The sequence below is a fragment of the Roseisalinus antarcticus genome (assembly GCF_900172355.1).
Taxonomy (GTDB): domain Bacteria; phylum Pseudomonadota; class Alphaproteobacteria; order Rhodobacterales; family Rhodobacteraceae; genus Oceanicola; species Oceanicola antarcticus_A.
Map to the genome: position 1 here is coordinate 110,261 of NZ_FWFZ01000011.1, position 44,906 is coordinate 155,166.

General features: G+C 66.6%; 36 protein-coding genes and 3 pseudogenes (1 of these 39 cut by a window edge). 19 read left to right on the forward strand and 20 right to left on the reverse strand.

Annotated elements, in window-relative coordinates:
- Window positions 1-376, reverse strand: the 5' portion of a protein-coding gene (locus ROA7023_RS12300) for a SecDF P1 head subdomain-containing protein (RefSeq protein ID WP_085879335.1). Its footprint begins 233 nt before the window's first position; the window shows 376 of its 609 coding nt (coding positions 1-376); it begins with the start codon at window positions 374-376; its stop codon lies off the left edge, out of view.
- Window positions 373-660 (reverse strand): preprotein translocase subunit YajC, encoded by a 288-nt coding sequence (gene yajC, locus ROA7023_RS12305; protein ID WP_085879336.1) that lies wholly within the window; start codon window positions 658-660, stop codon window positions 373-375. The genes ROA7023_RS12300 and yajC overlap by 4 nt, the downstream gene beginning before the upstream one ends.
- A 677-nt stretch (window positions 661-1,337) precedes the next feature.
- Here yajC and serS point away from each other — a divergent pair.
- From serS to ROA7023_RS12325, 3 genes are read left to right on the forward strand one after another with little or no spacing between them, the layout of a single operon-like run.
- Entirely contained in the window at window positions 1,338-2,627 is a 1,290-nt protein-coding gene (gene serS / locus ROA7023_RS12315) for a serine--tRNA ligase (protein ID WP_085879339.1), read from the forward strand.
- Window positions 2,611-3,450 carry a glycosyltransferase family protein gene (locus ROA7023_RS12320; RefSeq protein ID WP_085879340.1) on the forward strand — a complete coding sequence of 280 codons (840 nt, stop codon included), beginning with the start codon at window positions 2,611-2,613 and terminating at the stop codon, window positions 3,448-3,450. The genes serS and ROA7023_RS12320 overlap by 17 nt, the downstream gene beginning before the upstream one ends.
- The gene (locus ROA7023_RS12325) at window positions 3,447-4,169 is read left to right on the forward strand and encodes a TspO-related membrane protein (RefSeq protein ID WP_085879341.1); all 723 of its coding nucleotides are present in this window, start codon (window positions 3,447-3,449) and stop codon (window positions 4,167-4,169) included. Before ROA7023_RS12320 ends, ROA7023_RS12325 begins: the two co-directional genes overlap by 4 nt.
- A gap of 130 nt (window positions 4,170-4,299) precedes the next feature.
- Here the strand turns inward: ROA7023_RS12325 and der are convergent, their stop codons facing one another.
- From der to ROA7023_RS12340, 3 genes are read right to left on the reverse strand one after another with little or no spacing between them, the layout of a single operon-like run.
- The gene (gene der / locus ROA7023_RS12330) at window positions 4,300-5,760 is read right to left on the reverse strand and encodes a ribosome biogenesis GTPase Der (protein ID WP_085879342.1); all 1,461 of its coding nucleotides are present in this window, start codon (window positions 5,758-5,760) and stop codon (window positions 4,300-4,302) included.
- A 42-nt stretch (window positions 5,761-5,802) separates the two neighbouring features.
- Window positions 5,803-7,137: a PQQ-like beta-propeller repeat protein gene (locus ROA7023_RS12335; RefSeq protein ID WP_085879343.1), complete on the reverse strand. Its 1,335-nt coding sequence runs from the start codon at window positions 7,135-7,137 to the stop codon at window positions 5,803-5,805.
- A gap of 22 nt (window positions 7,138-7,159) precedes the next feature.
- Window positions 7,160-7,837, reverse strand: a complete 678-nt coding sequence (locus ROA7023_RS12340; RefSeq protein WP_085879344.1) for a tetratricopeptide repeat protein — start codon at window positions 7,835-7,837, stop codon at window positions 7,160-7,162.
- A gap of 284 nt (window positions 7,838-8,121) precedes the next feature.
- On the opposite strand from ROA7023_RS12340, the gene ROA7023_RS12345 reads away from it, so the two are divergent.
- From ROA7023_RS12345 to ROA7023_RS12355, 3 genes are all read left to right on the forward strand, one after another.
- Window positions 8,122-9,546 carry an efflux RND transporter periplasmic adaptor subunit gene (locus ROA7023_RS12345; RefSeq protein WP_085879345.1) on the forward strand — a complete coding sequence of 475 codons (1,425 nt, stop codon included), beginning with the start codon at window positions 8,122-8,124 and terminating at the stop codon, window positions 9,544-9,546.
- Window positions 9,543-13,289, forward strand: a complete 3,747-nt coding sequence (locus ROA7023_RS12350) for an efflux RND transporter permease subunit (RefSeq protein ID WP_085879346.1) — start codon at window positions 9,543-9,545, stop codon at window positions 13,287-13,289. Before ROA7023_RS12345 ends, ROA7023_RS12350 begins: the two co-directional genes overlap by 4 nt.
- Before the next feature lie 135 nt (window positions 13,290-13,424).
- Entirely contained in the window at window positions 13,425-13,760 is a 336-nt protein-coding gene (locus ROA7023_RS12355) for a cupin domain-containing protein (RefSeq protein WP_085879347.1), read from the forward strand.
- A gap of 25 nt (window positions 13,761-13,785) precedes the next feature.
- On the opposite strand, the gene ROA7023_RS12360 is transcribed toward ROA7023_RS12355, so the two are convergent.
- The 3 genes from ROA7023_RS12360 to ROA7023_RS25085 form a co-directional block, all read right to left on the reverse strand.
- Window positions 13,786-14,982 (reverse strand): multidrug effflux MFS transporter, encoded by a 1,197-nt coding sequence (locus ROA7023_RS12360; RefSeq protein ID WP_085879348.1) that lies wholly within the window; start codon window positions 14,980-14,982, stop codon window positions 13,786-13,788.
- Window positions 14,983-15,133: 151 nt separating this feature from the next.
- The gene (locus tag ROA7023_RS12365; RefSeq protein ID WP_085879349.1) at window positions 15,134-16,957 is read right to left on the reverse strand and encodes an ABCB family ABC transporter ATP-binding protein/permease; all 1,824 of its coding nucleotides are present in this window, start codon (window positions 16,955-16,957) and stop codon (window positions 15,134-15,136) included.
- Between the two features lie 302 nt (window positions 16,958-17,259).
- A complete protein-coding gene (locus ROA7023_RS25085; RefSeq protein WP_234992185.1) occupies window positions 17,260-19,770 on the reverse strand; it encodes a LysM peptidoglycan-binding domain-containing protein in 2,511 nt (836 codons plus the stop codon).
- A gap of 138 nt (window positions 19,771-19,908) precedes the next feature.
- Here ROA7023_RS25085 and ROA7023_RS12375 point away from each other — a divergent pair, with 138 nt between their 5' ends.
- Window positions 19,909-20,466: an LOG family protein gene (locus ROA7023_RS12375; protein ID WP_085879350.1), complete on the forward strand. Its 558-nt coding sequence runs from the start codon at window positions 19,909-19,911 to the stop codon at window positions 20,464-20,466.
- Here ROA7023_RS12375 and rarD read toward each other — a convergent pair.
- Together rarD and ROA7023_RS12385 are read right to left on the reverse strand one after the other, a co-directional pair.
- Complete coding sequence (gene rarD / locus ROA7023_RS12380) at window positions 20,403-21,305, reverse strand: EamA family transporter RarD (RefSeq protein WP_085879351.1); 903 nt, start codon at window positions 21,303-21,305, stop codon at window positions 20,403-20,405. The two genes, ROA7023_RS12375 and rarD, sit on opposite strands and share 64 nt — an antisense overlap.
- 318 nt (window positions 21,306-21,623) lie before the next feature.
- Window positions 21,624-22,223: a superoxide dismutase gene (locus tag ROA7023_RS12385; RefSeq protein WP_085879352.1), complete on the reverse strand. Its 600-nt coding sequence runs from the start codon at window positions 22,221-22,223 to the stop codon at window positions 21,624-21,626.
- Window positions 22,224-22,497: 274 nt separating this feature from the next.
- Between ROA7023_RS12385 and ROA7023_RS12390 the strand changes: the two genes are divergently transcribed.
- From ROA7023_RS12390 to ROA7023_RS12400, 3 genes are read left to right on the forward strand one after another with little or no spacing between them, the layout of a single operon-like run.
- Window positions 22,498-23,994, forward strand: coding sequence for a glycosyltransferase family 2 protein (locus ROA7023_RS12390; RefSeq protein ID WP_085879353.1), 1,497 nt, complete (start codon window positions 22,498-22,500; stop codon window positions 23,992-23,994).
- 1 nt (window position 23,995) lies between these two features.
- Window positions 23,996-24,991, forward strand: a complete 996-nt coding sequence (locus ROA7023_RS12395) for a glycosyltransferase family 2 protein (protein WP_085879354.1) — start codon at window positions 23,996-23,998, stop codon at window positions 24,989-24,991.
- Window positions 24,988-25,782, forward strand: coding sequence for a sulfotransferase domain-containing protein (locus tag ROA7023_RS12400; protein WP_085879355.1), 795 nt, complete (start codon window positions 24,988-24,990; stop codon window positions 25,780-25,782). The genes ROA7023_RS12395 and ROA7023_RS12400 overlap by 4 nt, the downstream gene beginning before the upstream one ends.
- 153 nt (window positions 25,783-25,935) lie before the next feature.
- On the opposite strand, the gene ROA7023_RS12405 is transcribed toward ROA7023_RS12400, so the two are convergent.
- The 6 genes from ROA7023_RS12405 to ROA7023_RS12430 form a co-directional block, all read right to left on the reverse strand.
- Window positions 25,936-26,973: an ATP-grasp fold amidoligase family protein gene (locus tag ROA7023_RS12405; protein ID WP_085879356.1), complete on the reverse strand. Its 1,038-nt coding sequence runs from the start codon at window positions 26,971-26,973 to the stop codon at window positions 25,936-25,938.
- A 26-nt stretch (window positions 26,974-26,999) separates the two neighbouring features.
- The gene (locus tag ROA7023_RS12410; protein WP_085879357.1) at window positions 27,000-27,536 is read right to left on the reverse strand and encodes a sarcosine oxidase subunit gamma; all 537 of its coding nucleotides are present in this window, start codon (window positions 27,534-27,536) and stop codon (window positions 27,000-27,002) included.
- Window positions 27,529-30,522 carry a sarcosine oxidase subunit alpha family protein gene (locus tag ROA7023_RS12415; RefSeq protein ID WP_085879358.1) on the reverse strand — a complete coding sequence of 998 codons (2,994 nt, stop codon included), beginning with the start codon at window positions 30,520-30,522 and terminating at the stop codon, window positions 27,529-27,531. The genes ROA7023_RS12410 and ROA7023_RS12415 overlap by 8 nt, the downstream gene beginning before the upstream one ends.
- Window positions 30,519-30,842: a sarcosine oxidase subunit delta gene (locus ROA7023_RS12420; protein WP_085879359.1), complete on the reverse strand. Its 324-nt coding sequence runs from the start codon at window positions 30,840-30,842 to the stop codon at window positions 30,519-30,521. The genes ROA7023_RS12415 and ROA7023_RS12420 overlap by 4 nt, the downstream gene beginning before the upstream one ends.
- A gap of 36 nt (window positions 30,843-30,878) precedes the next feature.
- Window positions 30,879-31,067 carry a hypothetical protein gene (locus ROA7023_RS12425; protein WP_085879360.1) on the reverse strand — a complete coding sequence of 63 codons (189 nt, stop codon included), beginning with the start codon at window positions 31,065-31,067 and terminating at the stop codon, window positions 30,879-30,881.
- Window positions 31,068-31,152: 85 nt separating this feature from the next.
- Window positions 31,153-32,397, reverse strand: coding sequence for a sarcosine oxidase subunit beta family protein (locus ROA7023_RS12430; RefSeq protein ID WP_085879361.1), 1,245 nt, complete (start codon window positions 32,395-32,397; stop codon window positions 31,153-31,155).
- 172 nt (window positions 32,398-32,569) lie between these two features.
- Here ROA7023_RS12430 and ccmI point away from each other — a divergent pair, with 172 nt between their 5' ends.
- From ccmI to ROA7023_RS12445, 3 genes are read left to right on the forward strand one after another with little or no spacing between them, the layout of a single operon-like run.
- Window positions 32,570-33,802, forward strand: a complete 1,233-nt coding sequence (gene ccmI, locus ROA7023_RS12435; RefSeq protein ID WP_234992186.1) for a c-type cytochrome biogenesis protein CcmI — start codon at window positions 32,570-32,572, stop codon at window positions 33,800-33,802.
- The gene (gene ruvX / locus ROA7023_RS12440) at window positions 33,799-34,275 is read left to right on the forward strand and encodes a Holliday junction resolvase RuvX (RefSeq protein WP_085879362.1); all 477 of its coding nucleotides are present in this window, start codon (window positions 33,799-33,801) and stop codon (window positions 34,273-34,275) included. The genes ccmI and ruvX overlap by 4 nt, the downstream gene beginning before the upstream one ends.
- The gene (locus ROA7023_RS12445) at window positions 34,272-34,526 is read left to right on the forward strand and encodes a DUF1289 domain-containing protein (protein ID WP_085879363.1); all 255 of its coding nucleotides are present in this window, start codon (window positions 34,272-34,274) and stop codon (window positions 34,524-34,526) included. Before ruvX ends, ROA7023_RS12445 begins: the two co-directional genes overlap by 4 nt.
- A 157-nt stretch (window positions 34,527-34,683) precedes the next feature.
- On the opposite strand, the gene dusA is transcribed toward ROA7023_RS12445, so the two are convergent.
- Complete coding sequence (gene dusA, locus ROA7023_RS12450) at window positions 34,684-35,685, reverse strand: tRNA dihydrouridine(20/20a) synthase DusA (RefSeq protein WP_085879364.1); 1,002 nt, start codon at window positions 35,683-35,685, stop codon at window positions 34,684-34,686.
- 328 nt (window positions 35,686-36,013) lie between these two features.
- On the opposite strand from dusA, the gene ROA7023_RS12455 reads away from it, so the two are divergent.
- Both ROA7023_RS12455 and ROA7023_RS12460 read left to right on the forward strand, forming a co-directional pair.
- Window positions 36,014-36,826 carry a tyrosine-type recombinase/integrase gene (locus ROA7023_RS12455; protein ID WP_234992188.1) on the forward strand — a complete coding sequence of 271 codons (813 nt, stop codon included), beginning with the start codon at window positions 36,014-36,016 and terminating at the stop codon, window positions 36,824-36,826.
- Between the two features lie 229 nt (window positions 36,827-37,055).
- Window positions 37,056-38,248: pseudogene (locus tag ROA7023_RS12460) on the forward strand (DUF932 domain-containing protein).
- Window positions 38,249-38,273: 25 nt separating this feature from the next.
- Here ROA7023_RS12460 and ROA7023_RS23820 read toward each other — a convergent pair.
- Both ROA7023_RS23820 and ROA7023_RS23825 read right to left on the reverse strand, forming a co-directional pair.
- Window positions 38,274-39,707: a hypothetical protein gene (locus ROA7023_RS23820; protein WP_143535538.1), complete on the reverse strand. Its 1,434-nt coding sequence runs from the start codon at window positions 39,705-39,707 to the stop codon at window positions 38,274-38,276.
- A complete protein-coding gene (locus ROA7023_RS23825; RefSeq protein ID WP_143535539.1) occupies window positions 39,697-40,233 on the reverse strand; it encodes a DUF4760 domain-containing protein in 537 nt (178 codons plus the stop codon). Before ROA7023_RS23825 ends, ROA7023_RS23820 begins: the two co-directional genes overlap by 11 nt.
- 567 nt (window positions 40,234-40,800) lie before the next feature.
- Here ROA7023_RS23825 and ROA7023_RS12465 point away from each other — a divergent pair.
- The 4 genes and pseudogenes from ROA7023_RS12465 to ROA7023_RS12480 form a co-directional block, all read left to right on the forward strand.
- Window positions 40,801-41,703, forward strand: a pseudogene (locus ROA7023_RS12465) (ParB/RepB/Spo0J family partition protein); the annotation flags it as partial.
- 223 nt (window positions 41,704-41,926) lie between these two features.
- Window positions 41,927-42,592: pseudogene (locus ROA7023_RS12470) on the forward strand (DUF2493 domain-containing protein); the annotation flags it as partial.
- A gap of 117 nt (window positions 42,593-42,709) precedes the next feature.
- Window positions 42,710-43,162 carry a hypothetical protein gene (locus ROA7023_RS12475; RefSeq protein WP_200812501.1) on the forward strand — a complete coding sequence of 151 codons (453 nt, stop codon included), beginning with the start codon at window positions 42,710-42,712 and terminating at the stop codon, window positions 43,160-43,162.
- A gap of 657 nt (window positions 43,163-43,819) precedes the next feature.
- The gene (locus ROA7023_RS12480) at window positions 43,820-44,158 is read left to right on the forward strand and encodes a DUF736 domain-containing protein (protein WP_085879365.1); all 339 of its coding nucleotides are present in this window, start codon (window positions 43,820-43,822) and stop codon (window positions 44,156-44,158) included.
- Between the two features lie 268 nt (window positions 44,159-44,426).
- Here the strand turns inward: ROA7023_RS12480 and ROA7023_RS23830 are convergent.
- The coding region (locus tag ROA7023_RS23830; protein ID WP_234992189.1) for a hypothetical protein at window positions 44,427-44,906 on the reverse strand (480 nt) is incomplete at its 5' end.

Genomic DNA, 44,906 nt, shown 5'->3' on the forward strand with positions numbered 1-44,906 from the left:
GCGAAGCGGCGTCGCGGGACGCGCGCGTCAGCACCAGCGCTGGCCCGGCGACCTCGACGCGGACCTCCGCCCGGTCGATCGCCACGTCGTGGATCAAGGCCGCGCCGGTGTCGGCATTGTCATCCACCGCGTGAAACGACAGCCGCCCCGGCGCCGTGAACAGCGCCTCTCGGGCCGCGATGTCCCAGGAACCGGGAACCGTCACCGTCCGCCCGTCCACCGTCGCACCAAGCTCGCCGACCCGCGCCGTCAGCGCCGCCGCGATCGCCGGGACCTGGCCGGCCGCGCCGCCCTGAAGCGTCACCGCAAAACACCCCTCCTGGCCGGCCGCGGTGCCGGTCGTCAGGGCCAGGGCAAGCGCGGCGCGGGGTATCATCCCTTGGCGGGCTCTGTCTTGCTGACAACCTGCGCGACCGTCGAGCGCACGACGCGGACATGCACGCCCTGGGCAAGCTCGACCTCGAGTTCGTTGTCGTCCTTGACCTTGGAGACCTTGCCGATCAGCCCGCCCTGCGTCACGACCTGGTCACCGCGGCGGAGCGCCTTGACCATGGCCTGATGGTCCTTGAGCTTTTTCTGCTGGGGCCGGATGAGCAGGAAATACATGATCGCGAAGATCAGGATCAGCGGGATGAACTGGGCGATTGCGCCACCTTGCATGGGAACCTCGTCTGTCGGTTGCGGGGCGCGAGCCCCCTGGTTGCGCAGCCATATGGACATCTTGCGCCCCGGACGCAACGCCGGACCCCTTTCTGTCGCACCTTTCCCCTGCCGGCCCCGCCGGAACACAACCGTCGGGGCGGGCTTTCCGCGCCTCATGCATGAGAAAGGGCTGGCCCTCGGGATCAGGAAAGAGCCCCACCTCGTTGAGGAGAAAAGGCTCGCGCGATTCGACCTGGCTTGCGCACCTCGGGCCACGCCGACGATCCACCCGGCGCCGCTCCGTCTGGTCCGGGCCAGGCCGGGCCGGGCCGGGCCGGGCCGGGAAAATCTGCCGGCGGTCAGTCTGATCGGCCAGAGCCTGAACCCATGAGGGGCGGCCGCAGAAATGATTGCGACATGGCTGGCGCAAGCGGCGTTGCCGAAAAGGCCCGCGCATCGCGAGATCAACGTCAGCATCGCTTTCGGGCCACGACATGAGGGGGCGCCTCCGGACCATCGGTCGCCTCCCGGGCCCTTTCTCATCCGGGCAAGGCCGCGCATGCAGATTTTTCACAGGGTCCGATGCGCCCTTGGCCCCGCCCCGGCCTGCACATGGGCGCCGATCCGCCCCCCTTTCCCCCTCCGCCCGGATCGGGCATAGACCCGGCAACGATAGCCCACCCGAGGACCCCCCCATGCACGACATCCGCGCCATCCGCGAGAAACCGGCCGCTTTCGACGCCGCCCTCTCCCGCAGGGGTGTGGCGCCCGTCTCGGCCGAAATCCTCGCCATCGACGAGACCCGCCGCGCAAGGATCCTCGCCGCCGAGACGGCCCAGGCCGAGGCCAACGCCGCCGCCAAGCTGATCGGGCAGGCCAAGGCCAAGGGCGACGACGCGGAATTCGACCGGCTTCGGGCCGAGGTGGCCGACAGGAAGGCCGCCATCGCCAGCCTCACCGACGAGGCCAAGACCGCCGACGCCCAGCTCAACGACCTGCTGATGGCGCTGCCGAACCTGCCCTATGACGACATCCCCGACGGCAAGGACGAGGCCGACAACGTCGAGATCAACCGCTGGGGCGACCCGCGCAACTTCGCCTTCAAGCCACTGGAACACTACGAGATTCCCGCCGCCCTGCCGGGCATGGATTTCGAGACGGCGGCCAAGCTCTCGGGCAGCCGGTTCGTGCTGCTGTCGGGCGCCATCGCACGGCTGCACAGGGCGCTGGCGCAGTTCATGCTGGACACCCATGTCGAGGAGCACGGCCTGGCCGAGACGATCACCCCGGTGCTGGTGCGCGACGAGATGATGTATGGCACCGGTCAGTTGCCGAAGTTCGGCGAGGACAGCTACCGGACCACGAACGGCTGGTGGCTGATCCCCACGGCCGAGGTGACGCTGACCAATATCGTCAACGGCGAGACCCTGGACGAAAGCTATCTGCCGCGCCGCTACGTGGCCCACACCCAGTGCTTCCGCTCCGAGGCGGGGTCCGCGGGGCGCGACACCTCCGGCATGTTGCGCCAGCACCAGTTCGAGAAGGTCGAGATGGTGTCGGTCACCAAGCCCGAGGACAGCGACGCCGAGCACCTGCGGATGACGAAATGCGCCGAGACGATCCTCGAAAAGCTGGGCCTGCCCTTCCGGACGGTGGTCCTGTGCACCGGCGACATGGGCGCGGGCGCGCGCCGCACCCATGACATCGAGGTCTGGCTGCCCGGGCAGAACGCCTACCGCGAGATCAGCTCGGTCTCTACCTGCGGCGACTACCAGGCCCGGCGGATGAACGCGCGCTACAGGGCCGAGGGCGGCAAGCCACAGTTCGTCCACACGCTGAACGGCTCGGGCCTCGCCGTGGGCCGGACCCTGATCGCGGTGCTGGAGAACGGGCAGGAGGAGGACGGCTCCGTCACCCTGCCCGAGGCGCTGCACCCCTGGCTGCGGGGCAAGACGCGGATCACGGCCGATGGACAGCTCGCCTGAGGACTGGGCAGCGGCGCACCCGCCCCTGCCCCCCTCGGACAGCCCCGAGGTCGTCTTCATCATCCCCCTGATCAGCCGCGCCCGCGCCTATGACTGGGCGGTGGTCCAGCACCACCTGGCCGCCACCCTGGCCAGCCTGCGGGCCCAGACCTCGCCGCGCTGGCGCGCGCTGGTCTGCTGCCAGGACCAGCCGGACTCCATCGCCTTCGACGGACAGGTGACCTTCCTGCCCTTCGGCACCCCCGACGCGGTCACCCCCGAGACCGTCACCACCTTCGACAACGTCGCCAAGAAAGAGCTGATGCTGCGCTATCTCGCGGCCAACCACGGCGGCGACGGCTACCTCTTCCAGCTCGATGCCGACGATCTGCTGCACCCGGGCCTGGTGGCCCATATCGCGGCCGACAACAACGGCGCGGGCTACTGGATCGAGCGGGGCTACATGCTCGATCTGCGCAGCGGAGCGCTGGCCTACATGGGGCCCAAGAGCTGGCGCTTTCCCTGGGCGCACAGCTTCATCCGCGAATGCGGCTCCTCCTCGGCGCTGCGCTTCGACTTCCGGCAGGGCGACGCCTGCCTGACCCCGATCCGCAACCGGGGCAAACATGTCGAGGTGCCGGCCCGCATGGCCCGCTACGGCATGACGATGGCCCCTGTCCCCTTCCCCGCCGCGCTCTATCTCGTGGGGCACGGCGAGAACATGCGCCAGCGCCGCGGCAAGCTGCGCGGCAAGGAGCTCTATCTCCGCCGCAACCGCATCCTGCCGAAAACCGCCACGCGCATTCGAACCGAATTCGGTCTTCCGGAGTTGTTCCCGTCATGAGACGCTTGTTAGCCATCGCCACCCTGATCCTTTCCGTCACCTTCGCCGGGGCGCCCCTCATCACCCCGCCCTTCGCGGGGTTCGACGGGGCGCAACTGCCGATCCCGCAGGATTCCCCGCCAATCGAGCCCGCGGGCTATGCCTTCGGCATCTGGGGGCTGATCTACCTGTGGCTGCTGGTCTCGGCGGTCTTCGGCCTGCGCAAGCGCGAGGACGACCCCGCCTGGGAAGCGCCCCGGGCCTGGCTGGTGCCGAGCCTGCTGCTGGGCACGCCCTGGCTCTGGGTCGCGGGGCAATCGGCGATCTGGGCAACGGTGATGATCGTGGCGATGGCGGCCACCGCCGTCATGGCGCTGAAGGCCGCGCCCTGGTTCGACCGCTGGACCCTGCAGGCGCCGCTGGGGATCTACGCGGGCTGGCTGACGGCGGCCTCCTTCGTCTCGCTCGGCAGCACGCTGGCGGGCTACGGGATCCTGTTCGACGCCACCGGCTGGGCCTATGTGGGCATCGTCATCGCGCTGGTCACGGCGATCGCGATCCAGGACTGGCTGGAGAAGGCGCCCGAATACGGGCTCACCGTCACCTGGGCGCTGATCGCGGTCATCGTCCAGAACGGCAGCGACAAGCTCGCGCTGTCGATCATCGCGGCGGCGGGGGCCTTCGTCCTGACAGCCATGGCGATCCGCATCGCCCTGCGGCCCGCGCCCTTGGACGCCTGAAACCGCAAGCCTGCTATCCGGGGCCCCGCCACAGCCGGGCACAGCCGGGCCGGCCCACTGTTCCGGCGCGTCGCCTCTCATCTGCAAGAAAAAAGAGCGCGCGGAAGCGCTCAATCAGGTCAGGGGCGCCTCAGGTGCCCTTGTAGGGCCCCTTGCCCAGGTGCTTGCGCAGGCGCGAAGGCGTGGACTTCTTGCGCCCCTTGTAGGGGTTCTTGTCCGATTGCGAGCGCATGTGCAGCCGGATCGGCGTGCCCGGCATGTCGAAATCGTCGCGCAGGCCGTTGACCAGGTAGCGGGTATAGCTCTCGGGCAGCTTGTCGGGCAGCGAGCACATCACCACGAAGCCCGGCGGGCGGGTCTTGACCTGCGTGGCATAGCGCAGCTTGATCCGGCGGCCCCCGGGGGCGGGGGGCGGATGCGCCTCGACCATCTCGGACAGCCAGCGATTGAGCGACGAAGTCCCCACGCGGGAATTCCAGACCGCATGGGCCGACAGGATCGCCTCGCGCAGCCGGTCGAGCCCGCGGCCGGTCTTGGCCGAGACCGTGACCAGCGGCGCCCCCCTCAACTGCGGCAACAGCCGCTCGAAAGCTTCGCGCAGGTCGCGCAGCTTGTCCTGTTTCTCGGTCTCCAGGTCCCACTTGTTGACCGCGACGACCACCGCCCTGCCCTCGCGCTCGGCGAGGTCCGCGATCCGCAAATCCTGCGTCTCGAACGGGATCTCGGCATCGAGCAGCACGACCACCACCTCGGCGAAGCGCACCGCGCGCAGGCCGTCGGTCACCGACATCTTCTCCAGCTTGTCCTGGATCCGCGCCTTCTTGCGCATGCCGGCGGTGTCGAACAGGCGCGTCGGCACGCCCTCCCAGTCGAAGGCCAGAGAGATCGAATCGCGGGTGATCCCCGCCTCGGGGCCGGTCAGTAGACGGTCCTGCCCGATGATCTTGTTGATCAGCGTGGACTTGCCCGCGTTGGGCCGGCCGACTACGGCAATCTGCAGGGGCCGCGCCTCGGTCGGCTCCCAGCTTTCGTGCTCTTCGCCGTCCTCGACATCGACATCGACCACCGGGGCCGCCGCCTCGGCGCGCTCGGCGTGCTCCTTGGCGACGGGCTCCAGCATCGCGTGCAGCTCGCTCATGCCCTCGCCATGTTCGGCCGACAGGCGCAGGGGCTCGCCCAGGCCCAGCGAATAGGCCTCAAGCAGCCCCGATTCCCCGGCCCGGCCCTCGGCCTTGTTCGCGGCGAGGATCACATGGGCGGACATCTTGCGCAGGATCCCCGCGAACATCTCGTCGGTGGGCGTCACCCCCGCCCGCGCGTCGATCACGAAGAGGCAGACATCCGCCATCTGCACCGCGCGCTCGGTCAGCTTGCGCATCCGGCCCTGCAGGCTTTCGTCGGTCGCCTCCTCGAGGCCGGCCGTGTCGATCACGGTAAAGCGCATGGGGCCAAGCCGCGCCTCGCCCTCGCGCAGGTCGCGGGTCACGCCCGGCTGGTCGTCGACCAACGCCAGCTTGCGACCAACCAGTCGGTTGAAAAGGGTGGACTTGCCCACATTTGGGCGTCCGACGATGGCGAGGGTAAAGCTCATGGGTCCGGTCCTTGAAGACCGGCCCGATACACCCTTACGGCGTCAACGGAAAGCCAGAAGTTGCCCCGCGCCGCTGACGACGTAGAGCGTGCCGTTCGCCACGGCGGGATTCGTCGTCGCGCCACCGGGGATCGCGAGCTCGCCCACAACCGCGCCGCTGCGCGGGTCGAACTGCCGCAGCACCCCGTCCGAGGAGGCGACGATCAGCCGCCCGCCGGCCAGGACCGGGCCGTAATGGCCGTAGACCTCGTTGGACCGCGACGGCCCGCCGAAAAGGCCCTGCCGCGGCTCGCGCACCGGCAGCTGGCTGCGCCAGATCACCTGGCCCGTGCCCGCGTCAAGCCGGACAAGCTGGCTGAGGTCGTTGACCAGGAACACCGCGCCGCCCACCGGGACGACCGGGCTGACCGCGCCCTCGTCCGCGGTCCAGATCCTGTCGCCGGTGGACAGCGACAGCGCCTCCAGCCGGCCCGAGACGTTGGCGGCATAGACCACGTTGCCCGAGATCACCGGGTCGCCCGCGATTTCCGAGATCGTACCGAGAGCCCGCCCGTCGCGCTGGCCGGTCACGACCGAGGACCACCGCTGCTGTCCGCCGATCGCGAAGGCGCCGACGACCTCGCCGGACGAGAACGGAAACACCACCAGGCCGTCGGCCACCGCCGGCCCCGGCCCGCCGCCGAAGCCGCTGGGCGAGGGCACGCCCGGCAGGGTCCAGCGGACACGGCCGGTGCGGCGGTCCACCGCCCAGCCCCGGCTGTCGCGGGCCGAGACATAGATCATGTCGCCCGAGACCGTCGGCGCCGAGCCGCCCGAGGCATCCAGGTCCTGGGTCCAGATCGTGCCGCCCGAGGCCGCGTCCAGCGCCTTGAGTTCGCCGAAGCCGGTGGTCACGTAGACGACCCCGCCGGCATAGGCGAGCCCGCCGCCGCTCGCGTCGCGGGGATTCTCGAAGCCGCGGCGCAGGTCGGCCTGCCAGAGCAGCGCACCGGCGTTGCTGACCGCGCTCACCGTGTTGCGCGAATCCATCGCGAAGATGGTGGAGCCAGCGACCACCGGATCCGCGGTGATCCGCCCGCGCCGGACGTCGCCCGCGCCGATGTCGGTGGCGAAAGCCAGGGTCAGGCTGGCGGGCAGCGCAGGGTGGGTGATCCGATGCGCGGCACTGCCGCCGCGATGGGTCCAGGCGCCGTTCACCCGCGCCGATGGCAGGGCGATCGGCCGCGCGGTGTTGACCTCGGTCACCCGTTCGGGGCCATAGACGCTGCCGAAATCGCGGATCCCCAGACGCTCGCCCGGAAGCCGGGTGTCAGGTGCGCCACAGCCGGCAAGAACCGCAAGCGCCACGATCGCGGTCCGGGTGCGTTTCGTCCACATGGCAGCGCCTTTCACAACTCGTTCATTCAAGCGAGGGCGGCAGGTCGTTGCCCTGCCCGCCGATCTCGCCCCCCAACGACACAATCAGCGCAGAGGCGCGGTCGCGCAAGCCCCGGGTCACCTCGGCATCCTCCAGAAGGCCCTGAAGCACCGCCAAGGCCCCCTCGGTATCGCCGGCTTCGACCAGGGCAAAGGCCTGCTGTTCCAGCGCGACAAGGCGGAACGGCGCCCCCGGCTGGCCCAGCCCGCCGAGCGCCTGGGCGCGTTCGGCCGGCGGCATCTCCTCGTCCAGCATCAGCGCCTTCAGCAGCGCCAACTCGCGGTAAAGCTGCCCGACCTCGCCATCGTCGGCCACCGTCCGCAGGGTGGCCACGCCGGCGGCGGCATCGCCTGCCTCGACCTGTGCATCGGCGGTCAGAAAGCCGACCACGGCCCGCGACGCGCCGGCCTCCTCGATCTGCGCCAGCGCCTCGGCGCGGCCCTCGGGCTCGGGCCGGTCGAGGGCGTCGAGCAGGGCGTCGCCCCGCGCCTCGGCCACCGCCCTGTCGCGCGCGGCGGAATACTGCGTCCACGCCGTGCCGCCGACGACCAGCAGCACCACCAGCACGCCGATCCAGCCATAGCGCCGGAACGCGCCGTAAAGCCGGTCCCGGCGGACCTCTTCGCTGACCTCGTCGATGAAGCTTTCGTTGTTGCTCACCGCACCTCCCACGGCCCTGTCGGGGCCTTGTGTTTCCGCGCTCTCTTACCCTCAAGCACCGCCGAGGGACAAGCCCCGTCCCCCGGGGCCCGCCGTTCGATTGCCGGCCATTCGCTGTGCGCTTTCGCCGCGATTGCAACAGGATTGGAAGAAATCTAATCTGAACCGACCGGTTCAGCGTAGAAAAGCAGACATCCAAACTTGCGGTTCGCTGGCAAGTCTCTAAGTGGAACGCAACTGAACTATCGGGTTCAGCCTTCGATCCGTCGCCTGGAAGGTGTGTTATGAAACTGATGCCATTGCTGACCGCCGCGATCGTGACGGCCGTGCTTTACATGCTGGTCATCGAGCGCGATGCCCTGCTGGCATTCGCCCAGGTCGCCCCCGCCGACGAGTCGACGGACGCCGGCGGCGAGCCAGAAATGGAGGCGGTGCGCGTGGTCGCCGTGCACAGCACTGCAAGCTCCATCGACAACGCGGTCGTCCTGCGCGGCCGCACCGAGGCCGCCCGCCAGGTCGAGGTCCGGGCCGAGATCTCGGGGCTGGTGATGTCGGCGCCGCGCCGCAAGGGCGCGATGGTCGAGACCGGAGAGATCCTGTGCGAGCTCGATCCCGGCACCCGGCAGGCCTCGCTCGAAGAGGCGATCGGCCGTCTCGAAGAGGCCCGCGCCCGCCTGCCCGAGGCGCAGGCCGGCATCCCCGCCGCCGAGGCGATGCAGGCCGAGGCCGTTGCCCGCATCGCCGAGGCCGAATCCCGCGTGGCCGAGGCCCGCGCCAAGCTGACCGAGGCCGAGATCAACGAGAACGCGGCCACGCGCCTGTCTCAGGACGGTTTCGCCTCCGAAACCCGGGTCGCCAATGCGACCGCAGCACTCGAATCCGCCCGGGCCGCGGTGTCCTCCGCCGAGGCCTCGCTGACCTCCGCCCGCGCCCAGACCCAGAGCGCCGAGGCCGGCGTCGAGGGCGCACGGGCCGCGGTGCAGGGCGCTCAGGCCGGGATCCAGTCCGCCGAGGCGGCCGTGGCCTCGGCCCGGCAGGCAATCTCGCAACTGTCGATCAAGGCCCCCTTCGGCGGGTTGATGGAGACCGATGCGGCCGAAACCGGCACGCTGCTCCAGCCCGGCGGGCTCTGCGCCACAATCATCCAGCTCGACCCGATCAAGGTCGTTGGATTCGTGCCCGAAGCCCGCATCGCCGAGGTCAAGCTCGGGGCGTTGGCCGGCGCACGTCTGTCGTCCGGGCGCGAGTTGACCGGCCAGGTGAGCTATCTCAGCCGCTCCGCCGACCCGACCACCCGCACGTTCCGGGTCGAGATCACGGTCGACAATTCCGACCTGTCGATCCTCGACGGTCAGACTGCCGACATCCTGATCCAGACCGAGGGCCGGACGGCGCACCTGCTGCCGCAATCGGCGCTGACGCTGGATGACGACGGCGCCCTCGGCGTGCGGCTGGTCGATGACGACAGCCGCGCCCTGTTCGCGCCGGTCACCCTGCTGCGCGACACCGCGCAGGGCGTCTGGCTGACCGGGCTGCCCGAGATGGCCGACGTGATCGTCGTGGGCCAGGAATACGTGATCGACGGGGTCCCGGTGGACCCGACCTACCGCGACGCGGACGCCCTGCCGGCCGAGGCCACCGGCGACGCGGCCGCAGGTGGCGCCGCACAGGGCCTGTTGCCCGCAGATCCAGAGGATGTTGACGGATGACCGGTATCGTTGATTGGGCCGCCTCCCGGGCCCGGATGGTTCTTGCCTTCATCGTGCTGTCGCTTGCGGCGGGCGCCTATGCCTACGTGGGCCTTCCCAAGGAGGGTGAGCCCGATATCGAGATCCCGGCGCTGTTCATCTCGGTCCCGTTCCAGGGGATCTCCGCCGAGGACAGCGAAAAGCTGCTGGTCAAGCCGATGGAGACCGAGCTCGCCGATCTCGACGGGCTCAAGTCCATGTCCGGCACCGCCGCCGAAGGCTATGCCGGTGTCGCGCTGGAGTTCGAGTTCGGCTGGGACAAGAGCCAGATCCTCGCCGATGTGCGCGACGCGATGAACAACGCACAAGGCCAGTTTCCCCAGGGCGCCGACCAGTATTCGATCACCGAGATCAACTTCTCCGAGTTCCCGATCCTCGTCGTGAACCTCACGGGCGACGTGCCCGAGCGCACCCTGCTGCAGGTCGCCAAGGCGCTGCAGGACCGGATCGAGGCGCTGGAGCCGGTGCTCGAGGCCGGTCTCGCCGGTCAGCGCGACGAGATGCTGGAGGTGCTGATCGACCCGCTGCGGCTGGAATCCTACAACGTGACCGCGGGCGAGCTGATCAACGTGGTGGTCAACAACAACCTTCTGGTGGCGGCCGGCGAGGTCGCCACCGAGCAGGGCACGTTCTCGGTCAAGATCCCCTCGTCCTTCGAAGAGCCGCGCGACATCTACGACCTGCCGGTCAAGACCGAGGGCGACCGCGTGGTCACCCTGGGCGACCTGGCCTCGATCAGCCTGACCTTCGAGGATCGCAGCGGCACCGCCCGGTTCAACGGGGTGAACACGGTCGCGCTGCAGGTGGTCAAGCGCAAGGGCTTCAACCTGATCGACACGGTGCAACTGGTCAAGGAAACCGTCGAGGCCGAGCGCGCGAGCTGGCCGCAAGAGCTGCAGACCGCGATCTCGGTCGGCACGTCGAACGACCAGTCGCGGCAGGTCTCTTCCATGGTGTCCCAGCTCGAGGGCTCCGTGCTGACGGCCGTGGCGCTGGTGATGATCGTCGTGCTCGCCGCGCTGGGCACCCGTCCGGCACTGCTGGTGGGCTTCGCGATCCCGACCTCGTTCCTGCTGTGCTTCGTGCTGCTGGGGGTGATGGGGATCACGATCTCGAACATCGTGATGTTCGGCCTGATCCTCGCCGTCGGCATGCTCGTGGACGGCGCCATCGTCGTGGTGGAATACGCCGACAAGCGCATTTCCGAGGGCTCGGGGCCGATGCACGCCTATACCGAGGCCGCCAAGCGGATGTTCTGGCCGATCGTGTCGTCCACGGCGACGACGCTCTGCGCCTTCCTGCCGATGCTGTTCTGGCCCGGGATCCCCGGCGAATTCATGGGGATGCTTCCGGTCACGCTGATCTTCGTGCTGTCGGCCTCGCTGATCGTGGCGCTGGTCTACCTGCCCGTCATGGGCGGCGTCACGGGCCGGATGTCGCGCTTCTTCGTTAACGCCTCCAACGCCCTGCGCCGGCGGCTGCCCTGGATCGTCCGCGCGGCCCTGGTGCCGCCGTCGATGATGATCGTCTTCGTGGGCGCCATGCTGACGCTGAACCCCGCCTACCTGTCCGGCGCGGCGGTGCAGACCGACGGGATCGTCGCTTCGCTGCCCGGGACGGTGCTGTTCCTGATCGGCGCGGTGCTGACCTCGATCACCGTGGGCTCGGCCCGGATCGAACGTGCCCCGCGCGAGATCAGGGCCGGCTATCGCCGCTCGGTGTTTGGCTGGGTGATTCACGCCATCGCCGGCAACCCGATCATGCCGATCGTCTCGATCGCGGCCATCGGCGCGGCCGTTGTCTCGACCTTCATCTACTTCGGCGCCAACAGCAACGGGGTGGAGTTCTTTGTCGAGAGCGAACCCGAGCAGGGCACCGTCTATGTCCGTGCCCGCGGCAACCTCAGCCTGGAAGAGAAGGACATGCTTGTCCGCCAGGCCGAAGAGATCGTGCTGGCCCATCCCGGTGTGGTCAATGTCTTCTCCTTCGCGGGCGACGGCGGACTCAACACCGATGCCAGCGGCGGCTCTGTCCCCAGCGACACCGTCGGCCAGGTCCAGTTCGAGACGATCCCCTGGGAAGACCGGACCGACCGGCCCGATCTCGACGGCGACCTCGTGATCGAGGAGCTGAACGAGCAACTGGCCCAGATCCCCGGCATTCAGGCCGAGATCCTGGCGTTGGCACAGGGTCCCGCCTCGGGCAAGCCGGTCGATCTGCGGCTGACGGGCGACAACTGGGACGAGCTGCGCGAGGCCACCGACATCGCCCGCGCCCATTTCGACACCGTTCCCGGCCTGGTGCAGATCGAAGACACCCTGCCCCTGCCCGGCATCGACTGGCAGATCAACGTGGATGTCGAACAGGCCGGTCGCTTCGGTGCTGATGTGGCCACCGTCGGCGGCATGGTCCAGCTGGTGACCAACGGCATCCTGCTCGACACCATGCGGGTGCCCTCGTCCGATGAAGAGATCGACATCCGCGTCCGCCTGCCCGAGAAGGACCGGGTGCTGTCGACGCTCGACACGCTGCGGGTGCGCACCAACGTCGGCCTCGTGCCGCTGTCGAACTTCGTCACCCGCGAACCGGTGGCCAAGCTGGCGCAGATCGACCGGATCGACCAGACCCGCACCTTCGAGGTGAAGGCCGACGTCGGCCCGGGCCTGTTCCGCGCCGTCACCGGGGATCAGGACGCGCCCGAGACCCTGGCCTATCTCCGCCAGGTCACGGACGATGTCCGCGCCAATGCCGACGACGGCGCGACCTTCATGACCGCCGCGGACGAGGAGTATCAGATCACCCAGCTGGAGCCCGGCACCAGCCGCGGCGACGTCATCGCGGCGATGGACGACGGCTCTGCCCGCACCGTGGCCGTGAACCCGAACGAGCGGATCGCCGCCCTGACCGAATGGCTGGAGACGGACCCCTTCCCGTCCTCGGTCAACTGGGAATGGACCGGCGACCAGGAGGAGCAGGCCGAGAGCATGGCGTTTCTCGGCATGGCTTTCCTCGGGGCGCTGGGGTTGATGTTCATCATCCTGCTGGCGCAGTTCAACTCGTTCTACAATTCGGTGCTGGTGCTGCTGGCGGTAGTGCTGTCGACCACCGGTGTGCTGATCGGGATGCTGGTCATGGACCAGACCTTCTCGATCATCATGACCGGGACGGGGATCGTGGCGCTGGCAGGGATCGTGGTGAACAACAACATCGTTCTGATCGACACCTATCAGGAATATTCCGCCTACATGCCCCGGATCGACGCGATCACCCGCACCGCCGAGGATCGCATCCGCCCGGTTCTGCTGACGACGATCACGACGATGGCGGGCCTGGCGCCGATGATGTTCGGGCTCAGCCTGGATTTCATCGGCGGCGGCTACACGATCGACAGCCCCACCGCACTCTGGTGGAAGCAGCTGGCAACGGCCGTCGTCTTCGGCCTCGGGATCGCCACGGTGCTGACGCTGATCTTCACGCCCTCGATGCTGGCGCTGCGGGTCTGGGTCACGACCTATGCCCGCTGGCTCGGCCGCTTGCTGGCCCGGATGTCCTTCGGCCGCGGCAGCAAGGCCGCCCGCGACTGGGCCCTGGCCCGCGAGGCGCGCCGTGTCCGCCACCCCGAGATCGTCTGGACAGAGGACGACATGGACGCGCCCGACCCCGCGCAGGCGCCCTCGATGCTGCCGTTGCGCGCGGCCGAGTAGGCCGGTCGGGAAAGGCCCGTCGCAAGAGACCGCAAACGCCCGCCCGACCCGGCGGGCGTCTTGCCGTCAAGGCCCTTGCCATGTGACGAGCATATGCGGAAATTGACGAAGCTCCTCTGACGAAAGGACCGCAAGATGACCCTCCCCGCCTTCATGCAGGCTTTTCCCGGCCTCGACCTGCCCTTCCCCGAGGACGTCGTGACGTCGAACGCGATCCGGTCGGACGCGGGCCTCGTGGTCTTTTTCACGTTCCACAAGGACATGGTCCTGCCGCCCCATTCCCACGGGCCGCAATGGGGCAGCGTTCTGGAGGGGCGGATCGAGTTCACCATAGGCGGCGAGACCCGACTCTATGGGCCGGGCGACAGCTACGACATTCCCGCAGGCGTCGAGCACGGGGCCACGATCGCGGCCGGCTCAAAAGTGATCGATGTCTTTGCCGAGCCCGACCGCTACGCCCTAAAGGCATAGCGGTCGGGCCATGGCGGTCAGGGCGTCAGCCGACGGCGCTGTTGTCGGGCGCCACGCGGGGCAGCATGACCAGCACCAGCGCCAGCGCCGCCAGCGCACAGACGGCGATGGCGCCGACCATCGGCGTCGCCGTGCCGTCGAAGAACGGTCCGGCCAGGGTGACCATCAGCCCCGCCGTCACCATCTGCAAGGTGCCACCCAGCGAGGATGCCAGCCCGGCGATATTGCCGTGGGCATCCAGCGCCAGCACCATCGTGGTCGGCACCACCAGGCCGAGGAAGGCGTTGCCGAGAAACAGCATGGCGACGATCACCGGCAGGCTGCCGCCGCCCATGAGCACGACCACGAACAGCGAGACCATCATCGTGGCAAAGCCAACGACGGCCCAGCGCACCACCGGCACCGCGCCGAACCGCATGCCCAGCGGGGCGGCCATCTGGCTGGAGGCGAAAAAGCCCACGGCGTTCATGGCGAAGGCGATACTGAAGCCGACCGGGCTCAGCCCGAACTGGCCGGCATAGACGAAGCTCGCCGACGAGATGAAGACAAAGAAGCTGGCAAAGCCGAAGGCGCCGATGAAGGTCAGCCCCATGAAGCCGGGATCGGTCAGCAGGATCCGGGCGCTCGCCACCATCGTGCGCAGGCGGATCGGCACCCGGCGCTCCGGCGGCAGGGTCTCGGGCAGCGCCAGCGCGGTCAGCGTCAGGCTCAGCACCACGCCGCCGCAGAGCACCCAGAACATCAGCCGCCAGCCGCCCAGCACCATCAGCCCCGAGCCCGCCAGCGGCGCCAGCATCGGCGAGACCGAGATCACCAGCATGACCAGCGCCATCAGCCGCGTCGCCTCGGCCCCGGTGTGCAGGTCGCGGATGATCGCGCGCGGGGTGACCATGACCACCGCCGCGCCCAGCCCCTGCAAGCCCCGGAACAACGTCAGCGCCCAGATCGTCGGCGCCATCGCACAACCGACCGAGGCCGCGGCGAAGATGCCCAGCCCGGCGTAGATCGGCAGCTTGCGGCCGAACCGGTCCGACAGCGGCCCCCAGGCAAGCTGGCTGAGGCCGAAAACGATGAAATAGGCGGTAAGCGTCGCCTGGACCTGGGCCACCGTCGCATCCAGCCCCTGCTCGATCAGCGGCAGTGCCGGAAGGTACATGTCGATGGCAAAGGGGCCGACGGCAGACAACAGACCCAGCACTAGGGCCATGCGGAACAGGGACATGGGAAACTCCGGATTTCGGGCTGGCCGACAGCTAGACCGAATGGTTCAGTTCGGCAAGCCCGCAGATCGACAAAGCGCGCGGGGCCGTTTTGCAGATCCGCACAGAAGGCCCTCGCACAATCGCACAGGTCCGCCCGGCGCCGGCGTGCCCTCAGGCGGCCTCTTCCTCGGCCGCCTGGCGATCCCAGAGCTGCGCATAGCGCCCGCCCTTGGCCAGCAGCATCTCGTGGCTGCCCTGTTCCACCACCTGGCCGGCCTCCAGCACGACGATCCGGTCCGCATCCGCGATCGTCGACAGCCGATGCGCGATGGTGATGACCGTGCGGCCGCGGCTCATGGCGCGAAGCTGGCCCTGAATCTCGCGCTCGGTGTCGGTGTCGAGCGCCGAGGTCGCCTCGTCCAGCAACAGGATCGGCGGGTCCTTCAGCAGGGTGCGGGCGATGCCCACCCGCTGCTTCTCGCCGCCCGAAAGCTTCAGCCCGCGCTCGCCCACGGCGGTGTCATAGCCCTCGGGCAGGGACAGGATGAAGTCGTGCACCTGCGCCGCCCGCGCCGCGGCCTCCACCTCGCCCCGGGTCGCCTCGTCCTTGCCGTAGGCGATGTTGTAATAGATCGAGTCGTTGAACAGCACCGTGTCCTGCGGCACCACCCCGATTTGGTCGTGCAGGCTGACCTGTGTCACGTCGCGCACGTCCTGGCCGTCGATGGTCAACGCCCCGCCCGTCACGTCGTAGAACCGGAACAGCAGCCGCCCGATGGTCGACTTGCCCGAGCCGGACGAGCCCACGATGGCCACCGTCTCGCCGGCCGGAACATCGAGGTCGACCCCCTTGAGGATCTGCCGCTCGGGGTCATAGCTGAAGGACACGTTGTCGAGCCGCACATGGCCGCCCGCGATCTTCAGCGGCCCGGCGCCGGGCTTGTCCTCCACCTCGGGCGGCTGTTCGAGCAGGTCGAACATGTCGGCCATGTCGATCAGCGCCTGGCGGATCTCGCGGTAGACGGTCCCGAGGAAGTTCAGCGGCATGGTGATCTGGATCATGTAGGCGTTGACCATGACGAAATCGCCCACGGTCAGCGCCCCGTTCGACACCCCCACCGCGGCCATCGCCATGACGATGACCAGGCCCGCGGTGATGATCACCGACTGGCCGAAATTCAGGAAGGCGAGGCTGTAGTTCGTGCGCAGCGCCGCGTCGACATATTGCGCCAGCGCACCGTCGTAGCGGCGGGTCTCGCGTGCCTCGGCCCCGAAATACTTCACCGTCTCGAAATTCAGCAGGCTGTCGATCGCCTTCTGGTTGGCGTCGGTGTCCTGGTCGTTCATCACCTTGCGGATCTTCACCCGCCATTCGGTGACCTTGAAGGTGAACAGGATATAGAGCGCGATCACCCCGGCCACCACGACCAGGTACCAGACGTCGAACAGGAAAAAGAGCACGACGCCGATCATCAGCAGCTCCAGCATCAGCGGCCCGATGGAAAAGAGCAGGAAGCGCAGCAGGAACTCGACGCCCTTCACCCCCCGCTCGATCACCCGGCTGAGGCCGCCGGTCTTGCGAGTGAGGTGATAGCGCATGGAAAGGCGGTGAATATGGGCGAAGGTCTCCAGCGCCAGCTGCCGCAGGGCGCGTTGGCCGACCTTGGCGAAGATCACGTCGCGCAGCTGCTGGAAACCGACGTTCATCAGCCGCGCACCGCCATATGCAACGGTCAGCCCGACCGCCCCGATGGCGAGGTAGAAGGCGCTGCCCTCCCCGGCCAGCGCATCGACCGCGCCCTTGTAAAGGATCGGCGTGCCGACCGCGATCAGCTTGGCGAGAAACAGCACCGCCAGCGCCAGCACCACACGGCGCTTCACCCAGGGCTCGTCCTCGGGCCAGAGGTAGGGCACGACCCGGGCAATGACCTCGATCCCCGAGACCTTGTAGTCGGGGTCGAGATTGCGGGCGGTTTTTGAAAGTCGTCGAGCCATTCGGACGATCTAAGCGCTCTTGCCGGCCAAGGGAAGCGGCGGCGGGCAGTTCTTCCCCGACGCACCCGGCGCACGGTCGCAAACCACCCTGCCCGGCGCGCCCAATCCACCCCGCCGGGCCGGCCTGCCGTGCCCGCGCAGCTGTCCCCGCCGCGCCCGATGGCGCGGACCACCGCCCGCCATCCGGGCCGCCGGGTGCGTCCGGGCGGCCCGGCGACGCGCACCGCGCGGCGCAAGACCTGTCTGCCGCAGGCAGGCCACTTGGTTGGTGCAACCAGCCTGACAGGTCGCCCGAAGAGCCGTCAGCCCTGGTCGCCCTCGGGGATGCGGAACACCTGCCCCGGATAGATCAGGTTCGGATCGCGGATCAGGTCGCGGTTGGCCTCGAAGACCCGGACATAGAGGATCCCGTCGCCGTAGCGTTCCTCGGCGATCGCCCAGAGCGTGTTGCCGGGCTGAACCGTCCGGACCGCGACCGCGAAGCCCTCGCGCGAGGTTTCGGCCGCCATCACCCGGGCTATGGTCTCGGGCGCCTCGCGCTGGAACTGGGTCTCGATCCGGCTCACGACCTCGCCCTCGGCACTGACCTCGTCCACCCGCAGCGTATAGATCCCGGTGTCCACATCGGGCAGGTCCATGCGCCACTGGCCGTCCTCGGCGATCCGCGACGAAGTGATCGGCGTGTTGTCCAGGTAGATCCGCACGAAACTGTCCGAGCTGCCCCGCCCCGAGATCACGACCTCGCCGTCGGGGTCGTAGGTGATCGTGTCGAGCGCGACCGAGGTCATCACCTCCGGCGCCATCTCGCCGCCCGAGGGCTGCACCACCCGCACCCCGGTCGAATCGGCGACGATCACCGTGGGGGCCGAGGGCAGGACCTGCGGCGCCTCTGCCTGCGCCTGCGCACCGCCGGTCGGGGCCGGCGGCGTCAGGCGTTCGGCATCGGGGGCCGGCGCGGTCGCGAGGTCCACGTCGGGCACCGCCCCGGCGGACGGCTCCGTCAGGTCTGCCGTCTCGGTGCGCGTTGGCCCCTCGTCGATGCCGCCCGGCGGGGGCGCGGTCCCGGCGTCGGCCCGGGGTGCGCGCGCCTCGAGCTCCGGGCCAGGCCCGGTCATCGCCTCGGGCTCTGCCGGAGCGGCGGGCTCTGCCAGCGCGTCGGGCACGTCCGGCGATGCCGCTTCCGGGGCGAGGGCCACTTGCTCCGGCGCCTCCCGCGCCGCGTCGTCGGGCGATGCGCCGAGCCCCTCCGCCAGATCCGCCACCTCGGCGGGCCCGGTCGGGGCCGGGGCCCGCAAGTCCGGCGCCGTCTCGTCCAGCTCGGCCGACAGGGTCTCGGAGAGCCCTGTCTCGGCGGCCTGGCTCTCGGTTGTCTGGCTCTCAGTTGTCCCGGCCTCAGCCGTCTGACCCTCAGCGGCCTGGCTCTCAGTTGTCCCAGCCTCAGCCGTCTGGCCCTCAGCGGCCTGGCTCTCAGCCGTCTGGCTCTCAGCCGTCCGGGCCTCGGCGGTCCGGGACTCGGGACGCTGTGTCTCGGGCGTCTCGCGTGTCTCCGCCACAACGGCCGGATCCTCCCGGCTCTCCACCCCGGGATCCGAGGGCCCGGCCGCGTTGGCCGTCCCGGATGCCGCATCCAGGGTGCGATCCTCCGTTGCGGCGTCCTCGACGTCCGGTATGGCGCCCGTTTCCGCCAGATCTTCGCCCGTGGCCACCCCGTCTGCCGTTGCCCCGTCTGCCAATGCAAACTCCGCGACGTCGCGGGTGGCCATCGTCTCCGCCGGCGCCTCGCCCGTCGGGGCAGCACCCTCGGCCACAACCTCCGGTCGGGTCTCGTCCTCGTCTGCCACGGCCACGTCCGAAAGGGCCTCGTCCGAAACCGGCCCGGTTGGCGTCGCGGCCTCCGTGGCGATAGTTTCAGGCGCCACCGGGATGCCATCGGTCGGCTCGGTCGACGCCTCCGCAACCGTGTCCTCGGCGGCGACGGGCGGCGCATCCGGCTGCGGTGCCATGGTCGCGGGGTCGGGCGCGGCCGCGCTGGCCGTCTCCGTTTCCGCCTCCGTCGCGCTCGCAGGGCCAGTCGCATCCGCGACCGGCTCCGCCGGCTCGGAGGGGTCAGGTGCCGCGTCCGGCGAGGGCTCGGCGGCGGCGGCGATCTCGGGGGCCGCGTCCGCAGGCTCCTCGAGGGATGCGTCCTCCGATTCGGGTCCGACCTCGGCCGGGCCCGGCTCGCCCGCAATCCCGGCGTCCGCCACCTGTTCCGCGGCCCCGTCGGCGCCTTCCGGCCGGCCCTGCGCCGGATCGGCGGCGGCCACCTGCGCCTCGGGCGGGCCGAAGGGCGAGACGATGACGGTCTGGTCAGAGCGGGTCGCGGCGCCCTCGGGATCGGCGATCAGGACCATCGAGCGGGGCTGGTCGGACGGCGCGATCGTCAGCATCGCCACGAAGCGCCCGCCGGAATCCGCCTCCGTCCGCGCGGCCTCCTGCCCGTTCAGCATCAGCGCCACCGACTGGCCGGGGCCAGCCGTGCCGGCAATGATGCTGACCCCGTCGGGCTCTATCCGCACCACGTCGAAACCGGGCACGGGATCGGGCGGCGGTGGGGCGACGGGCGCCTCGACGGCGCCCTGCCCGGGCTCCGCGGCGTCCTCCGCCGCGGGGGCCGGGCTTTGGGCGCCGCTCTCGACCTCGGCGCTTGCGGGCGGCGCGCCCTCGGGCGGGGCGTCGGGCGCCCGGGCGTTGATGACGAGCACGACCGCGCCGGCGGCGGCGGCGGCCGCCCCGACGGGCAGTGCGACGAGCTTCCAGACAGGTAGAGCCATGGCAGTGGCACCCTCTCCCCAAGTGTGACCGGCCGGGCAAACGCCGCGCCGGGATTGAGCGACGTTATCAAGCCCGCTAAGAGCGGTCAAAAGCTCAGTATTCCGAGCACCCGATTCACCTGTCGCAAAGGCCTGCCCATGTCACACCCATCCCATTCCGTCTGCGTCTACTGCGGCTCTCGCAACGGGACCCGTGACGCCTATGCCACGGCCGCCCAGGGGACCGGCGAACTGCTGGCCCGCAACAACTGGCGGCTCGTCTACGGCGCGGGGGATGTCGGCCTGATGGGGATAGTGGCCCGCGCGGCCCAGGCGGCCGGCGGCAAGACCTTCGGCGTGATCCCGGCCCACCTGCTGGCCCGCGAGGTCGGCAAGGAGGACCTGGACCGCTTCGTCGTCACCGAGACGATGCACGAGCGCAAGAAGGTCATGTTCATGAATGCCGACGCCATCGTGCTTCTGCCGGGCGGCGCGGGATCGCTCGACGAGCTATTCGAGGTGGTGACCTGGCGCCAGCTGGGGCTGCACGGCAAGGCGATCTACCTGGTCGATGTCGAAGGCTACTGGCAGCCCGTGATGGCGCTGATCGACCATGTGATCGCCGAGGGCTTCGCCGAGCCGATGCTGCGCAGCTACGTCGAGATCGTGCCCGACCTCGCCGCCCTCGAGGCCGCCCTGCGCGACGACCTGTCCTGAGCGATCGACGCGCCCGAATAGAGCGCGAGCGCGACCCAGATCACCGGGAAGGCGATCGCGTGCCAGGGGGTGTACGGCTCCAGGAAGATCAGCGTCGCCACCAGGAACTGCAGCGTCGGGTTGAGATACTGGACAAGCCCCACGGTCGACAGCCGCACCCGTTTCGCCGCATAGCTGAACAGGATCAGCGGCGTCGCGGTCAGCGGGCCGGAGGCGGCCAGCAACAGATGGGTTGCCGCGTCCGGGCCGGTGCCGTTCAGCGCGACCCAGACGATGGCGATGGGTGTCAGCAGCAGCATCTCGCAGGTCACCGACACCACCGGCCCCGCCGGCAGGCGTTTCTTGAAGACACCGTAGATCGAGAAGGTGACCGCCAGCGCCAGCGCGATCCAGGGCGGCACGCCTAGCCCCACGGTCAGCACGCCGACCGCGCAGGCCGCCAGCAGGATCGCCAGCCATTGCAGGCCCGACATCCGCTCGCCGAAGACCAGCCGGCCCAGGGCCACGGCGACCAGCGGGAAGATGTAATAGCCCAGCGACGCCTCGAGCGCGTGCCCGTTGTGGATCGAGTAGATGAAGCCGAACCAGTTGCACCCGATCGCCAACCCCGAGGCCAGGATCAGCAGCGCCCGGCGCGGGGTGCCGATGGCCTCGACGATCGCCCCGCCCCGCCGCTGCAGCGCTAGCACCAACGCGAAGAACACCAGCGACCACATGGTGCGATAGGCCAGCACCTCGCCCGGGGGGACGTGCTGGAGCATGGCGTAAAACAGCGAAGACAGGCCCCAGATGGTGCAGGCAAGCACCATGGCCAGGATTCCACGGATCGGGTCGGACATGCCGCAAACGGCCATGTCGCGCCCGGAATGGCAAGGGCAAAGGTGCATGCATTCGGGCCGCAGCCGGTCATCCGCATGATTTCGGCCTCAAGGCCGGCGTGCGGCGACCGGCCGGAGCCGGCGCTTGCGAGCCGACAGGGTCAGCACGCCGGCGGTCCGACCTACCGCCTGCGGGGCGCACCGGAAACCGGGCAAGCGCGGCGCATGGCAGTCACGCGCCCAAGGCCATGGCAACGGGCCGTCAATCGCCGCCCCGAGCAGACGCAAAGGGCCCGGAGAATGTCCTCCGGGCCCTGTTTCTCGTGTCGCTCGCCAGGATCACATGCGGCTGGCGACGTTCTCCCAGTTGACCAGGTTCTCGAGGAAGTTGTCGAGATAGGCCGGGCGCTTGTTGCGGAAGTCGATGTAGTAGGAATGCTCCCACACGTCGCAGCCCAGAAGCGCGGTCTGGCCGAAGCAGAGCGGGTTCACGCCGTTCTCGGTCTTGGTGACCTTCAGCGAGCCTTCCGTATCCTTCACCAGCCACGCCCAGCCGGAGCCGAACTGGCCCGCGCCGGCCGCCTTGAAAGCGTCCTTGAATGCATCGACCGAGCCGAAGCTTTCGGTCAGTGCGGATTCGAGCGCACCCGGCATGGCGCTGGAGCCCGGGCCCATCATCTCCCAGAACTGGTTGTGGTTCCACAGCTGGCTGATATTGTTGAACAGGCCCGATTGCGCCACGGCCGAGGAATCGTAGGTGCCGGTGATGATCTCTTCCATCGACTTGCCGTCCCACTCGGTGCCGGACAGCAGCTTGTTGCCGTTGTCGACATAGGCCTTGTGGTGGATGTCGTGGTGAAATTCGAGCGTCTCCTTGCTCATGCCGTTGCCGGCGAGCGCGTCGTGGGCATAGGGCAGGTCGGGAAGGTCGAAAGCCATGGGAAATCCCCCTTTTTGTCTTGGCAGGTGTTTCGGTTGCCCTGTAACAAAGCGTTACAGCGCCGTTGGTCAAGGTCATTTCGTCAACGCGGGGCCGCCGGGAAGAGTTCCGGCGCCCCGGGGCCCCGTCCGTGGACTTTTTCCGGTCGCTCCGTATGCTGCGGCGCAAACAGGGTCTCGCCATACTCAGGTCAAATTGCATCGCTAGACCAGCGACCGATACGAGAACAAGAGCAGAAGCAGAAACAGGCCCATCGGGCCGGGAGAGCAGGGCATGAGCCCCAGGCACACCTATACGATTCTGTCGATGATGAAGGACGAGGGCCACTCGCTTGTCGAGTGGGTAGCCTATCACCGGCACATCGGTTTTGACAATATTTGCGTCTACACCAACAATTGCAGCGACGGCACCGACGACATGCTGATCCGCCTGGAGGAGCTGGGCTGGGTCAGGCATTTCCGCAACGAGGTGCCCGAAGACAAGAAACCGCAGCCCAACGCCCTGTCGCTGGCCACCGAGAACCCGGAGGTGATGAACAGCGAATGGGTGCTGGTCATGGATGCCGACGAGTTCCTGTCGGTCAAATGCGGACGCGGCTGGATCACCGACCTGGTCGAGCGGATCCCGCCCGAGGCGCAGGCCATGGCGATCACCTGGCGATTCTTTGGCTCATCCGGACTTACTGAATGGAATCCGGGCCTTGTGATCGAGAATTACACCAAGGCCGCACCCGACAAGTTCAAGAAGGGCTGGGGCGTCAAGACCCTGTTCAAGCCCTTCCCCGAGATCAAGCTGGGCATCCACCGCCCGACCATCAAGAAAGCCCGGCAAAGCGCCGAGAACGCGAAGATTCTCTTTGATCAACTGTGGCTCAACGGGTCTGGCGAGCCGATGCCGGACGAATTCTCGCTGTCGGGATGGCGGTCGACCAAGCCGACGCTGGGCTACAAGCTCGCAGAGCTCAACCACTACGCCACCAAGAGCCTTGAGGCCTACCTGCTGCGCCGGGTCCGGGGCAACGTGAACAACAAGGAAGACAAGTACAACGCCGCCTATTTCGCCCTGTTCGACCGCAACGAGATCGACGCCACCAACGCGCTGCGCCACGCCAAGGCGGTCAAGAAGAAGATGGCCGAGATCCTGTCGGACCCGGTCATGCGCAAGCTTCAGGACGAGGCGCTCGCGTTCCACGAGGCGAGGGTCGCAACGCTGCGCAGCACGGGCGAATACGACCATTGGCTGGCCGAGCTGAAACAGGCGTCCGAGACGACCATCGACCAGCTGGACGAGGTTCTCTTCGTGCAGCACCTGCCGAAGAAATGGCAGGAGAAGGTCAAGGAGATGCAGGCCCAGGGCGTGCCAGACAAGACCATCGCCAAGATGATCGCCGCCACCCAGACCGCCAAGAAGGGCGAGACCCGATCCGCCCTGCTGGAGGCCGCCGGCGTCAAGACGCCCGACACCCCGCCGGATGAGACCGCGCAGGCCCGCGACAGCGCCACCGAAGTGGCCATGAGCCTGGACAACCCCTTTCTGAACACGCCCGAGGCCGCAGCCCTGGGCGTGCCACGGCTTCAGCCCAACAGCGCCAAGGTCAGCCTCGATATCCCGGCCCCTGCCCTCGACACCATCGTCGAGGAGGCCACTGTCTCGGCCTCCAACGGCATCTCCAGCGACCCCGGGATCATCGCGCCGGTCCCCGGCCCGGAGGCGGAGGCAGCCGTGGAGCCGGAGGCGCTACCCGAAGCCGCCAGAAAGACGGGGAGCTGACATGACCAGGATCGTCGTCTCGACCATGAAAAACGAAGGCCCCTACCTGCTGGAATGGCTGGCCTATCACCGGTCGATCGGATTCGATGGCTTCTGTCTCTTTTCCAACGATTGCAGCGACGGAACCAACCTGATCCTCAACCGTCTCGACCAGATGGGCGTGGTGCGGCACTTCGACAATCCGCTGGGCCCAAGGATGGATCCGCAGCGCGCCGCCTATTCCCGCGCGGGACGGATGGAGTTCGTGCGCAAGGCCGAGTGGGTGCTGATCGCGGATGCGGACGAATACCTCAACATCCACGTCGGCGACCGCAAGATCGACGACCTGATCGCCACGGTGCCCGATGCCGACGCCTTTTCGTTGAACTGGCGTCTGATGGGGTCCGACGGGCAGGCCCATGCGGATTTCGACGCGCTGATCACCGACCGCTATACCAGGGGATCAAGCTTCGACCGGCCGGAGAACGGGCTCGTCTGGGGGTTCAAGACATTGTTTCGGCCGGAGAAGTTCGACTATTTCGGGGTGCACCGGCCGAAATGGCGCAAGGAGCGGACGGACATCAAGCCCGGCATCGTGAAATGGGTGAACGGCGACGGGATGGAGCTGGGCGAGCACATCCTGCTGAAGGGCTGGCGCTCGCGGGCCGACACCGTGGGCTATTCCCTGGCCCAGGTGAACCACTACGCGATCAAGAGCCGCGAGGATTTCCTGCTCAAGCGGCTGCGCGGCACCGCCAACAGCAAGAACAAGGACCGGATCGATATGGAGTATTGGGAGAAATACGACATCAACACGATCCCCGACGCCTCGATCCCGAACGACGGGATCCGGCCGATCCTCGAGGAATGGCTGTCCGATCCGGACCTCGCCGCGCTGGTGCGGGCCTGCAAGGAGTGTTCGCGCCGGGTGCTCGACTACCAGCTGAAGGTGGCCGAGTTCCGGACCTTCGTGGACACCGGCGTGTTCCCCAAGAACCAGCAGGAGCCCGCGGCATGAGCGGCGCGCGTCTTATCTGTGTCGGCACCCATCACAAGACCGGCACGATCTGGATGCGGAAGGTCTGGCGGGCGATCGCCCGGGCCCAGGACATTCCCTTCATGCAATGCTACAGGGCCAAGCGGCTGGCCGACGTGGCCGAGAGCGGCCCGCAAATCATCGTCAACTGGTCCTCGTCCTTCCCGGCGGAACTCTTTGCCCGCGAGGATGCACGGTTCATCCACATCGTGCGCGATCCGCGCGACGTGCTGCTGTCGGGGATGCGCTATCACCGGGTGGCGCCCCTGGGGAACGAGAAGTTCCTGCGCGAGAGGCGCGAGGCCTGGGGCGGCGGCACGTACCAGGATCACCTGAACGCCCTGCCCGACGATCACGCCCGGCTGATGTTCGAGATGGAAGAGAAGCACGACAAGACCGTCCGCGAGATGCTGGCCTGGCCCTGGGGGCACGACCGTGCCCATGAGCTGCGCTACGAGGATCTGATCCGGGACACGGAGTGCCGGCTGTTCCGGCAGGTGCTGGAGGCCTGCGACATCGAGGGGCTGGATATCGACGGCGCGGTGCGCAGTTTCTGGGATCTGTCGCTGTTCGGCGGGCTGGCCCGCGAGGACGACCGCAGCGCGCGCCAGAACCTGCATGTCAATTCCGGCGCCGAGGCGCAGTGGAAAGGGAAGCTCCCCCCCGAGATCGCGCGGGTCTATGCCGAGCGATACGGGCCGGCGCTGAAGTCGCTGGGCTACGCGGCCGACGACAGCTGGCTGCGGGAGCTGTCGGCCGAGCGGGCCGCGTGAGCTGCTGCGCCTGACTTGAAGGCGCGCCTTCGGCGCACGGGGCAAGCCCGGTTTCGCCTGCGGCGAACACCGGGCGGTCGGGGGGCGCTGCCCCCCGCCGGGTGCGCCTTCGGCGCCCCTTCCCCCCGGGATATTTCGGACCAGAAGAAGGCCTCAGACGTTGCCGGATATCCGGACGAATTTCGGCATCGGGTCCCAATCGGCGCAGATCATCTCGTCCAGTTCGGGCGAGCGAACGTGGCGGCGGCCGGCATTTGGCAGGAAGGTGAGTTCGCCCAGGAAGACCTCGCGGCCGCGCAGGTAGAGGTCGACGCGGCAATACTGGAAGCCCGCGCCGATGGTGCGGGCGATGTCGCGGGCGAGATCGGCGTTTTCGGGCAGCGGTTCCTCGCGCAGGTTCTGGCGCAGGAAGTTGTAGGGCAGGTAGTTGAGATCCTGGTCGTAGACCGGGTTGTGGCGATCCTCGGTCCCGTGGCCCACGTCCATCTGCAGGACGGAGATCTTGCCGTTGATGACGTGGAAGCGGAAATCGGTCAGCGGACCCTCGGCTTTGGCGTCGTTCAGGTCGCGTTCGAGAAAGGCCTTGCGGTCGATGAACCGGTACCACCATTGCGAGCTTTGCTTGCCGTAGTCCGTCGCGAGCCAGGTGGCGACGTTTTCGCGGGCCTCGGCCAGGGTCGCCTCGTCGCAGGGCAGGACGATCTTCATGACCTGGGCGGAGGCGTGGTTGGATTTCAGGAAATAGGTGCCGGGGGCCAGGCCCTCGAAGCTCGGTGTTTCGTCCGGGCCCCAGGTGCGGACGACCTCGGCCGGGCGGCAGCAGTCGCGGTATCGCTCGGGAATATACTCGCCCACCATCAACTTGTCGGCGGGGATCTTGCGAGGCATCGGCATCAGCAGCGAGTGCAGGATGTTCATGCCGCCGAAACTGGCCGGAGTGCAGAAATCGGGCCATTCGCCGTTCTTACGGAAATAGCCGCCGACGCCCGCGCGGACGATGCGGCGGAATTCCTTGGGGTCAAGCTGGGAACAGGCGGTCATCCAGCCCTCGGGGTCGCGAACCTCGTCGGTCTCGGCCAGGCTTTCCTCGTGCCAGGCGAGGAAGTCGTTGATGAAATGGGGCAGGAACTTCTCGCCGCCGGATTTGCGAGGCCGGCGATTGTAGAAATACTGCTCGTAGAACGGTCGCATGTCCGGCCTCTGCTCTGGGGCGCTCCTTACCGCAGTGGCCTGTGAAAGCCGACCTGTCCAGCCTTCGCGGCAGTGTGCAGCAAAGCTTCGACGTAATCCGTCACCGAACGGAAACAGATCAGTTGCGCCTCGGTCTCGGTGCGGAGCCAGATCGCCGCGGCCACCTGGGCCAGCCGGGTGCGGCGCAACGCGCCGGGCGGCCATGCGGCGGCCGAGACATCGGCGGGCGTGAGCTTGCCCAGAACGTCGCGCAGGCCCGCGCCCTCGATCGAGAACAGGGTCCGGGCATCGGAGACATCGACCGCGAGGTGATGGCTGCCGGCCAGCGCCGCGCCGATCCTCGTCAGCGCATCCGGAACGTCGGCCTGGGGCAGCAACAGCAGCAGCTCGTCCGACGACATCCAGAGCGTCGCCGCCTCGCCGGCGTGGGCGGCCTGGCCGCGGGCCGGCAGATCGCACCCGTTCACCTCGGCACAGGCGGCCCCGAGCGCCGGCACGGACAGGTCGCCGCGGAGCGTGATCATGCCGCGCGGGGCCTGTTTGCGGATCGTGACCTCAGACATTCTGCTTCGCTCCTTCCGGGTCGTAGAAGACCGGGCTGACGATCCGGGCCTTCACGGTCGGGCCGTCGACGGTGTTGAACTCCAGCACCTCGTCCATGCGGTCGGGCCCGTGCAGCACCAGCCCCATGGCGATGCCGCGGCCGATGGTCGGCGAATGGTAGGTCGAAGTCACACGGCCCTGGGTGTTGCGCTGGCCATTGGCCGTCTTGCCCTTGGCGATCGCATAGCTGCCGTCGGGCAGGACAGAGCCGTCCAGCGTCTCCAGCCCCACCAGCTGCCAGCGGTCGGGATCGGCCATGTGGCTGCGCATCTGGGCGCGCTTGCCGATGTAGTCGTCCTTCTTCTTCGAGATGGCCCAGCCGAGGCCGAGATCCTGGGGGATGATCGTCCCGTCGGTCTCGTCGCCGATCATGATGAAGCCCTTCTCGGCCCGCATCACGTGGAGCGCCTCGGTGCCGTAGGGGGTGATGCCGAACGCCGCCCCCGCCTCGAGCAGGGCGTCCCAGAGAGCGCGGCCCCGGCCCGCGGGCACCGCGACCTCGAACGACAGCTCACCCGAGAAGGAGATCCGGAAGATCCGCGCGGGGATGTCGGCGAGGGTCGTCTCGCGCCAGTCCATGAACTTGAACTCTTCGGCCGAAAGCCCTGTTCCGCCGAGCTTTTCCAGGACTTCCCTGGCTTTGGGACCGACCACGGCAATCTGGGCATATTGCTCCGTCAGATTGGCGGTGAAGACCTTGAAATCCCACCATTCGCATTGCAGCCAGTCTTCCATATGCGCGTGGATGCGGTCCGCGCCGCCGGTGGTGGTGTGGCAAAGCCAGGTGTCGTCGTCCAGCCGGGCCACGACGCCGTCGTCCATCAGGAAGCCGTTTTCCGAGCACATGAGGCCATAGCGGCAGCGGCCGACGGGCAATGTGCTCATCATGTTGGTGTAGAGCAGGTCCATGAACCGCCCGGCGTCGGGGCCCTTGACCACGATCTTCCCGAGAGTGGATGTGTCAAGCAAACCAACACCTTGCCGGGTGGCGTTGATCTCGCGGGCGACGGCATCGGCGTGGCTTTCGCCGTCCCGAGGGAAGCAATAGGGTCGGCGCCAGTGGCCGACGGGCTCCCAGTAGGCGCCCCGATCCGCATGCCAGTCGTGAAGCGGGGTCTTGCGCAGCGGCTGGAAGATCTCGCCCCGCGCCTCGGCCGCGATGGAGCCCATGGAGATCGGCGTGTAGGGCGGGCGGAAGGTGGTCGTGCCGACCTTGGGAATATCCTTGCCAAGCGCCTGAGAAAGGGTCGCGAGACCGTTGATGTTGCTTAGCTTTCCCTGATCCGTGGCCATGCCGAGCGTGGTATAGCGCTTGGTGTGCTCGACGCTTTCATAGCCTTCGCGGGCCGCGAGTTGCACGTCCGAGACCTTCACGTCGTTCTGGTAGTCCAGCCACATCTTCTGGCGCAGGGGCAGGCCCGCGCCCTGGGGCATGAGCCAGACCGGAACCAGCGGGCCTTCGTCGGCGTCCTGCGCCTCGGCTGCCTGGATGTCGGATCCGAGAATGGCGGTCATGGCTTCGGCCGTGTCGCACAGGGCTTCGGCGCTGCGCAGGTGGCCGTTGGCGGTGCCGGCGATCGTGACCGAGGGCTGCCCGTCGGCGCCGGTGGGCGCACGGGTCGGATCGGGGCGGAAGAAACAGCGCTCTGCGTCCCATGTCAGCTTGCCGCCGGTGTGGGACCAGAGGTGCACCACGGGCGACCAGCCGCCGGACATGGCGACGCAATCGCAGGCGATCTCTTCGAGCGGGGCGCCCTCGCCCGCCTGGGCGCAGATCGTCACGGACTCCAGGGACTTGCCGCCCTTGGCCGCGCCGATGCCCTTGCCGGTGAGGACCCGTATCCCGAGATCCCGCGCCTCACGTAGCAGCGGGCCGTCGGGCGTGGTGCGGGCATCGACGATGGCCACGACCTCGAGGCCCGCGTGGCGCAGGGCAAGGGCGGTGCGGTAGGCGTCGTCGTTGTTGGTCACCACGACCGTTCGGTCGCCGCAGGACACGCCCCAGTTCTCGACATAGTCGCGCACGGCCGAGGCCAGCATGACCCCGGGGATGTCGTTGCCGGCAAAGGACAACGGACGCTCGATCGCGCCGCTGGCCAGCACCACGTGACCCGCCCGGATGTGCCAGAGCCGGTGCCGGGGCCCCTCGGCCTCGGGGGCATGGTCGGTCAGCCGTTCGTAGACGGTGACGAAGCCGTGGTCGTAGACCCCTGCCCCCATCGCGCGGGTCCGCAGCACGACGTTCGGCATGTTTTCAAGAGCTTCAACGGTGTTCTTGACCCAATCGTCCGCCGGCATCCCGTCGATGGTCACCCCGTCGACGGGGGCGCGGCCGCCCCAATGGGCGGTCTGCTCGACCAGCATGACATGCTTGCCGGCCTGCCCGGCGGCCAGCGCCGCCTGAAGCCCCGAGATCCCGCCACCGACGATCAGCAGCCCCACATGGGCGTGGAACTGCTCGTAGGTGTCGGGGTCGGCCTCGGTCGGCGCCTTGCCCAGGCCCGCGGAGTGCCGGATGAACGGCTCGTAGACGTATTTCCACAGCGGCCGGGGGTGGATGAACATCTTGTAATAGAAGCCCGCAGGCAGGAACCGCGACAGCCTCGCGTTGACCGCGCCCACGTCGAATTCGAGGCTCGGCCAGTGGTTCTGCGAGGTCGCGGTCAGCCCGTCGAAAAGCTCGGTCGTGGTCGCCCGCTGGTTCGGCTCCAGCCGAGCGCCCCGGCCCAAGTTGACCAACGCGTTGGGCTCTTCGGCGCCGCTGGCGACCAGGCCGCGCGGGCGGTGATACTTGAACGAGCGCCCGACGAGCACCTGCCCCTGACCCAGCAATGCCGAAGCCAGCGTATCGCCCGCGTAGCCGCGCAGGCGTTTGCCGTTGAAGGTGAAATCCATCGGGCGGCGGCGGTCCAGAAGACGGCCCCCGGTTGCCAGTCGCGTGCTCATCCCAAGCGCCTCCAGCCCGGACGCCTGCCGGTGATCTTGTCAAGAATGTCCTGTGGCGGCTCGGTCGTCTGCGCGGCATAGGTGCCGAACACCTCGAGCGTCATCGTGCAGCGCGCCGCGAGGAACCATTTGCCACAGCCGAAACTATGGCGCCAACGCTCGAAATGCACGCCGCGGGGGTTCTCGCGAAGGAACAGGTAGCCCTCGAATGCCTCGTCCGAGGACTCCGGCCCGTGCCGCGTCAGATGCGCCTCGCCGCCGGGCGAAAGCTCCGTTTCATCGGCCTGCACGCCGCAATAGGGGCACTCAAAGGTCAGCATGGGCAAGCCTCCGCGCTGCGGCGGCCCGCACACCGCCTAGAAGTTTGGATAGACGACCGTCTGCGACCGCGAGGCGAAGTCGTTGTAGCCCTCGCCCGTCGCCACGACGACGAGGAAAAGGGTAAGCAGCAGCGTCCCGAGGCTGCCGGCCAGAAAGCCCGCCACCTTGGCGCCGTGCCGGTCGGTCCAGCCCGGCTCGGGCAGATATTTTTGAAGAATGCGCACGTCTTGGTCTCCGTCGTGATCCCCGCAGCATCTATGCCGCCCGACGCGCCGGACAAGGCCCGCTGTGGCCGTGGAACGAGCCGGATCAATGCGCCACCCCCGCCGCCACGCTTTCGTCGATGAACCGCCCCTCGCGGAACCGCGTCATCGAGAACGGATCGGCCAGCGGCGAGGTGCCCTTGGCCATCAGTTCAGCCATCGCCCAGCCCGAGCCGGGGATCGCCTTGAACCCGCCCGTGCCCCAGCCGCAGTTCACGAAAACGCCGTCGACAGGTGTTTTCGACAGGATCGGAGAGCGGTCGCCGGTCATGTCCACGATCCCGCCCCACCAGCGCAGCATCTTGAGGCGGCTGACCATGGGGAAGGTCTCGACCAGCGCGCGCACCGTTTCCTGGACATGGTGGAACGAGCCGCGCTGGGTGTAGTTGTTGAAGCCGTCCGCGCCGCCACCGATCACCATCTCGCCCTTGTCGGATTGCGACATGTAGCCATGCACCGTGTTGGCCATGACGACCACGTCCATGCAGGGCTTGATCGGCTCGCTGACCAGCGCCTGAAGCGCCACGGATTCGATCGGCAGGCGAAAGCCCGCCATCTCGGCCAGGTGGCCCGAATGGCCCGCCACCACAAGGCCCAGCTTGTCGCAGTCGATGGCGCCCTTCGTGGTGTCGATGCCGGCGACGCGGCCGCCCTCGCGGCGGATGCCGGTGACCTCGCATTGCTGAATGATGTCCATGCCCATGTCGGAACAGGCCCGGGCATAGCCCCAGGCCACCGCATCGTGCCGCGCGGTCCCGGCCCGCGCCTGCCAGAGCGCCCCCAGCACCGGATAGCGCGGCCCGTCGATGTTGATGATCGGGCACAGCTCCTTGACCCGCTCGGGGCCGATGAATTCGGTCGTCACCCCCTGCAGCGCGTTGGCATGGGCCGTGCGCAGATAGCCGCGCACCTCGTGCTGGGTCTGGGCCAGCATCATCACGCCGCGGGGGCTGAACATGACGTTGTAGTTCAGGTCCTGGCTCATGGTCTCGTAGAGCGAGCGGGCCTTCTCGTAGATCGCGGCGGACGGGTCCTGCAGGTAGTTCGAGCGGATGATCGTCGTGTTGCGGCCGGTGTTGCCGCCGCCAAGCCAGCCCTTCTCGATCACCGCGACATTGGTGATGCCGTGGTTCTTGCCCAGCCAATAGGCGGTGGCGAGCCCATGGCCGCCCGCGCCTACGATGATGACGTCATAGCGTTTCTTCGGCTCGGGCGAGGCCCAGGCCCGTTCCCACCCCAGGTGGTGGCGCATGGCCTCGCGGGCGATCGCAAAAACTGAATAGCGTCTCATCGGCCGAATCCCCTGCTGCCCGCGCTCGGGCCCCTCCGTCGATGTGGACCCTAAGCCGTTCCGCTTGTGGACTGTCAACGGCACAACCCTGCGAGAATGCGACACATCGGGGTCGCGCGTTGTCGCAGCCCCTTTTCGCGCGGCGCCCTCCGGCATATGTCGAGAGCACGTCATGATCGAAGGGGGACGGATGCTGTTCTTTGTGCTCTGCGGCGCCATGGCGCTCATGGTGACGGCGATGCTCGTGCTGCCGCTGCTGCGGCCGCGGGAAAGCGACGCTGGCGCCTCCGAGGTGGCGGTCTACAAGGCGCAGCTCGACGAGGTCGACCGCGACGTGGCGCAGGGCGTGCTCGACCCCGCCGAGGCGGAGCGGGCCCGAACCGAGATCGCCCGCCGGCTGCTGTCCGCCGACAAGGCCGATGCCGGCCCGACGGCCCCCGCCCCGGTCGGGCTGAGCCGGACCGCCGCGGCGCTGAGCGCGGTGCTGGTGCTGGGTGCCACCGGCGTGGGCTATACGCTGCTGGGCGCCTTCGGCCCCGCGGGCCCCTACCCCGACGTGCCCCGCGCCGACAGGATCGCCAATGCCGACGCCATGCGCGACGGGCGCCCGTCGCAGGCCGAGCTGGAATCCGTCGCGGGCCGCATGACGCTCGCCCCCGAGAACGTGCCCGAGGATTACCTCGAGATGGTCGCCCAGCTGCGCGAGGTCGTGCCGACCCGCCCCGACGAGGTCGAGGGCTGGGTCCTGCTCGCCCGGCACGAGGCCGCCCTTGGCAATTTCTCCGCCGCCGCCCGGGCGGAGGAACAGGTCGTGGCACTGCGCGGCGAAGAGGTCACCCTGCAGGAGCGTGAACGTCTGGTCGACCTGCTGGTCGCCGCCGCCGGCGGGGTCGTCTCGCCCGAGGTCGAGGCCCGCGTGCAGGAGTTGCTCGAGGACGATCCGGGGAACCTGGCGGGGCGCTATTACCTTGGCCTGCTCTATGCCCAGACCGACCGGCCCGATGTCGGCTTTGGCCTCTGGCGCGAGGTTCTCGACTCCGGCGGCGACGGGCCCTACGTCCGTCTCGCCCGCGGCCAGATCGAAGAGGCCGCCTTCCGCGCGGGCGAAGAATACCGCCTGCCCCCCCAACGCGGCCCGACCGAGGCCGACATGGCCGCCGCAGCGGAAATGGATCCCGAGGCGCGGGCGGCGATGATCGCCAACATGGTCGCGGGGCTGGAGGACCGGCTCGCCACCGACGGCGGCACGGCAGAAGACTGGGCGCGGCTGATCACCGCCAAGACTGTGCTGGGCGACACGGCCCAGGCGCAGGCGATCCTGACCGAGGCGCGGCAGGTCTTTGCGGGCCGTGCCGAGGATCTCGCCCAGATCGACCGGGCCGCCGCGCAGGCGGGGCTCGAATGATCTGCGAGACGGCCGAAGAGTTCGCCGCCGCCCTGCCGCGCGCCGGCGGGATCATGGGGCTCGACCTCGGGACCCGGACCATCGGCGTGGCCGTGTCCGACGGTCTGCAATCCGTGGCCAGCCCGCTGGAGGTCGTCCGGCGCAAGAAATTCGGCCTCGACGCGGCCCGTCTGCTCGAGCTCGCGCAGGGCCGCGCCATGGTCGGCTTCGTCCTCGGCCTGCCCTTCAACATGGACGGCAGCGAGGGGCCGCGCTGCCAATCGACGCGCGGCTTTGCCCGCAACCTGTCGCGCCTGACCGACCTGCCGATCGGCTACTGGGACGAGCGCCTGTCCACCGTGGCCGCCGAACGCGCCCTGCTGGAGTCGGATACGTCCCGAAAACGCCGCGCCGAGATCATCGACCAGGTCGCCGCTTCTGTCATATTGCAGGGGTTGCTGGACCGCCTCGGCGTCATCAGGAGAGCCGCGTGACCAAACCCGACCCCTCCGACGCCGTCTGGGCCCGGGCCGAGATCGCCTCGCCCTGCGTCAAGCTCTGCGTGATCGCGCCCGAATCGCGGCTCTGCATCGGCTGCCTGCGGTCGATCGACGAGATCACCGCCTGGTCGCGGATGACGGACGCCGCCCGCGCCGAGGTCATGGCCCGCCTGCCCGACCGCGCGGGCGAGGTCGCCAAGCGCCGCGGCGGCCGCGCCGCCCGCCTGAAATCCCGCGACCGCTAGCCCTGCCGCCCGCCCGGTCGGGGCGGGCCTCAATCGCACCGGGCGCCTGTCCTCAAAACCCGATCCGGGACGCAGGTCCGAGAAGCTCCGCTGAAAGTCTGTCCCGCGCGACTGCGCCCGGGGACTGCGGCGGGCGACCATCCAACCCGCGGGGCCCTCAGGCCGAGGCCGCCATCCCGACCCCGGGGATCGCGGCCAGCGCCGCCTCGATCACCTCGGGGCCCGCGCCGGGCCGCACCGCGCCTTCGCTCAGGATCCGCCGCCAGGCCCGCGCACCGGGCCGCCCCGCGAACAGCCCCAGCATATGCCGGGTCACCTGGTTCAGCCGCCCGCCGGCCGCCAGGTGGCGCTCGGTATAGGGCAGCATGTCGCGCACGACCTCCTCGGCCTCGCGCGGCGGCCGGTCGGACCCGAAGATCTCGGCATCGGCCCGAAGCAGGATCGCGCCCGGGTCGTGATAGGCGGCGCGCCCCACCATCACCCCGTCGAGCCCGGCGTCGAGAAAGCTCCGCACCTCGCCCAGCGTGGTGATCCCGCCGTTGACCGAGATGTGCAGGTCGGGAAACCGGTCCTTCATCCGACGGACCAGATCATGATCCAGCGGCGGCACGTCCCGGTTCTCCTTCGGCGACAACCCCTGCAGCCAGGCCTTGCGCGCATGGATCACGACGCGCCTGACGCCGACCCGGGCCACGGCGTCCAGAAAGCGCGGCAGGATCTCCTCGGGGTCCTGGTCGTCGACGCCGATCCGGCACTTGACCGTGACCTCGCGCGGCTGGGCGGCGATCATCGCGGCGCAACAGGTGGCGACAAGCTCCGGCTGCCGCATCAACACCGCGCCGAATGTGCCCGATTGCACCCGGTCGGACGGACAGCCGCAATTGAGGTTGATCTCGTCATAGCCTGCCTCGGCCCCCATCCGCGCCGCCTGCCCCAGCTCTGCCGGGTCCGACCCGCCGAGCTGCAGCGCCACAGGGTGCTCGGCCACGTCATGCTCCAGCAGATGCCCCGCCCCGCCCCGGACCAGCGCCGCAGAGGTCACCATCTCGGTATAAAGCAACGCCTCCTTCGACATGAGCCGGTGGAAATAGCGGCAATGCCGGTCAGTCCAGTCCATCATCGGGGCAACGGACAGTCTGGCGCTTTGATCTATCTGCATTCTTCTATTTTCGCAATATTGGCAGCGGATGCTGCTTCGCTGGAATACGCCCCGGTTTCCATGAATCTGCCCCTCCGTAACGCCTCATTGCACACATGAGCCGCAGACGAAACTGGCCTCCATTACCAAGCCCCCATGCCGTACCTGCTAGGTCCAGATCAGCGAAAGGGTAGCTCACGCGAGCGAGACGGCCCGAAGCCGCGACGACGCCGCACGCTCAAGCCCGCCAGGCGGAGACCCGAGTCGATCAGGGGCTGGCGCCTACAAGCACGTCCGTTTCCCGCCTCCAGACCTTTGGCGACCTCATCGATCTTCATATAACCGATATGTGCGAGGTAGGGAAACCGCCGCGTCGCGAGCCAAGGCCGCCACGCTCACGACGCTCAAGCGCAATCTGGGCAAGGAGAAGATCGGGCACCTCGACCGGCAAAAGCTGATCGACTACGGCAAGATGCGCACCGATCAAGGCGCCGGTCCAGTGACCCTCAGCATCGATATCGGCGTGATCAAGATGATCATCACCCATGCGGCAGCCGTGCACGGGCTCGACATCTCTCCCGAACCCGTTGATCTGGCCCGTGTTGCTCTCAAGCACCTCGTGCTGATCGGCAAGGGCACGGAACGGGATCGTCGCCCCACCACGGACGAGTTGAACCGCCTGTTCCGTTGCCTCGAAGACAACGAGCGCCTGACCCTGCCGATGACACGCATCGTGAAATTCGCGGTGGCCACGGCGATGCGGCTCGACGAAATCTGCCGCGTCGAATGGACGGATCTCGACGTCGACCGCCGGATGCTCATGATCCGCGACCGAAAAGACCCGCGCAACAAGACCGGAAACGACCAGCGGATACCGCTCTTCGCGGCCACTGGCTTCGACGCCTGGGCGCTGGTCAGGGCGCAGGCCAAGGACTTGTGTCAAGACAGTCTGTATTTCAGTGTCAAAAACCTGATAAGCTTCACTGGCCTATTCGCAAACGGGGCAACCTCTTCCAGTGTTTCAAGGCCCACTTCGGCACGGGCCGCCGTCAAGTTGCCAAGATGCGCATTGATCGAGCCTTTTTCGCGATTGGGTAGCCTTGCAGAACAATTTCTTAAGATGTCGGAACGCGAAATAGTCTTTCCATTCTTCTTTGACTGAATCGCCTCCTGATACATTTCATCTGTGACGGAGAATTCCTCATCTTTCCAAAGTTGCGCCATTCCATCCTCCTTTGACGATGTACACGACATATCACTGCGGCAGGCTCACTGTCGCCCAACCTTTCATGTCGGGAACACCGGCTTTCGTTCCTCCCTGACGACGCTCCACTGGAGCGTCGTCTCTGCCTGCGACAGACCGGTCGTCACCCCGTCGCGGGAGAAAACCCATGAAGACCGAGATTATCGATGCCGGGCGTGAAATCAGCGTCGGCTACAGGGTGGATGTGTCGCGCGGGACGAATGTGGACCGCGTGTCGTCCGAATGGTTCTCGCGGCCGGATGACGAGCGGTATCTGTCGCTCGACGATCTCTTCGCCTCGGTCAAGGGCCGGGCGGAGCGGAGCCGGACGCGCACGGTAGAAAGCGCGGCGATCCGGGTCGAGGCGCATCGCGACAACCCGGAAAAGCTGGGGCTGGTCCTGCCCGGTGCGGATGAACCCATCGCGCCGCGCATTGGTCCTTTGGCCAGCTCTCCAGCCTCGTCGGCGCACCTGCCGCCTATCTACGACAGTTGCCCGCGCCGCTGGCGGGCATCAACCTGCAATACGGGCTGACCAACCACCTGGCCGAGAAAATCAAGAAGATGGAGGTCGCGGATGGTCGCACCGAACTGCGCGCCGTGACCGGCCCGGACTACGGCCGCATCTACGACCACGAACTCGTCTCCGCCGTTCAGCGCATCGCCGGCAACGGCACGGGCGACACGCGCTGGAAGGTACCGGGCGTGCTCGACTGGTCGACCGGCATCTACAACCCGCGCGTGGACGTGACGAAGGAGACGACGACGCTTTACGCCTCGGATCGTGACGTGTTCCTGTTTCTCGTCGACGATCTGAACCCGATCGAGGCGGGGCTGCTGCCCGACGGCTCGCCCGACCTCTATTTCCGGGGATTCTACTGCTGGAATTCGGAGGTCGGGGCCAAGACGCTGGGCATCGCCAGCTTCTACCTGCGCGCAGTCTGCCAGAACCGCAACCTCTGGGGCGTCGAGGACTTCCAGGAGATCACGATCCGGCACTCGAAATACGCCGCCTCCCGCTTCGCCCATGAGGCCGCCCCGGCACTGAGCCGCTTCGCCGAGTCCTCGCCCGCGCCCTTCATCGACGGCATTCGCGCGGCGCGGGAGAAGATCGTCGCGCGGACAGACGAGGACCGGCAGGGCTTTCTCCGCAAGCGCGGGTTCTCGAAAGCAGAGACGGGGCGGATCGTCGAGACGGTTCTGGCCGAGGAGGGCCGCCCGCCCGAGAGCGTCTTCGATTTTGTGCAGGGGATCACCGCGGTGGCCCGGTCGAAGCCGCAGCAGGATGCGCGGTTGGTAATGGAGGGGAAGGCGAAGGCGTTGCTGGAGAAGACCACATAGTCTTCGACCAATGGTGGGTGGCTATCTATAGCGCACTCCTCTGGAGTTCGATAAGACCAGATAGCTCGCTCACCCCGTCGAAACTGAGCCGATCATCGACAATGAAGCCACAATAGGTCTCATTCGCCAATCTTGAGATGGCACTTTCTTCAATTTGCAGGCAAATTTCTAAGGATCCAGGTGCCACGTATGTACCATTCAATAATCCTATTTCATCACCTTGAATCGAAAACTGCCCGTCACTTGTCAATGAAAAGCTAAACCATCCAAACCCTGTTTCACCCCCGTCAGTTCTAACAACATAGACGCTAGAGGGCGCGATGGTCGGAAGTTGCTGAACTTCTAGCTGTAGAGGGTTCGTGTAAAGGTACAGCGGGTCGAATTCGGAACCAACGTCAGAGGTCCCACTTAACAGCCTGATAGGGACATAGTGTGGCAAGCTCTCCCAAGGCTCCAAAAAACGTGTCTGCAGCTCATAGTCTCTGTCCCTAAACGTTACCTGATAATCATCACCAACTCGCTGGCCAAGATGGCGAATTTCACACTCGTAATGCCTTGAGGTTACGAGTGTCATATCGTTCGACCGCTCTACCGTGTAACCCCATGACGGCACGTCTGGTGTAAATTCCCATGCTCTACCGACGCTCCAAATAGAAGCGTTCACGCAAAGTCGTGAATAGTGCCGATCACTCATTTGGACTTCAGGCACCCCTGCCAAGTATATGTCATATCTCCCGGCGTCGTTGATTGTTTGTATCTCAAAAAAACTATCCACACCCTGAAAGCTTAAGAGTTCAATAAGCAGGTCTGGAGGAAACCGGTCAATCGGACCATGGGTGTCTATGAACGCATTGGTTAAGACGTCGTTCAATCTACGGATTGAGTCTGTTCCGGATGAAAAGAACTCGACAACTACATTGCGCGGGAGGATTTCGGGCAACTGCGAAATTCCGTCAATGAAGGGCGAATGAAAGCCAAGGCGCCCATCGACATGTAGGACACGCACAGGGATTGTGTTGCCACCGTCCGAGTTCGATGTAGACAGAGTCCCTCCCAGGAAAATCAATGCGCAAGCCGATAAACACTGAGAGCCACTTGGAACAACCGTGACCACCCTGAAGAGGGTCATAAACTCGCTTTCGAGAAGCTCTAGCGCTTCGTCGAAGTCACCGCCCTCGCTATCGAGACACAGTGTATGGACTCGCTCCGCCGACTCAAAAATTTCCTCATCAATAAAGCCCGTTATTCCAATTCCATCCAGTTGACTGGTCTCCCACAGTTCATTCAGTTTGTCCGCATCGCCTTCCTCAATTGTACCTTCCAGCACAATAGAGCAAGCCCCGTTCAAAGCATCAGAAAGTTTATGTCCATCGGAGCTTAGTAGTTGAATATTGGCTGCAAGAGCGCAAGACGGAAACAACGCTAGAAAAGAAACTAGCCAAATCTCGTTAGGTCTCATTATCACACTCCGATGCAAAGGCACTCAATCCCTGCCCAAGGGATCTATCGCCGCTTTGTTGGCGCATTAATTCAAAGATCGGCCTATAGGTTCCTTCAATTTGAATTGCATCGTCACAGAAGAATGTCTGAGCGATCTCACGATCACAGGCCTTGCTTGAAACGCAGATTGAAACTTCATCATGAAAATGAGCGACACGCCGAAGCGCAAAAACCACATCGTTTCCACTCTGATCGGCTCGCAAGACAGAAACAAAAAACGCCTGAAGTCCGGACGGGGTTTGACCTTGTTCTTGCAGCAAACTTGCCACATCAGGGTTTCGTAACCAAAATTCAAACAGTGTCTGTACGGCGCTTTGATGTTCGTCGCTGTTCGCAGTGGAAATATAATCAAGGCTTCGAGCCTGTGCTGCACGCTCGATAGAGGCGCGTTGACCGTCAAAGAACTCAAAAATACCAAAAGCAGCTATGCCAAGGCCAACAGCCTTCAATCCAGTTTCAACTATCCAACGACGATCTTCTTTCATGGGCGAACTTCACAGGTCGAGGGGTAGAGCCGCACAGCATCAGACAGAGAAATGTCTCTTTCCGAAAAAAGGCATCGAAACTCATCTTTAGTGACGTAAATGAAGCTATCAATGGCAACAGACAGATCAACATCTGATGGGGATCCGCTATTCAATAGGCTAAGTGGCCGTTCGGGGAACTCAGGACACACCCTTAATGGGATAAGGAGGTTATTGCGATTGTCAGACAAGTACACGTCTCTGTTGTCGACAAGACAACTATAGTGCTGATCTGAAATTGTATAAAAGAGATCTTGAGCCATCAAACTGCCGCCAGAAAGAAGAAAGGACATTGCAGTTAGCAAGAGATACCGATTTCGAGTTCGCCCAAACATAGATTCAACCCCAGCGCCACACGTCAAGGATGCAAGATTTCCATTCGATGTGCAAACCTTCGTTGTGCAAACGTGTAACGCATTTCGAGCTTCCCGGTCGCGTTCGATAGAGTGAGAGGGGTGCCGGGTTTTCCGTGACGGGTTTGGAGGTCGGGAGAGAGGCTCCCGGCTGGCCCGTCGCGGAGATATCCCGATGACCAAGCAACAGAAAATCACCCTCAGCGCCTCCCGCGACATCCCCTTCAACAAGCTGATGCTCAGCCAGTCGAACGTGCGCCACGTCAAGGCGGGCGTGTCGATCGAGGAACTGGCCAAGGACATCGCGTGGCGGACGCTCCTCAGCTCCATCACCGTGCGGCTGGTGCTGGACGACAGTGGCGCCGAGACCGGCATGTACACGATCCCCGCCGGTGGTCGGCGGTTCCGTGCGCTGGAACTGCTCGTCAAGCAGAAGCGCATGAACAAGACAGCACTTGTGCCCTGCATCGTGCGCATGGACGGCCTCGCGGAAGAAGATAGCCTGGCCGAGAACATCCAGCGCGCACCGCTGCATCCGCTCGATCAGTTCCGCGCGTTTCAGACGATGCGCGAAAAGGGCCGGACGGAGGAAGAGATCGCCGCCGCCTTCTTCGTCTCGGCCAGCATGGCCAAGCAGCGGCTGAAGCTCGCCGCCGTCGCGCCGTCGCTGCTCGACGCCTATGCCGAGGAGGAGATGACGCTCGACCAGCTCATGGCCTTCACGGTCAATTCCGATCACGCGCGGCAGGAGCAGGTCTGGGAGGGGCTGCAGCGGCACTATTCCCGGCAGCCCTACGAAATCCGCCGCATGCTGACCGAGGGTGCGGTGCGGGCCTCGGACAAGCGGGCGCAATTCGTCGGGCTCGACGATTACGTCGAGGCCGGTGGCGATATCCTGCGCGACCTGTTCCAGCAGGACGACGGCGGCTGGTTGCAGGATGCCGCCCTTCTCGACGTCATGGTGCGCGAGAAACTGGCCGAAGAGGCCGAGGTGGTCCGTGCCGAGGGCTGGAAATGGGTCGAGGTCGACACCGAGTTTCCCTACGGCCACAACCGGGCAGCATGGCGACCTTCTGGACCTGATCGCCCTGAACATGGGTATCACCACCCCAAGGGACGCGCTGGACGAAGCGCGCAGGTTTCTCAGCCTGCCGCAGACGGACAGTCACCGGGCCACCAAACTGCCAGCTTCTCCCGGCTCACCCGCCGCCGCGCGGCGGCTCTGGGCCATGGGCCAGCCGATGTCGGGCACCTTGGCGGAACGCTATCTCGCAGGGCGCGACCTCACCGGGCTGAGCCATCTCGACGGCAACGAGCAGGCACAATAACGCGCACAGCGCGAACAGGACGGATCAGAGGTCCGGTCCGTCGAACTGGAAACCCTGATCGCGGAGGGCATTACGCTCATCGAGCGGCGCAATGCCTTTGAGGCCATGCGCGACCTCGCCGCCGAGGGCTTCGAGGCCCATCTCGGCCAAACCTGGCACCCCCGCGCGGGCAGCCACGTGAACCGCCGTACCCTGACCGCATCCCTGATCGACAGCCGCGATCACATCGCCGCCAAGCGCCGGGCCGATCTGGAACCGCTCCTCCCGCAGGGCACGAAGATCGCCTTCACCGGCGGGCTGGACTGCAACGATCACGCGGCCATCTGGGCGGCGCTCTACCGCGTCCACGCGAAACACGCCGACATGGTCCTGTTGCACGGCGGCGCACCGCGCGGGGCCGAACGGATCGCCGCCGCCTGGGCCGACAACCGCAGCGTGACGCAGATCGTCTTCAAGCCCGACTGGACACGGCACGGCAAATCGACCCCCTTCAAGCGCAACGACCAGTTACTCGACATCCTGCCCATCGGGCTCATCGTCTTCCCGGGCTCGGGCACTACCGACAACCTCGCTGACAAGGCCCGCGCGATGGGCATTCCCCTCTTCGACTTCCGGCCGAAAGCCGCCCCACCGGCATGACCGGATTTCCGCCGACGCCCGCCCGGATCCTCCCAGGGCGGGTCGTTTTCTGCTATGATCTGCTCGTGCCAATGGAGGAGGTGGCGGCGCGATCCTTGTTCTCGAAAGGAGTGCCTTATGCTTGTATCCACCCACTTCACGATGTTCGGCCTCGGTGCCCTCTGCTGGATCCTGTTCAATCTGGCTGTCTACGCCCTGACCTTTGCCATCGGGCTGACATCCGGCATGTATCTGTATGAAACCGGCCAAGGCGTCTTCCTGTCGATCATTGTGGGCCTGTTCATCGGCGGTTTCATCGCCGTTCTCGGGGAATTCGCCTTCGACCGCATCCGCTCCATCCCCATCAAACTCGCCATCGGCCTGATCTACGCGGTCCCCGCCGGGATCGCCGGGTTTCATGCCGCAAAAGGCCTTGCCGAATTCGGCAGCGCGGGCGCCGTCGCCATCACACTCCTGTCTTGGCTGGGGGCGCTGGTCGTGGGCGGGACCGCATGGGCTCGGGTGTCGGGCTGGTCCGAGGTCAACGCCATGTCCGACCCGCATCCGCACAGGTCTTTCGACGAATACTGAACGCCCTGTGAAGCTTGCGCAGCAGCATGCCGTCAGCGACGTCGTCAGCATGCACCGCGCCCGATTGAGGCAACAGGTCTCGATCCTCGCCGTCACCGCAGCGTTGCAGTTAGGCAGGACCGGCTGAGCAAAACCAGATCGCCGAAACCTACGTTGTGGCGAATGGCACCGGTCGCGTATGCAGTTGGACCGTCGGCAGACCGAACATCACGGCAGACAAACACGGACACGGTAAGAGGGGGAAATCCCGGAATCTTGCGGCACGTCCGGCACATGCACCGTTTCCGCCTGTACGCCGCAACCTGTCTTTGCACGACGCATGCTGCCGGGATCTTGCGCGGTCCAGAGGGAGCCTGTCATCCCCTCTCCCATTGCTTGCGCCACGCGACCCTTGCGGGCCTCTCAGCGGCTGATCTGACCGGGATCGGCTGACGCCTCGACCGCCTTGAACGCAACAGCGCGTCCGGACTTTCTTCCCCTGGCGCCCCCGAACAATATCGGGTTCGCCATTCCTCGCGGAGCAAGAAAGACCGGCCTTGCCGTCCTCAGCTGGCGCTGCGGGCCACAGGGGCTGCGTCGGCGGGTCGTCCCGGTCCTGACGATCGCCATCGAGGCCGCGGAGGGCGCGGGCTCGGACAAGCCAAAAGGAGATTTGACATGGCCACCACCGGAACCTTCAAGAAGACCGGCAGCGAATACGTCGGCGAAATCGTCACCCTGAGCGTTCAGGCAGAATCCGTCCGCATCGTCCCCGAGGACAGCACCCCGAACGACAACGCCCCCTCCCACCGCGTCTTCGTCGGCCGTGCCGAGATCGGCGCTGCCTGGTCCAAGCGCTCGACCGAGGGCCGCGACTACCTGAGCCTCAAGCTCGACGACCCGAGCTTCACCCAGCCGATCTACGCCAACCTCTTCGACGACACGGTGATCGAAGGCGGCGAAGAGACCTTCAGCCTCATCTGGTCGCGCCCCAACACCCGCTGCAACGGCGACTGACAGCAAACCGCCCCGCCCGGGATCACCGGGCGGGGCGGAATTTGCTTGTCTTGTGCTGACCGCGAGCGACTTGCGCTCTTGCTTGAACGCAACGCGTATTGGACTTCAGCCTTCCAGATTCGTCTGCAGCTGCGATCATTCGTGATCGTGGTCTGCTATTCCGCTCAGCTTGGCATTCAGGTTCCCGCTTTTTCTCGCTCAGGCCAAGAAAAGATGGCCGAGCGGCTGAGAGTAGTGCGGCTTAATGTGATCTAGCCACTTTTCGTATTCATCTTTTGGCAAACAACTGGCACCCCCAAATAAGGCAAGGCTGCTGAGACGGCGAAACAGAAGTGAAGCCAGTTTTCGATTTTCGGTAACAGTTTTTGTCATCAAGTCGGCTTCTCGCCAAGAGCATCTGACGCTCGTCCAGGTTAGAAGAAACTTCTTTCACTATTTCTTTTAACCCACCCGGAGTAAGAGGAACCACACCACGGACAAACAGCTCAAAAAGCCACGTCTTCGATAGCTGAATGCTCGATGCTGGTGGTGAGTGCATCACAGAAATCACTTCATCGTGAAGATCGTCGAAGCACCCAGCATTGTCTTTTTCCAGCTCCTGCATAGGCTCAGGACCCATTAAACGGGTTGAGGCTGCGCGGTCTGCGTGATTCATCGTCCCCGAACCAAAGGGGGCATGATGAGCGATCTGTATTGGCTGAGCGAGGCTCAGATGGCGCGGCTGAGGCCCTATTTTCCGAAGAGCCAT

Excerpts from the sequence above, each read along its gene's own strand:
- yajC (WP_085879336.1), bottom strand. The coding sequence starts at position 660 with ATGCAAGGTGGCGCAATCGCCCAGTTCATCCCGCTGATCCTGATCTTC.
- serS (WP_085879339.1), top strand. The coding sequence starts at position 1,338 with ATGCACGACATCCGCGCCATCCGCGAGAAACCGGCCGCTTTCGACGCC.
- ROA7023_RS12320 (WP_085879340.1), top strand. The coding sequence starts at position 2,611 with ATGGACAGCTCGCCTGAGGACTGGGCAGCGGCGCACCCGCCCCTGCCC.
- ROA7023_RS12325 (WP_085879341.1), top strand. The coding sequence starts at position 3,447 with ATGAGACGCTTGTTAGCCATCGCCACCCTGATCCTTTCCGTCACCTTC.
- der (WP_085879342.1), bottom strand. The coding sequence starts at position 5,760 with ATGAGCTTTACCCTCGCCATCGTCGGACGCCCAAATGTGGGCAAGTCC.
- ROA7023_RS12335 (WP_085879343.1), bottom strand. The coding sequence starts at position 7,137 with ATGTGGACGAAACGCACCCGGACCGCGATCGTGGCGCTTGCGGTTCTT.
- ROA7023_RS12345 (WP_085879345.1), top strand. The coding sequence starts at position 8,122 with ATGAAACTGATGCCATTGCTGACCGCCGCGATCGTGACGGCCGTGCTT.
- ROA7023_RS12350 (WP_085879346.1), top strand. The coding sequence starts at position 9,543 with ATGACCGGTATCGTTGATTGGGCCGCCTCCCGGGCCCGGATGGTTCTT.
- ROA7023_RS12355 (WP_085879347.1), top strand. The coding sequence starts at position 13,425 with ATGACCCTCCCCGCCTTCATGCAGGCTTTTCCCGGCCTCGACCTGCCC.
- ROA7023_RS12360 (WP_085879348.1), bottom strand. The coding sequence starts at position 14,982 with ATGTCCCTGTTCCGCATGGCCCTAGTGCTGGGTCTGTTGTCTGCCGTC.
- ROA7023_RS12365 (WP_085879349.1), bottom strand. The coding sequence starts at position 16,957 with ATGGCTCGACGACTTTCAAAAACCGCCCGCAATCTCGACCCCGACTAC.
- ROA7023_RS25085 (WP_234992185.1), bottom strand. The coding sequence starts at position 19,770 with ATGGCTCTACCTGTCTGGAAGCTCGTCGCACTGCCCGTCGGGGCGGCC.
- ROA7023_RS12375 (WP_085879350.1), top strand. The coding sequence starts at position 19,909 with ATGTCACACCCATCCCATTCCGTCTGCGTCTACTGCGGCTCTCGCAAC.
- rarD (WP_085879351.1), bottom strand. The coding sequence starts at position 21,305 with ATGTCCGACCCGATCCGTGGAATCCTGGCCATGGTGCTTGCCTGCACC.
- ROA7023_RS12385 (WP_085879352.1), bottom strand. The coding sequence starts at position 22,223 with ATGGCTTTCGACCTTCCCGACCTGCCCTATGCCCACGACGCGCTCGCC.
- ROA7023_RS12390 (WP_085879353.1), top strand. The coding sequence starts at position 22,498 with ATGAGCCCCAGGCACACCTATACGATTCTGTCGATGATGAAGGACGAG.
- ROA7023_RS12395 (WP_085879354.1), top strand. The coding sequence starts at position 23,996 with ATGACCAGGATCGTCGTCTCGACCATGAAAAACGAAGGCCCCTACCTG.
- ROA7023_RS12400 (WP_085879355.1), top strand. The coding sequence starts at position 24,988 with ATGAGCGGCGCGCGTCTTATCTGTGTCGGCACCCATCACAAGACCGGC.
- ROA7023_RS12405 (WP_085879356.1), bottom strand. The coding sequence starts at position 26,973 with ATGCGACCGTTCTACGAGCAGTATTTCTACAATCGCCGGCCTCGCAAA.
- ROA7023_RS12410 (WP_085879357.1), bottom strand. The coding sequence starts at position 27,536 with ATGTCTGAGGTCACGATCCGCAAACAGGCCCCGCGCGGCATGATCACG.
- ROA7023_RS12415 (WP_085879358.1), bottom strand. The coding sequence starts at position 30,522 with ATGAGCACGCGACTGGCAACCGGGGGCCGTCTTCTGGACCGCCGCCGC.
- ROA7023_RS12420 (WP_085879359.1), bottom strand. The coding sequence starts at position 30,842 with ATGCTGACCTTTGAGTGCCCCTATTGCGGCGTGCAGGCCGATGAAACG.
- ROA7023_RS12430 (WP_085879361.1), bottom strand. The coding sequence starts at position 32,397 with ATGAGACGCTATTCAGTTTTTGCGATCGCCCGCGAGGCCATGCGCCAC.
- ccmI (WP_234992186.1), top strand. The coding sequence starts at position 32,570 with ATGATCGAAGGGGGACGGATGCTGTTCTTTGTGCTCTGCGGCGCCATG.
- ruvX (WP_085879362.1), top strand. The coding sequence starts at position 33,799 with ATGATCTGCGAGACGGCCGAAGAGTTCGCCGCCGCCCTGCCGCGCGCC.
- dusA (WP_085879364.1), bottom strand. The coding sequence starts at position 35,685 with ATGCAGATAGATCAAAGCGCCAGACTGTCCGTTGCCCCGATGATGGAC.
- ROA7023_RS23820 (WP_143535538.1), bottom strand. The coding sequence starts at position 39,707 with ATGAGACCTAACGAGATTTGGCTAGTTTCTTTTCTAGCGTTGTTTCCG.
- ROA7023_RS23825 (WP_143535539.1), bottom strand. The coding sequence starts at position 40,233 with ATGAAAGAAGATCGTCGTTGGATAGTTGAAACTGGATTGAAGGCTGTT.
- ROA7023_RS12475 (WP_200812501.1), top strand. The coding sequence starts at position 42,710 with ATGCTTGTATCCACCCACTTCACGATGTTCGGCCTCGGTGCCCTCTGC.
- ROA7023_RS12480 (WP_085879365.1), top strand. The coding sequence starts at position 43,820 with ATGGCCACCACCGGAACCTTCAAGAAGACCGGCAGCGAATACGTCGGC.